General features: G+C 51.3%; 43 protein-coding genes. 18 read left to right on the plus strand and 25 right to left on the minus strand.

Features of this window, described 5'->3' with window-relative positions:
* The first annotated feature begins 65 nt into the window (after positions 1–65).
* Positions 66–1,466, plus strand: a complete 1,401-nt coding sequence (locus tag M3090_RS11835; RefSeq protein ID WP_249056486.1) for an alkaline phosphatase — start codon at positions 66–68, stop codon at positions 1,464–1,466.
* An 82-nt stretch (positions 1,467–1,548) separates the two neighbouring features.
* Here the strand turns inward: M3090_RS11835 and M3090_RS11840 are convergent, their stop codons facing one another.
* From M3090_RS11840 to M3090_RS11870, 7 genes are all read right to left on the minus strand, one after another.
* Positions 1,549–2,394, minus strand: a complete 846-nt coding sequence (locus M3090_RS11840; protein ID WP_249056489.1) for an alpha/beta hydrolase — start codon at positions 2,392–2,394, stop codon at positions 1,549–1,551.
* Positions 2,395–2,478: 84 nt separating this feature from the next.
* Positions 2,479–3,243, minus strand: coding sequence for a UDP-2,3-diacylglucosamine diphosphatase (locus tag M3090_RS11845; RefSeq protein WP_249056575.1), 765 nt, complete (start codon positions 3,241–3,243; stop codon positions 2,479–2,481).
* Between the two features lie 87 nt (positions 3,244–3,330).
* Positions 3,331–4,464, minus strand: a complete 1,134-nt coding sequence (locus M3090_RS11850; protein ID WP_249056492.1) for a peroxiredoxin family protein — start codon at positions 4,462–4,464, stop codon at positions 3,331–3,333.
* A gap of 35 nt (positions 4,465–4,499) precedes the next feature.
* Positions 4,500–4,811 carry a metal-sulfur cluster assembly factor gene (locus M3090_RS11855; protein ID WP_249056494.1) on the minus strand — a complete coding sequence of 104 codons (312 nt, stop codon included), beginning with the start codon at positions 4,809–4,811 and terminating at the stop codon, positions 4,500–4,502.
* A gap of 93 nt (positions 4,812–4,904) precedes the next feature.
* Complete coding sequence (radC, locus tag M3090_RS11860) at positions 4,905–5,591, minus strand: RadC family protein (protein ID WP_249056497.1); 687 nt, start codon at positions 5,589–5,591, stop codon at positions 4,905–4,907.
* Between the two features lie 202 nt (positions 5,592–5,793).
* Entirely contained in the window at positions 5,794–6,783 is a 990-nt protein-coding gene (locus tag M3090_RS11865; protein ID WP_249056500.1) for a glycosyltransferase, read from the minus strand.
* 186 nt (positions 6,784–6,969) lie between these two features.
* Positions 6,970–8,406: a DUF1593 domain-containing protein gene (locus M3090_RS11870; RefSeq protein ID WP_249056502.1), complete on the minus strand. Its 1,437-nt coding sequence runs from the start codon at positions 8,404–8,406 to the stop codon at positions 6,970–6,972.
* A 534-nt stretch (positions 8,407–8,940) separates the two neighbouring features.
* Here M3090_RS11870 and M3090_RS11875 point away from each other — a divergent pair.
* On the plus strand, positions 8,941–10,764 hold the full coding sequence (locus M3090_RS11875; RefSeq protein WP_249056504.1) for a C10 family peptidase: 1,824 nt from the start codon (positions 8,941–8,943) through the stop codon (positions 10,762–10,764).
* 39 nt (positions 10,765–10,803) lie between these two features.
* Positions 10,804–12,213, plus strand: a complete 1,410-nt coding sequence (locus M3090_RS11880) for a BACON domain-containing protein (protein ID WP_249056506.1) — start codon at positions 10,804–10,806, stop codon at positions 12,211–12,213.
* A gap of 101 nt (positions 12,214–12,314) precedes the next feature.
* On the opposite strand, the gene efp is transcribed toward M3090_RS11880, so the two are convergent.
* Positions 12,315–12,881, minus strand: a complete 567-nt coding sequence (gene efp / locus M3090_RS11885) for an elongation factor P (protein ID WP_249056508.1) — start codon at positions 12,879–12,881, stop codon at positions 12,315–12,317.
* A gap of 187 nt (positions 12,882–13,068) precedes the next feature.
* Between efp and rpmH the strand changes: the two genes are divergently transcribed.
* From rpmH to M3090_RS11930, 9 genes are all read left to right on the plus strand, one after another.
* A complete protein-coding gene (gene rpmH, locus M3090_RS11890; protein WP_007564314.1) occupies positions 13,069–13,230 on the plus strand; it encodes a 50S ribosomal protein L34 in 162 nt (53 codons plus the stop codon).
* A gap of 192 nt (positions 13,231–13,422) precedes the next feature.
* Positions 13,423–13,905 (plus strand): DUF3836 domain-containing protein, encoded by a 483-nt coding sequence (locus tag M3090_RS11895; protein WP_317239246.1) that lies wholly within the window; start codon positions 13,423–13,425, stop codon positions 13,903–13,905.
* Positions 13,906–14,163: 258 nt separating this feature from the next.
* Entirely contained in the window at positions 14,164–14,829 is a 666-nt protein-coding gene (locus tag M3090_RS11900) for a hypothetical protein (protein ID WP_249056512.1), read from the plus strand.
* Positions 14,830–14,893: 64 nt separating this feature from the next.
* Entirely contained in the window at positions 14,894–15,544 is a 651-nt protein-coding gene (locus tag M3090_RS11905) for a PASTA domain-containing protein (protein WP_249056514.1), read from the plus strand.
* 74 nt (positions 15,545–15,618) lie between these two features.
* On the plus strand, positions 15,619–16,683 hold the full coding sequence (locus tag M3090_RS11910; protein WP_249056516.1) for an RluA family pseudouridine synthase: 1,065 nt from the start codon (positions 15,619–15,621) through the stop codon (positions 16,681–16,683).
* A complete protein-coding gene (locus tag M3090_RS11915; RefSeq protein WP_249056518.1) occupies positions 16,680–17,657 on the plus strand; it encodes a D-alanine--D-alanine ligase in 978 nt (325 codons plus the stop codon). Before M3090_RS11910 ends, M3090_RS11915 begins: the two co-directional genes overlap by 4 nt.
* Before the next feature lie 20 nt (positions 17,658–17,677).
* A complete protein-coding gene (locus tag M3090_RS11920; RefSeq protein WP_249056520.1) occupies positions 17,678–18,820 on the plus strand; it encodes a 1-acyl-sn-glycerol-3-phosphate acyltransferase in 1,143 nt (380 codons plus the stop codon).
* Positions 18,821–18,824: 4 nt separating this feature from the next.
* Positions 18,825–19,508, plus strand: a complete 684-nt coding sequence (locus M3090_RS11925) for a hypothetical protein (RefSeq protein ID WP_249056521.1) — start codon at positions 18,825–18,827, stop codon at positions 19,506–19,508.
* Positions 19,509–19,705: 197 nt separating this feature from the next.
* Positions 19,706–20,095, plus strand: coding sequence for a rhodanese-like domain-containing protein (locus M3090_RS11930; RefSeq protein ID WP_249056523.1), 390 nt, complete (start codon positions 19,706–19,708; stop codon positions 20,093–20,095).
* A gap of 5 nt (positions 20,096–20,100) precedes the next feature.
* On the opposite strand, the gene murI is transcribed toward M3090_RS11930, so the two are convergent.
* The 10 genes from murI to metA form a co-directional block, all read right to left on the minus strand.
* Entirely contained in the window at positions 20,101–20,940 is an 840-nt protein-coding gene (gene murI, locus M3090_RS11935; protein WP_249056526.1) for a glutamate racemase, read from the minus strand.
* A gap of 82 nt (positions 20,941–21,022) precedes the next feature.
* Positions 21,023–21,529: an OmpH family outer membrane protein gene (locus tag M3090_RS11940; protein WP_249056528.1), complete on the minus strand. Its 507-nt coding sequence runs from the start codon at positions 21,527–21,529 to the stop codon at positions 21,023–21,025.
* A 120-nt stretch (positions 21,530–21,649) separates the two neighbouring features.
* Complete coding sequence (locus tag M3090_RS11945) at positions 21,650–22,165, minus strand: OmpH family outer membrane protein (protein ID WP_249056530.1); 516 nt, start codon at positions 22,163–22,165, stop codon at positions 21,650–21,652.
* Between the two features lie 27 nt (positions 22,166–22,192).
* Positions 22,193–24,835 (minus strand): outer membrane protein assembly factor BamA, encoded by a 2,643-nt coding sequence (bamA, locus tag M3090_RS11950; protein ID WP_249056532.1) that lies wholly within the window; start codon positions 24,833–24,835, stop codon positions 22,193–22,195.
* A 32-nt stretch (positions 24,836–24,867) separates the two neighbouring features.
* The gene (locus tag M3090_RS11955; protein WP_249056534.1) at positions 24,868–25,605 is read right to left on the minus strand and encodes an isoprenyl transferase; all 738 of its coding nucleotides are present in this window, start codon (positions 25,603–25,605) and stop codon (positions 24,868–24,870) included.
* Positions 25,606–25,690: 85 nt separating this feature from the next.
* A complete protein-coding gene (locus M3090_RS11960; protein ID WP_249056537.1) occupies positions 25,691–27,055 on the minus strand; it encodes a DUF6242 domain-containing protein in 1,365 nt (454 codons plus the stop codon).
* A gap of 135 nt (positions 27,056–27,190) precedes the next feature.
* Positions 27,191–28,240 carry a bifunctional diaminohydroxyphosphoribosylaminopyrimidine deaminase/5-amino-6-(5-phosphoribosylamino)uracil reductase RibD gene (ribD, locus tag M3090_RS11965; RefSeq protein ID WP_249056540.1) on the minus strand — a complete coding sequence of 350 codons (1,050 nt, stop codon included), beginning with the start codon at positions 28,238–28,240 and terminating at the stop codon, positions 27,191–27,193.
* 110 nt (positions 28,241–28,350) lie between these two features.
* On the minus strand, positions 28,351–29,373 hold the full coding sequence (locus tag M3090_RS11970; RefSeq protein WP_249056542.1) for a hypothetical protein: 1,023 nt from the start codon (positions 29,371–29,373) through the stop codon (positions 28,351–28,353).
* Positions 29,357–31,204 (minus strand): peptidase U32 family protein, encoded by a 1,848-nt coding sequence (locus tag M3090_RS11975; protein WP_249056544.1) that lies wholly within the window; start codon positions 31,202–31,204, stop codon positions 29,357–29,359. Before M3090_RS11975 ends, M3090_RS11970 begins: the two co-directional genes overlap by 17 nt.
* Positions 31,201–32,118 carry a homoserine O-succinyltransferase gene (gene metA, locus M3090_RS11980; RefSeq protein ID WP_249056546.1) on the minus strand — a complete coding sequence of 306 codons (918 nt, stop codon included), beginning with the start codon at positions 32,116–32,118 and terminating at the stop codon, positions 31,201–31,203. Before metA ends, M3090_RS11975 begins: the two co-directional genes overlap by 4 nt.
* Positions 32,119–32,461: 343 nt before the next feature.
* On the opposite strand from metA, the gene M3090_RS11985 reads away from it, so the two are divergent.
* Together M3090_RS11985 and M3090_RS11990 are read left to right on the plus strand one after the other, a co-directional pair.
* A complete protein-coding gene (locus M3090_RS11985) occupies positions 32,462–32,827 on the plus strand; it encodes a CidA/LrgA family protein (RefSeq protein WP_249056549.1) in 366 nt (121 codons plus the stop codon).
* 36 nt (positions 32,828–32,863) lie between these two features.
* Positions 32,864–33,559 carry an LrgB family protein gene (locus tag M3090_RS11990; protein ID WP_249056551.1) on the plus strand — a complete coding sequence of 232 codons (696 nt, stop codon included), beginning with the start codon at positions 32,864–32,866 and terminating at the stop codon, positions 33,557–33,559.
* Between the two features lie 12 nt (positions 33,560–33,571).
* Here M3090_RS11990 and rodA read toward each other — a convergent pair whose 3' ends face one another.
* The 6 genes from rodA to purH form a co-directional block, all read right to left on the minus strand.
* Positions 33,572–35,026, minus strand: a complete 1,455-nt coding sequence (gene rodA / locus M3090_RS11995) for a rod shape-determining protein RodA (RefSeq protein WP_249056553.1) — start codon at positions 35,024–35,026, stop codon at positions 33,572–33,574.
* Positions 35,023–36,894, minus strand: a complete 1,872-nt coding sequence (mrdA, locus tag M3090_RS12000) for a penicillin-binding protein 2 (RefSeq protein WP_249056554.1) — start codon at positions 36,892–36,894, stop codon at positions 35,023–35,025. The genes rodA and mrdA overlap by 4 nt, the downstream gene beginning before the upstream one ends.
* A gap of 76 nt (positions 36,895–36,970) precedes the next feature.
* A complete protein-coding gene (gene mreD / locus M3090_RS12005) occupies positions 36,971–37,489 on the minus strand; it encodes a rod shape-determining protein MreD (RefSeq protein ID WP_249056556.1) in 519 nt (172 codons plus the stop codon).
* A gap of 9 nt (positions 37,490–37,498) precedes the next feature.
* The gene (gene mreC / locus M3090_RS12010) at positions 37,499–38,344 is read right to left on the minus strand and encodes a rod shape-determining protein MreC (protein WP_249056558.1); all 846 of its coding nucleotides are present in this window, start codon (positions 38,342–38,344) and stop codon (positions 37,499–37,501) included.
* A gap of 12 nt (positions 38,345–38,356) precedes the next feature.
* A complete protein-coding gene (locus M3090_RS12015; protein WP_249056561.1) occupies positions 38,357–39,379 on the minus strand; it encodes a rod shape-determining protein in 1,023 nt (340 codons plus the stop codon).
* 268 nt (positions 39,380–39,647) lie between these two features.
* Positions 39,648–41,171: a bifunctional phosphoribosylaminoimidazolecarboxamide formyltransferase/IMP cyclohydrolase gene (gene purH, locus M3090_RS12020; protein WP_249056563.1), complete on the minus strand. Its 1,524-nt coding sequence runs from the start codon at positions 41,169–41,171 to the stop codon at positions 39,648–39,650.
* A gap of 1,281 nt (positions 41,172–42,452) precedes the next feature.
* Here purH and M3090_RS12025 point away from each other — a divergent pair.
* The 4 genes from M3090_RS12025 (at position 42,453) to M3090_RS12040 (ending at position 49,730) form a co-directional block, all read left to right on the plus strand.
* A complete protein-coding gene (locus tag M3090_RS12025) occupies positions 42,453–43,043 on the plus strand; it encodes a DUF6088 family protein (protein ID WP_249056564.1) in 591 nt (196 codons plus the stop codon).
* Positions 43,040–44,053, plus strand: a complete 1,014-nt coding sequence (locus tag M3090_RS12030; RefSeq protein WP_204437271.1) for a nucleotidyl transferase AbiEii/AbiGii toxin family protein — start codon at positions 43,040–43,042, stop codon at positions 44,051–44,053. The genes M3090_RS12025 and M3090_RS12030 overlap by 4 nt, the downstream gene beginning before the upstream one ends.
* Before the next feature lie 128 nt (positions 44,054–44,181).
* On the plus strand, positions 44,182–47,115 hold the full coding sequence (locus tag M3090_RS12035; RefSeq protein WP_249056567.1) for a hypothetical protein: 2,934 nt from the start codon (positions 44,182–44,184) through the stop codon (positions 47,113–47,115).
* Positions 47,116–47,129: 14 nt separating this feature from the next.
* Positions 47,130–49,730 carry a tetratricopeptide repeat protein gene (locus M3090_RS12040; protein ID WP_249056569.1) on the plus strand — a complete coding sequence of 867 codons (2,601 nt, stop codon included), beginning with the start codon at positions 47,130–47,132 and terminating at the stop codon, positions 49,728–49,730.
* Positions 49,731–49,778: 48 nt separating this feature from the next.
* Here the strand turns inward: M3090_RS12040 and M3090_RS12045 are convergent.
* The coding region (locus tag M3090_RS12045; protein WP_249056572.1) for an Abi family protein at positions 49,779–50,130 on the minus strand (352 nt) is incomplete at its 5' end.

Below are 50,130 nucleotides of genomic sequence, written 5' to 3' on the forward strand. Positions count from 1 at the left end.
GCCTACCTTTGCTTCGCTTTTCCGGCAAGAATCATATGAATCAACCCCTATAATAAAAACTACTTATGAAACGATTTACCTATCTCCTCTTCCTCGTCCTGCTGGCCCTGTCAGCCCATGCCCAGCGGGCCAAGTACGTGTTCTTCTTCATCGGCGACGGCATGGGCCTGAACCAAGTGAACACCACCGAAATGTATCTGGGCGAACAGAACGGGCGCATCGGCACGCAGCCCCTCACCTTCGCCTCCTTCCCCGTAGCCGGCATGGCCACCACCTACTCAGCCACCAACTCCATCACCGACTCCGCCGCCGGAGGCACAGCCCTGGCCACAGGCTCGAAAACCTACAACGGAGCCATCGGCGTCGATCCCGACAAACAAACCCTGACCAGCGTGGCCGAACAAGCCAAACGCTCCGGACGCAAAGTAGGCGTCACCACCAGCGTCAGCATAGACCACGCCACACCCGCCTCCTTCTACGCCCACCAGCCCGACCGCGGCATGTACTACGAGATTGCCCAAGACATGCTCGCCGCCGGATTCGACTTCTATGCAGGCGGAGGATTCCTCAAACCCGACCGCACACACGACGGACGACAGGCACCCAGCATCTTCCCCCAGATTGAGCAAGCCGGATACACCCTGGCCCGTGGCGTGGACGAATACCAGGCCAAGCGCGACGCCGCCAGCAAGATGGTGCTGATTCAGAAAGAAGGAGCCGACCCCGCCAGCCTGCCCTATGCCATCGACCGCCGGCCAGGCGACCTCACACTGAAGCAAATCACCGAAAGCGCCATCGACTTCCTGACCCGGGACAACAACAAAGGCTTCTTCCTCATGGTCGAAGGAGGTAAAATAGACTGGGCCTGCCACAACAACGACGTAGCCACCGCCGTGAACGAAGTGATGGACCTGGACGAAGCCGTCAAAGTGGCCTACGACTTCTACCAGAAACACCCGAAGGAGACACTCATCGTCATCACCGCCGACCACGAGACCGGCGGCCTCGGCCTGGGACGCAGCGGCTATACATTGGCCCTGAAATCCCTCGCCAATCAGGACAACTCCCAAGAAATGCTTTCACGCGCCATCACCGACCTGCGCAAAGACAAAGCCCACAAAGCCACATGGGACGACGTGAAGGCCCTGCTGAGCCGGGAAATGGGCTTCTGGACAGAACTGCCCATCTCATGGGAACAAGAAAAGATGCTGCGCGACGTCTACGAAGAATCCTTCGTGCACAACCACGTGAAGTTTGCCGAAAGCATGTACGCCAAGACCGAACCCCTGGCAGCGGCTGCCCGCCAAGTGATGAGCCAGTTGGCCCTGGTGGGCTGGACATCGGGCGACCACACGGCCGAATACGTCCCCGTCTTTGCCATAGGCGCCGGCTCGCAGGCCTTCTCCGGCAAGATGGACAACACAGACATCCCCAAGCGCATTGCCAAGGCAGCAGGCTATAAATAACTCTTCCGTAGCGTAAAAAGAAAACACGGATAGCAGCGGGCATCGCCCAAAGTTCTTGCTATCCGTGTTTTTTATGCCCGATTTATTCCGAAACAGTAGCCAGCAGATGTCTTGCCAGCCACTGGGATGCCAAAGAGGCGGCAAAGGGAACATTGGCAGAAAACACATGGTCGTCGCCGGGGATTAACTGAAATTCGCTTTGCGGCATCACCTGCCGGAACCTCACTCCGTAAGTGTAGGGAACAACACGGTCGGCCTGTCCGTGAATGATGAAGGTGGGGCCATCGTATTGCGCCGCCGTCTCGTAGATGGGCAATTCGAGGGCCGATTGGATGAAGTCTCGTCCTAATTTGTGTCCCGAAGGCATGGTGATATATTCAGGGGCATGCCACGGGTCGTACATCACGCCCATCGTGTTTCCCCTCAAGGCATCGTCGCGCAACACGGCAGCCGGCGCCATCAGCACCAATGCTTGGATGAAGCGTCCGCTCAGTCTTCCGGCGGTCATGGCAGCCACCACCCCTCCTTGCGAATGTCCCACCAGGGCGATGCTGCCTGTGTGCGGCAGGTTGCGGACAAAAGCCACGGCAGCCAGTGCATCTTCAATCTCGTTGGGCACGGTCATGTTGACAAAATCCCCCTCACTCTGTCCGTGTCCGTTGAAGTCGAAGCGAAAGGCACCAATCCCTGCTTTTACCAGGTTGTCGGCTATGCAGCTCAACAAATACTCGTTCATCTGTCCGGTGAAACCATGGCAAATGACCACCACCGGACAGCGTTCTCCAGCCTTCAACGCAGGCAGTTGCAAGCGTGCAGCCAGCCGCCCCATAGAGCCTTTGATGTAGAATGTAGAATCTGTCTGTGCCGAAACAGCTATGCAGCATAGCGTCAGCAACAGGATTGCCGTTGTTTTTCTAAGTGATATCATGATCAGAACAATTTTCTGTAGAAGTCGGACAAGCACTTGCCGGTTCTGTCCGAAGTAATGCTTCTTTCCGGTAGAGGCAGCCAATTACAGTTTCGTCTCCCCCTCGATATAGTTTTCCAAAAAGAGATGCTCCCCGTCAAACACGGCATACGAGAAGAAGTTTATCCAGTCACCCAGAATCACGATGCGCGCCGTGCTACTCAGCATCAGGTCCAGCTCGATGTGCCGGTGCCCGTAGATGAAGAAATTAATGCCCGGATGCCCCTTCAAGTATTCTTTGGTGTAGAGCACCAGCGGCTCCTTGTCTTCACCCATATAGTCCGGGTCTTTGCCGTCGATGCGTTTCAGGCGGCTGTGCTTGGCCCACTGAAGCCCCAAGGCCACACTCCAGCGCGGGTGCAGGGCCGAGAACAAACGCTGCATCGTGTGGCTGTGAAACAACGTGCGCAACAACTTGAATCCCGTGTCCCGGTCGCCCAATCCGTCTCCATGCGCCAGGTAAAACTCCTTACCGCAGATTTCGGTAGTCATAGGCTCGCGGTGCAGGATGACGCCACATTCCGTCTCCAGGTAGTCGCCGCACCAGATGTCATGGTTGCCGATGAAGAAATGCACTTCCACGCCCAGGTCCGTCAGTTCCGACAGCTTGCCCAGAAAGCGCGTGTAACCCTTGGGCACGACGGTCTTGAACTCATACCAGAAGTCGAACATGTCGCCCAGCAGGTAGACGGCCGAAGCCTTGTGTTTGATACTGTCAAGGAAGTTGACCAATCGGCGCTCCTGTGTCCGCCTATGGTCGATGGCCAGCGAACCCAAGTGCGCATCGGAGAGGAAATAAACGTTCTTCATCATGCCATTTTATTTAGTTGCGAGCTACAAACTACTACTCGTCACTCGTATCTTGTATCTCGTATCTCGTCACTCGTACCTTGTCACTCATTTAAACAATTCGTCCAGGTATTCGTAGAAAGCCGGGTCTTCGCCCACCACAATCTTGGCAATGTTCCCTTCCGGGTCGATGACAATCTTCGTGGGATAACCCTCGATGGCATAGAGGGTGCTGACGTCGGGATTGCCCTCGTTACGCACATGCAGCCACGGCAATTCGTGCTTCTCGACGGCCTCCTTCCACTTCTCTTCCGTGTCGCGGCAGTCGATGCCCAGTATTTCCATCTTGCCCTTATACTTCTCGTAATACTTCTTCATCTCGGGGATGCCCTTGATGCACCAGCCGCACCAGCTTCCCCAGAAGTCCAGCACCACATACTTGCCGCGCAGCGAAGAGAGCGTCAGGTCTTTCCCCTGCAAGTCTTTCAGCGTGAAGTCCGGAGCCGTCTTGCCTTCGGCTACGTTCTCTTTGGCCTTGGCCTTTTCCTGTTCTTCCTTAATGATTTTGTCCAAGAATTGGTACATGGCAGCCAGCTTACCGTTCTTAGCCTTGTCGCCCAGCAGTTCCAGAGCTTCTTCTTGCTTCTCTCCGGTGCGCCATGCCAGAAAGACAGAAAGATCTTCATCGGGATGCTGGCGGATATATTCCAGACAACGACTGGCTGCCCGTTTCTCCAAATCCTCCAGAGGTGCGACCACTTTCATGATGGAATCTTGCGCCCCGCCTTCCTGCTGCATCTGCATGGCACGGTTGATAATGCTCTTGATGGAATCATTCAACGGCTTCATCTCCTCGTCCAGCTTGTTGTAGGCCGTATAGAAGTCCGAACCTGTTACCTGATATTCTTTCAAGTCTCCTTTCACCGTCAACTGGTCGCCGGAGAAAGCCAACAAGTCGATTCGCTTTGTCATGTCAAAAGGTTTGCCCGGTTCCGGCGTGGGAATGATGGTGACAGATATGGGCACCGTGTCGGGCTCGAGTTGCAGCTTGAAGCTCCCTTGCTGCAAGACCAGAGGGACTTCCACACTTTTGCTGTCAGAGAAGAGAGGTTCGCAGATGGCTCTCAACGTGTCGCTTTCCACGCCGGTCAGCGTACCCGTTATGGTTGTCTTCGTGTTCGATTGGCAGGCTCCCAACAAAACTGCCCCGGCCGCTAAGGCCCATGCAATGTTCTTTTTCATCTGTGATGTCGTTTAAAATGATACAATCTTTGGGTTTACAGGAAACCCAGCTCCAGCTTGGCTTCTTCGCTCATCATGTCCTTGTCCCATTCGGGTTCGAAAACCAAGTTGACCGTGGCGGCCTTTACACCGTCCACCGATTCGATTTTCTGTCGGACATCTTCCATGATGAACTCCGCTGCCGGGCAATTAGGAGCGGTCAGCGTCATGTCTATGGTCGCCTCGCCTTCGTCAGATACGTCTATCTTGTAAATCAGTCCCAAGTCATAGACATTGACCGGAATCTCGGGGTCATAGACCGTCTTCAGCATGGCGACAATCTTCTCTTCTATCTGGTATTTCTCCATATGTTGCACTTTTATTTGATTGGGCGACAAAGCTAAAGTTTTTTCCTGAGAATAACAAATATACGACGAAAATAGGCTTTCCGCTTCCCGGCCTCACAACCGCCCCTCGTCATTGAAGCTGTAGTAAGCCCCGTCGGTTACGATGACATGGTCCAGCAGCCGGATGTTCATCAGCCGCGCAGCATCACGCACGGCATGCGTCAGGTGGATGTCGTCCGTGCTCGGATGCACGTTGCCTGACGGATGGTTGTGTACCAGGGCCAGTTGGGTGGCGCGTTGCAACAGCGCCTCGCGCAAGATGGTGCGCACGTCGGCCGTCGTCTGGTCCAGCCCGCCCCGGCTGATGCGCACCTTGTCAATGACGCGCGCCGCCTGGTTGAGCAGCAGAATCCAGAACTCCTCCGTGGGCAGGTCGCACAACAGGGGATGGAACAGCTCGTAGATGTCGCTCGACGAACGCATGGCCGGGCGTTCCGGCTTCTCCTGCAAAGTACGCCGTTTGCCCAGCTCCAGCGCCGCCATCACGCTGATGCTCTTGGCCGGGCCCATGCCCTTGAACCGGGCGAAGTCCGCCACCTGCCACTTGCCCAACCGGTGCAGGTTGTTGTCCGCCGCAGCCAGGATGCGTTGCATCAGGCTTACGGCACTCTCTTCGGTATTGCCCGACCCGATGAGGATGGCCAGCAGTTCGGCGTCGCTCAGCGCCTCGGCGCCTTTTTGCATCATCTTCTCGCGCGGGCGGTCTTCCTCGGCCCATTGGTTGATGTTGAGTTTTTCCATGGTCTGAATCAGTATGTTGTCAATATTTATTCATATTTCCCCTTCTTTCTTCCGGTTTCCCGGCCGGAAGGGGAACGGTTCGTACCAAAGTCGTACCAAAGTCGTTCCAAGTTCGAGTGTATAGAAACGAACAAAGAACGTATTTGGAACGAATTTGTCCGCACGATGAATCCGCTTTTTTTACTTTCCGGCCACCGGGCGGTTATTGATAGAAATTTTTCTTGAACGCCTCAAACTCGGCTTTACCCCGCACGCAACGCCGCCACCAGGCGCGCCAGAATCCGCTGCCGTAGCCGATAAGTTGTACGTAGGCAGCGGCTATGGACAGCAGGCCGATGCGCAGGCTGCGGTTTTGCACCGCCGAGTCCAGGCAGACCAACAGGGCATAGAGCACCAGTGGCAGCGGGGAGTAGGGGCATACCGGGGTGCCGAGCAGCAACACGGCCGTGCCCAGCGTGAAGAGTGCCGGCAGGAGGTGGACAACCTTCAGCGAGTCGGGATATTTCTTGTAGAGGTTGATGCGCGCGATGCCCGAGTTGTGCACCTGCTTGAAGAATTTCCGCAGGTTGGTCCGCCGTTTGTGCCACACCCAGGCGTCGGGGAACAGGCGGCAGCGGTATCCGCCCCGGAAGATACGGATGCTGAAGTCGATGTCTTCGCCGAAACGCATCCGTGAGAAGCCGTCCAGGGCTTGGTAGACCTCGCGGCGCACGCCCATGTTGAAGCTGCGCGGGTAGAACTTGTCCATCTTCTTCCGTCCGCCCCGGATGCCTCCCGTGGTGAAAAACGACGTCATGGCGTAGTTGATAGCCTTTTGCATCGGAGTGAACGAGTCGTGTGCACGGTCGGGCCCGCCGAAGGCATCGCACGGTTCGCGCTGCAGTTCTGCTTCGATGGCTTCCAAATAGCCGGGTGGCACGATGACGTCCGAGTCGAGGATGAGCAGGTATTCGCCCCGGGCACGCTCGGCGGCGTAGTTGCGTGTCTGTCCCGGCCCGGAGTTGGGCTTGGTGTGGTAGTGCAGGTCGAGACGGCCGGCATAGCGTTCGGTCACTTCGCGGCAGGGCAGGGACGAACCGTCGTCCACCACGATGACCTCGAAGTCGCTGAACGACTGCGCCGTCAGGCTTTGCAAGAGTTCGTCCACTTCCTCCGGGCGGTTGTAGACGGGGATAAGGAAGGAATATTTCATACGGATGTCTGGCTTTGTTCCGTAGGCAAAGATAGTGTTTGATTGGGATAGTTGGTTCGGATGAACGCGATTTTTTGCGATTTCGCGGAGAAAGGAGGGGGTTAGGGAGCGTCATGGAGGGAGGCGGCAGCACTCCTGCGGGGGCTGTGCCCGCAGGAGACGCCGGGTGATGTGGTGAGGGAGGGTTCAGGGTGCTACGTCGATGATGATGCGGCGGTAGGCGGTAAGGCAAGGCGTTCCGCTGTCAGTGACCTCGCAAATCACGTGCAGTTGTTGTCCCTTGCTGTCGGTGGGCAGGCGGAAGGTGGTGCGTGCCGCATACGGCTCATAGATGGGTAGTGCCCCTCCATAAGTGCCGGCTTCGGGGAGCATCCACCAGTGGACGGTCAGTTTGTCTTTCTCCGGGTCGTACGACTGTGTGGCATCCAGCGTGATTTCTTCTCCCGCTTGGGCACTCAGGTGAATGGCTTCCAGTCCGTCCTGTCCGTTGACAATGGCTATCGGGTTGCGGTTGCCTTTGCCCTTGGCAGCCCAATCCATGCGGGCGGCAAAGTTGTTGAAGATGGCCGGGTAGAAGTGATGCCTTTCGTAGTGCTCCGAGCGGATTTTGACATTCCAGTTGCAGTTGGTGTAGCATTGGAGCGCTTTGTTGGGCGATGCTTCCCGTTTGAAGTATCCTCCCCAGCCTCCGTTGCCGGGTTGTTCGGGATCGCTCAGCCCGTTGGGCAGGATGTAGAGGAAAGACGGGGTGTCACCTTCTACGCCATATTTGAATTTGGGATAGATTTTTCCCAAGTGGCCGTGGTTTTGTATGTGCTCTTCGTAACTCGGCCAGTTTGTACTGCCTACATAGTTTTGCGAGATCCAGGCACTTTCGTCCCAGATGAAGAACAGGTCGTCCGGAAAGTTTTTCAGCATCCAACTGTGCGAACTGAGTTCGTATTGTTGGCCGCAGACATCCTGGTTGGTGATGGTGTAGACGCGCAGTTTGTGCAGGAAAGTCTTTAGGTCGGCCTCGCTTCGGGTCTGTTGGACTTGCCAGATGGCTTGTGCCAGGGTATTTCCGCCTCCCCAGACGGCCACCCACAGGGGGCGCGGGTCGGCTTCGTCGGCCAGTTTGATCAGGAAGTCGCTTCCGGCCGAATGGTTCTTTTCTCCCAACTGGGCCGTTCCCATGCCGGTACTGCCCATCATGGTGCGGCTGCGCAGGTAGTTGGCGCTGGGCCAGTAGCCTATGAATTGCTGGGACTCTTCCTGGTCAAGGGGGAGGAAATCGCGTTGTTTGGAGCGTTTCATCAGGTTGGGCAGGTCTTGTTCATAAGCGTTGATGACAGCTTGTGCGCTGTCTGCCCATTCCTGGGGGTAGAGCATGCCGCAGTTGTTCCATCCGCTGGTGGTGATGATGGCTTCTATTTCGAACAGGTCGGCGTGTGCCAGCAGGCGGATCATCGATTCCATGTCGTCGGGTTCGCGGTCGGCAGGGGCGATGTCTGTCAGCACCACCAGGCGGGGTTTCAGTGGTTGGTCATACGGACTGACGGAAGAGGCGGCATTGATTGTTTGGCTGAAAAGCAGGCAGGCAAGAACGGTCAGGTTCAGTGTTGTGATGAATTTCTTTTTCATGATGTTGGATTCTTTGAAATTATTAGTGCAAATATACGTATAAAAACTACATCAGTTGTCAGTTTTTTGACTAAAATGTGATGGATTTCGAGATTCATATGGTTCTGATGCACGCCGTGCTGATGTTTCATCTTTATGGGGTGACTTGTAGATAGTGGATGCCCCGTTTGGAGTTTTATATTGACAGGTATAACAGGGCAGAACTGGATAACTTGTCGGCCGGATGGATTACTTGTTTGTGTTATGCCTGTCGGTTGACTGTGCCTCCTCTGCGGTTGGTGTCGTTGGGCGAATTGCCTTCCGGGCGGTTGTAGACGGGGATAAGGAAGGAGTACTTCATACGGATGTCTGGCTTTGTTCCGTAGGCAAAGATAATGATTGCGGGGGACATTCGGTGCGCAGCGCGAACAATTTTTGCGTGTTTTGCAGGAAAAGAGAGAAAATGAAGCCCGAAAATTATGATTTTATTGAAATAATGTTTATATTTGCAAAAGAGAGTTCTGCATATTTATTACTATCTATCCATTCATACCCATGAAACGATTTTTTTTCTTGTTGTCAGTCCTGTTGCCGGGGCTGTTGTTTGCCAAGAACATCTCGGAGGAACAGGCGCGTCGTGTGGCTACTGCTTTCTGGCAATCCAGTCCGCAGACCCGGGGCGCATCGGCTGTCTCTTGGCAACTGGTGTTACAAAGTGAGAATTTGCCTACCCGTTCGGTTGCTTCGGCCCCCGCTTATTATGTCTACGACAATGTTTCGGGGCCGGGCTTCGTCATTGTGGCGGGCGATGATGTGGCCATGCCTGTGTTGGGCTACTCGTTCGAAAATGAATTTCCCTCGTCCGACTTCCTGCCTGTCAACGTGCTGGAGTGGCTCGACGGATTGCGTGAGGAAATCAATGCTGCCCGGCGGGAGTCTCTGAAGCCGTCAGGGGTTGTGGCACGGGCCTGGACGTCTACTTCGTCCGGGACACCCGTGGTCGAGATGGAGACGGCGTTGTGGAATCAAGACTCGCCTTATAACCAGCTCTGTCCCAGAATCAATGGCATAGCTACCTATACCGGCTGTACAGCCACGGCGATGGCCATTGTGATGCGTTATCATCAGTGGCCTGTGCAGGGCACGGGGACGTTGCCTGCTTATACCACGGATACGTATGGGCAGTTGGTGCCTGCGCAGGAGTTGGGGCATCCTTACGAGTGGAACCTCATGCCGTTGGACTACACCCACTCTACTACGCAACAGAACCAGGCCGTGGCCACGCTGATGCGCGACTGTGCCCTGGCATTGCAGTCGGATTTCGGGCCGTTGGGCAGTAGCGGTACGGGAGCTTACATTACGGACATTCCCGTACAACTGGCTTCCCACTTTGGCTATAGCCAGACGTCACGTTATGTGGTGCGCGATGCATATACCACAACGGAGTGGAACGACCTGATGCGCGAGGAGTTGGATGCCAGTCGTCCTGTCCTTTATTCCGGACATAATCCTGAAGGTGGTCATGCGTTTGTGTTAGACGGCTATGATACCGAGTCTTATTTTCGTGTCAACTGGGGCTGGGGAGGCCTTTGCAACGGATTTTACAAGCTTTCGGCCCTTGAACCGGAGGAACCGGGCATTGGCGGTTCTATGGGCCAGTATAATGAAGGACAGGTGGCGGTTATCGGCGTCCAGCGTGAAGATGGAAGCGAGGGAGTGGAAGAGTTGCGCTTCAGCTATTACGATAACCGGTATGGAGCAGCTTCGGGAGGCGCCGATTCACGCATATACAACGGCCTTGCCACAGACGAGCCTGTCCGTCAGAATGAACCTTTCGAATTGCATATAGGTTTCTTGTACAACAGCGGTACCGCTGCTTTTACGGGACAAATATTGGTGGCTGTGGCCGATAAAGAAGGGCAAATTGTGGAAGAACTGTATCAATTTGCAGCTCAAGAACTTCCGGTTAGTTTTGGTTTCCTCATTGACCAGAATGTTGTTGTCAGCCAACCCATAATGCCGGGGTATCGCATCCGGGCTTATTATAGCAGCGAACGTACTCCGGACTGGACCGTGGTGCGCGGCAACGATGAAGGAGGCTGTGTATGGGACTTGCTTTTGATGGATGAATATACCATCGAGCAGAGTACTTCGTTTACTTATAATAAGAACGACCGGATGATTCGTCTGACCGTGAAGCAGGGCGTTACGGCAACTTTGCGGGATGATGCCGGGACGGATTACAACAGTGTTTGCCAGGCAGACGGTACGGAAATCACCATCGACACCGCTCAATTGCCGGCCGGTTCGTACATCTTGGCCTTGCAGAAAGACAGCGAAGAGAAGGAATTGCGCTTCTCTGTCGGGGAGAACCGTTGAGAGTATACAGATAAATGAATGATAAAAAGAAAAAAGATTATGAAGAAATATAGTTTGATGTGGTTGGTTGTCCTGGCCGGGATATGGGCATCGTGCTCGGACAACAACGAAGAGCAGCGGACGCCGACTCCGAGCATCACTTTGGAAGGGGAGAGCACGCAACTGTTGTTCGGCACCTCCGGCGGAAGCCTGAGTGTATCTTTCGAGGCCAGCGTGGGTTGGACGGCGGATGTCGACCAGAGCTGGTGCCGGGTGTCTCCAGCTTCGGGGCAGGCCGGCCATGTTTCGGTGATGGTAACGGCAGACGAGAACGATACCTACGACGAGCGGAATGCCAAGCTGACGTTGGCAGCGGGCGGAGTGTCGAAGACGCTGGTGATTGTGCAGAAGCAGAAAGACGCGTTGACGGTTACTTCCAACCGTGTGGATGTGGACTCTGACGGAGGGGAAATAGCCGTGGAGATAAAGGCCAATGTCACTTTTGAATACGAGGTGGAAGAGGCTGCTTCGGAGTGGATTGTTCCCATAGAGACCAAGGCGCTCACCACAACGAATCTCCGTTTTAGCGTGGCGGCCAATGAGAACGCCGAGAAACGGGAAGGCCGTATTGTGGTGCGCAGCGGAGAGATGGAAGAGACGGTGACTGTCTATCAGGGCGGTTATACACCGACCTTGGTGCTGAGCCAAAATGAATATACGGTGAGCAGTGACGGCGAGGAAATCGTTATCGAGCTGAACACCAATTTGGACTATGAGATGATTTTGCCGGAAGAAGCTGACTGGATAAGCGAGCCTCCTACGCGTGCGCTGTCTACTTATACCCATCGCATCCAGGTGGCACCCAATGATACGTATGACTTGCGCGAGGCGGAAATCCATTTCATCAACCGTGAGGCGGAAATAGATGAAACGGTACACATCGTACAGGTGCAGAACGATGCCATTGTAGTGGCCCGTTTGTCGTATGAGGTGGTTGCGGAAGGTGAACGGCTGGATTTTACTGTTCAGTCGAACGTGGAGTTCTCGGTTTTGCTTTCAGAAGAATGGATTGAGCAAGTGCCGGTCACCCGTGCGCTTGAGGAAGTGCCTTTGAGCTTTACCGTCGAGGCCAATCCGGATCGGGAACCGCGTGAAGCCACGATAACCCTGAAGGCGGATAACGTGGAGCAAATCATTACGGTGCTGCAAGCTGGTCATCAGGAGACAAACCGTGTCAGCATAGTGTATAGCGGAGAACAGTTTACCGTTCCGCTAATCACGGGTGAATATTTCATGAATGCCTATATCTGGTGGGGGGATGATTCTGAGCGGGAGGCTTATCGCGAGGGAGCCGTGCATGCGTATGACGGCGCAGGTCCGCATACGGTTGTCATCGAGTCGGCCGGTGCTGAAGAAATTGCATTGCCCGACCTGGTGGGAGTTTCCGAGATAGATTTAAGCGAGTTCTGACCGTTTGTGGCTGGATAATTAAAAATCCGGATGCGTGATGAAAACGCATCCGGATTTATTTATGTTTAACTTCTTATGGAAAGGAGGGTGACTCTTCCCCGTTATGCCTTCACGCGGCTGACATAAGAGCCGTCGCGCGTGTCGATTTCGATGGTTTCGCCTTCGTTGATGAAGAGAGGCACGCGAACCGTTGCGCCCGATTCTACGGTGGCAGGTTTCAGTGTGTTGGTAGCAGTGTCGCCCTTCAGGCCCGGCTCGGTGTAGGTAATCTTCATTTGTACCTTCACGGGAACTTCGGCATAGAGCACGGTCTCAGTGGAAGCATCGGACACTACGTCTACCACCATGCCTTCCAGCAGGAAATCTACGCCGTTGATTTGGTCGTGGGCGATGGGGATTTGTTCGAACGTCTCCTGATTCATGAAGATATAGTCGTCGCCTTCTTTATAGAGGTATTGGTGGGGGCGGCGTTCTACGCGTACGTCTTCCAGCTTTTCACCGATGTTGAAGCGGCGCTCCAACACGTAGCCGTTGACCACGTCTTTCAGTTTGGTACGCATAAAAGTGTTGCCTTTACCGGGTTTTACATGCAGGAAGTCGATGCAGAAATAAAGTTTGCCGTCCATGCGGATGGCAGTTCCGATTTTAATGTCTTGGGCATTAATCATACGTTGTTCTATATTTATATTAGTAAAATCTTGTTGTAGCCTCTCTTTTCGGCTGCAAAAGTAATGCAAATCAATAAAAAACACAAAAGATTTGAGAGAAAATGAGTTAAGCACTTGGTTATTTTGAAAAAAGTCCCTACTTTTGCAGCCCGAATCAGCGAAAATAATAACATAAAAAGATACAACGATGAAAAGAACATTCCAACCCTCGAACAGAAAGAGAAGAAACAAACACGGATTCCGTGAAAGAATGGCTACTGCCAATGGCCGTCGCGTATTGGCTGCCCGTCGTGCCAAAGGCCGTAAGAAACTGACCGTTTCCGACGAATACAATGGCGTAAAGGCGTAAGCGGATAACCGCGTAGCATACAGAGCCGCCCGGTATCGCAATTTCTGCGATGCCGGGCGGCTCTATTTTTGCGTTAACCTAACGATAACGTGGCCTTAACCTAATGCCTGATGGGGATGCTCTATCTTTGCAATGTCAAAAGGACAAAGAAAGAGTAAAAACAAAAGTATAACCCCTTAAAAACATTACACGATTATGAAAACTTTAGTTATGTCATTTGTCATTGCAGCTACCGGTTTGTTCAACACTGTTTCCACAGGAAATGCCACCCAACGTTTTGCCTACAACACGGAAGAGGACGAGGATGCCCAGATTCAGTATGTATATAAGGTCACGGAAGACGGCCAATATCTCCGCCACCACCTGAAGTACCGTTGCACGTATGACGATGCCCACAGGCTTTTGACCAAGGAAATCCTTCGCTGGGACGACGCCTCAGCCCGGTATTGTCCTGCCTATGCCTTGCACTATGCTTACGAGGAAGATGCCGTCATTGTGGAGTGCGCCCGTTGGTGTGTCGAAGACCAGGCTTATACGGATGTCCGCGAGAAGGCAGTCTATGCTTCCGATGCCTACGGCCTGACCTACCAGGCTTATGAATACGATGCCGAAAGCGGTGCCTGGCAGTTGACCCATGAGCACGAGGCCGGAGCCTCGCTGCTGGCCGGGCGTTGATTTCCTTTAATAAAAAGGAAGAGGTTGCATCTGAATGGGGAAGACTGAGTACCTGTTCAGATGCAACCTCTGCTTTTTTAGAGTACTCTGCATGGATAAAAAGTACATTGCAGGCTTAAAATGTAAGTGCTTTGTTGGATAACAAAATCTATTTCTTACCTTTGTAAAATCACTAATCTGATAAAGACCATGAATGGAATACCTCGAAGTATAGTTCTTTTGCAAATTATAAAGAAGCATCTTGAACGCTATTTTTCCATGCCCGCTAATTCACGTCTCATACGGAGTACAGAACTGTATGATTTCCTGAAGAGACAGCCGGACTTTAGTCGGATGGTTGAGTCTAAATATGCGTTCAGCCGTTTCCTGCGGAAAATGCACGATGAGAATATCTTGAAGCAGGTCATTCCGAACGTGGAGGTTGATACGAGTAACAAATGTATGTATCAGTGGCGTTTTTATCCGCCCACGAAAACCAGGCAACGGCAGGCTGACCCAGAATCGGTCAAGGCTACTTTTCACCTGAGTAAGAGTATGTTTTTCTCCAAAGGAAAAATCTATAAAGCCAATAATGGAGTGATGGTGCGCTCCATGCAGGAAGTGCATATATTGAACCGATTGCTGCGGGAAGAGGTCTTCGACATCTATTATGAACGTCCGTTGTGTGCTGCAAGCAGTAAGAAGTTCCCTGATTTTACTATCCTGAATACAGCGACAAACGTCGTTTTCCATTGGGAGCATTTTGGCATGTTGGATAATCCTCGATATTGTGAATACATGGTGGACAAACTTGAATGGTACAAACGGGTCGGCTATAAGGGCATTGATGAAGGAGGCCGGCTGGCTGTTACCTGCTATGAAAATGAAAACCAGTTTATCACGAGTGTTGAAAATGTCATTGAAAGATTAAAGGAAATATCATAGCGCTGTTATTCCTATTTTTTATGCTATCTTTGTGCCCGTATAATCCAATTGCATTGACTGAATTATGACCCTAAAAGAATTCTTCTCTTTTCGCACCAACCGTTTCTTTTGGCTGAATATCCTGGCCATGCCTGTGGTGCTGATACTGCTGGTGTTTGCTACACTGAGGTGGTTGGACTCATACACGCATCACGGCGAGGCGGTTGTAGTGCCCGATGTGAAGCACAAGCCATTGTCCGAAGCTCAGAAGATTCTTTCTGCCCAAGGCTTGCAAAGCGTTGTGGCAGATTCTACTTATGTGAAAACGTTGCCGCCGGGCTGTGTTTTGGAATATAATCCGTCCATGAATCAAAAGGTGAAGCTGGGGCGTACCATTTATCTCACGGTCAATACGACCAACGTTCCTTTGGTGGATTTGCCCGATGTGGCGGATAACAGCTCCTTGCGTGAGGCAGAAGCACGCTTGTTGGCTGCTGGCTTCAAATTGATGCCTAACGATACGGTGCCTGGTGACAAAGACTGGGTGTATGGCGTGAAGTTTGAAGGACGTGTGCTGGGATTGAAAGAAAAAGTGCCTCAGGGTGCTTTCCTCACGATTGTGGTGGGGGATGGCTTGGTGTCTACTGAAGTGTTCCGTGACACATTGGCAACTGATTCTGTCAGTGAATCTCAGGAGGTGAAAGAAAGTGGTGCGGCCGATGAATCATGGTTCTGAAGAAATCGCGCTTTTCTCTTCTCTTTCATGTCTTATTTCCTTTTATTTTTCCTTAATGTTCTTCAGTGATAAAGATGGTTCAAGACGAGATATTGGATGACGAACTGGATGACTTGGAGCCTACCGCAAGCGATGCAGCCCAATTGTACGAGCATTTCCGCGTGGTGGTGGACAAAGGCCAGGAGATGGTGAGGGTAGACAAATACCTGTTCGACCGTATCCAGAATGCCTCGCGCAACCGTATCCAAAAGGCAGCCGATGCAGGTTTTGTGTTGGCCAATGGCAAGCCGGTGAAGTGCAGTTATAAGGTGAAGCCGTTGGATGTCATTACGCTCTCGATGGACCGCCCTCCCTATGAAAATGACATTGTTCCCGAAGATATTCCCTTGGACGTGGCGTATGAAGATGACGATGTAATCGTAGTCAACAAGCCTGCGGGTCTTGTCGTACATCCGGGGCATGGAAATTGGCACGGCACGCTGGTCAATGCTATTGCCTGGCACCTGAAGGACAATCCCCGTTATGATGCAAACGACCCGCACGTAGGTTTGGTACACCGTATTGATAAGGATACGTCTGGATTGCTTGTCGTGGCCAAGACACCCGAGGCCAAGACTTGCCTGGGCAACCAGTTCTTGCTTAAGACAACCCGTCGCCGCTATCGTGCCTTGGTGTGGGGCAATGTGGAGCAGGACGAAGGGACCATTGTTGCCAATATCGGTAGAGACCCGCGCGACCGTATGTTGATGACCGTCTTGCCCGAAGGGGAAGGCCGTCATGCTGTCACCCATTACCGGGTGCTGGAGCGCTTGGGTTATGTCACACTGGTAGAGTGCATCCTTGAGACCGGGCGCACGCACCAGATACGTGTCCACATGAAGCACATCGGACACACACTTTTCAACGACTTGCGATACGGTGGCCACGAGATTCTGCGCGGTACCCGTTTTGCCAAATATAAACAATTCGTAAACAATTGCTTCGACATTTGTCCACGGCAAGCCTTGCATGCCATGACGCTGGGTTTCAAACACCCCGTCACGGGCGAGGAAATGGATTTTACTACGCCCATTCCCCCTGATATGGCCGCCTTGATAGACAAATGGCGGGGCTACATCAGTAACAGAGACTTAGAATGAAACGTATCATTGCCATCGTGGCAGGAGGAGACACCTCCGAGTATGAAGTTTCCCTGCGCAGTGCGCAAGGCATTGAGTCCTTCTTAGACAAGGACAAGTATATTCCTTATATTGTCGTATTGCACGGCACGGACTGGCACGTGCAGTTGCCCGGCGGAGGTACGGCGCCTATTGACCGCAACGACTTCAGCTTTACTTATAACGGGCAAAAGACTTCTTTCGATTATGCTTATATCATCATCCACGGAACGCCGGGCGAAGACGGTCGTTTGCAAGGCTATTTCGACATGCTCCGCCTGCCCTACTCGGGTTGTGGCGTGCTGGCTTCGTCGCTTACCTACGACAAGTTTGTCTGCAACCAGTTCTTGAAAGGTTTCGGCGTGCGCATTGCCGACTCGTTGCTGTTGCGTCGCGGGCAAAGCATCTCGGACGAAGACGTGTTGCAGAAAATCGGTCTTCCCTGCTTTATCAAACCCAACCTGGGCGGTTCCAGTTTCGGCGTGACCAAGGTGAAGACACCGGCTCAGATTCAGCCTGCCATTGCCAAGGCTTTTGCCGAGGCGCCCGAAGTGCTCGTCGAAGCATTTATGCAAGGGACGGAGATTACCTGCGGCTGTTATAAGACAGGACGCAGTGCAGCCGTTTTCCCCATCACCGAGGTGGTGTCGCACCACGAGTATTTCGACTATGATGCCAAGTATTGCGGCGATTCGGACGAGATTACTCCGGCCCGCATCCCCGACGAGTTGCGCGACCGCGTGCAGAAACTTACTTCTGCCATCTATGACATCGTGGGAGCCAAGGGCATCATCCGTGTGGACTACATCATCACCGAAGGGACGAAAATCAATCTGCTGGAGGTGAACACCACGCCCGGCATGACGGCAACCAGCTTTATTCCCCAGCAGGTGCGTGCCGCCGGCCTGGAATTGAAGCATGTGTTGACAGACATCATAGAAGACAGTTTCCTTTAACCAAACTAAATCCATCTGCCATGAACGAAGAATTTGATGAAATCAGACCTTATTACGACGAGGAACTCCCCGCCGTCTACGACGAACTGATTGCCGACCCGGCTTTCCGCCAAGTGGTTCAGCTTGCATTGCCCGGTATTCCTTTTGAGATGCTGGCTGCCAAGATGCGTACGTGCAAGACCAAGCTGGATTTTCAAGTGAGCTTTTGCTATGATTTCTTGAAGAAAATCATTAAAGAAACGACGCAGGGCGTGACACTGAACAACGAGGCGCAGGGTACTCCCGACGGACGGGCCTTCACTTACGTGTCCAACCACCGCGACATCGTGCTCGACTCCGGTTTCTTGTCTTTGATGCTGGTAGAGCAGGGGCAGGACACGGTGGAGATTGCCATTGGAGACAATCTGCTGATATACCCTTGGATTAAGAAGCTGGTGCGCATCAACAAATCGTTTATCGTGCAGCGGGCATTGTCCATGCGGCAGATGCTGGAGTCTTCTGCGCGGATGTCACGCTACATGCACCATACCATCTGTGACAAACATCAGTCTATCTGGATTGCCCAGCGCGAAGGGCGTGCAAAGGACTCGAACGACCGGACGCAGGAAAGTATTCTGAAGATGTTTGCCATGGCAGGTGAGGGAGACATTGTCAGCCGCCTGAAAGAGATGAATATCGTGCCGCTGGCCATTTCCTATGAATATGACCCGTGCGACTTCCTCAAAGCGAAAGAATTCCAGCAAAAGCGTGACAACCCTGACTATAAGAAAACGACGGCCGATGATTTGCTGAACATGCAGACGGGCTTGATGGGCTATAAGGGGCGCGTGCACTTGTGTACGGCGGAATGTCTTACTAAGCAGTTGGACGAGTTGGACCGTTCGCTGCCCAAGCAGGAACTCTTTGTGCGGGTGGCCGAGCTGGTGGACAAGGGTATCTTTGCCAACTATCGCCTGTACCCCAACAACTACGTGGCCGCCGACTTGCTGGAAGGAAGCAACCATTTTGCCGCGCATTACACGCTGGAGGACAAGCAACGCTTCTCCGACTATGTGGACGGCCAGTTGGCCCGTATCGACTTGCCGGACAAGGACGAACCCTTCTTGCGCGAGAAACTTCTGCTGATGTATGCCAATCCTTTGCGTAATCAACTAAGTGTGTAATCGGATGAAGAAAGACTGTTACAGCATCCGATGGCACGTTCTGTCGCTCCTTTTCCTGTTGCTGGGTGCGTCGTGCGGCGACGATGACTACCATTATCCCGACATCAGCCAGGACTATCTGACGGCGCAGAGCGGTGCAGATGGCCGGTTGGAAACGGTGACGGATGATGACGGTGTGACTTTGCCCGTGCTGAACAGCGTGTCTGCACCCGGTCAGGCGGCCGACACCACGTTGCGCATTGTGGCCAATTACGCCCGCGAAGAGGCGGCCGACGGTAGCCTGGGTGCCCGTCTGTATGCTGCCCAGACTGCGGTGTCGCCTGTGCCTCTTCCTGCCGAATCTTTCGAGGAGGGAGTGAAGAACGACCCCGCTTCGGTGTTGAGCATCTGGCTGGGTCTGGATTACCTGAACGTGGTGTTGGAAATCAAGACGGGAGGAGGCAGCCATGCCTTTCATTTTGTGGAAGACCGGGTGGAGGACCTGGACGGCGGAACCCGTCGCGAAGTGGATGTGACGCTTTATCACGATGCTGCCGACGACCCGCAGTATTACACGCGCCGCGCCTATCTGTCCGTTCCGCTCTGGCCTTACGTTGCTGACGGGGTAGAGACGTTGGGCATCCGTTTCAACCTGTGCAACTATAACGGCGAGACGGAGACTTATGGCTTTGATTATCGCGTCCGCTAAGGCGTCGGGCAGCTTGCGGACAGGGGACGTGCTTTGTCCGAACAACGGCCTTGTCTCTTCCGGGCGAGGGCCGCGCTTCGTCCGCGTGGCGGGTGCGCTTCTTGCCCGTCGCCCGTAAAACTGTGCCGGACTATGCCTTTCCGGCTATGGGTATGAGACGGGGCACTGAACAGGAAATTTGTTTTAATATGATTCGAATGATAAAAATGAACTTGGCTATCGTGGGATTTCTTTTCCCCTTTTTTTGCTCGTGCCAACAGCAGGACCAGCCTTATAAGAGCCTTCCGGTGGATGATTTTTGTGCCGTCATTGCCGACCCAGAGGTGCAACGCCTCGATGTGCGTACCATGGCCGAGTATTCCGAAGGTCACATTGCCGGGAGCCTTAACATTAACGTCTTGGATGAGCAGTTTGCCGTCATGGCCGATTCTTTGCTGAGCAAAGACCATCCCGTGGCTCTTTATTGCCGTAGCGGCAAGCGCAGCAAGAAGGCTGCCGAGATGCTGGGCAAGGCCGGTTACGAAGTTTTCGAGCTGGAAAGCGGCTTCAACGGTTGGCAGCAGGCGGGGCAGCCGGTGGAAAAGTAGCAGGCTTACTCCAGCAGGATGCGTTTCACTTCTACGGCCCGATTCAGGAAGAGCGAGGCCGATTCGGCAAACTTCTCTTCGGCTTCCGTGGTCAGGTAGCGGCACGTGGCGCCTCGCGTACAGCGGGCGTCCATTTCGGGGTGGCGGCGGAGGTAGTCCTTCAGACTGTCGGCCACAAGCTCTCCTTGCGTCACGATGTGTACCCGGCGGGGCATGTAGTGCCGAATCTTCTGCAACAGCAGCGGGTAGTGCGTACAGCCCAGGATGGCGGTGTCGATGCGTTCGTCCTTCCGGAGTAACTCGTCGATGTACTTTTGTACGAAATAGTCGGCGCCGGGGCCGTGTGCCTCGTCATTCTCTACCAGCGGCACCCACATGGGGCATGCCTGCCCGTAGACGGTGATGTCGGGGAAGAGTTTGTGAATCTCCATCGGATAGGATTCGGATTTGATGGTTCCCGACGTGGCCAGCACGCCGACGTGGCGCGTCTGTGTGACAGCACCTATGCTTTCCACCGTGGGGCGTATCACCCCCAGCACGCGGCGCGAAGCGTCCATCCGGGGCAGGTCGTTCATCTGTATGCTGCGCAGCGCCTTGGCCGAAGCCGTGTTGCAGGCCAGTATGACCAGCGGACATCCCATTTCGAAAAGACGAACCACGGCCTGGCGGGTAAATTCGTACACGATTTCGAACGAGCGTGTCCCGTAGGGGGTGCGGGCGTTGTCACCCAGATAGATGTAGTCGTAGGCGGGGAGTGTTTCGCGGATTTGCCGCAAGATGGTCAGTCCTCCGTAGCCGGAGTCGAACACCCCGATGGGGCCGGGAAGGGAAGGGAAATGTGGCATGTAGAAAAAGAAAAGCCTCTCTGCCGGCTTCCTCTCAAGGGGAAAGCAACGGCGGAGAGGCGTTAAAGATTTTTGTGTGAAGTTATTTGATGCCCAGTTGAGCTTTGACTTTGGCGGTCACATCGATGCTTTCTTTGCCGATGTATGCCACGGGTGTGCGGGCCACGTCGAAGATGTAGACCACGCCTTCAGCCTGTCCCACTGCCTGTACGGCGGCGTCCAGCTTCTGCATGATGGGGGTCATGGCGTCTTGTTGTGCCTTCTGCATGGACTGTTGTGCTTCCTGCTGGAACTGCTGCTGGCGCTGGGCCATGTCTTGCAATTCCTTTTGGCGGCGTTCTGCTATGTTCTGAGGCAGTGAGTCGGCTTGTGCCAGAAACTCCTGGTACTTCTTGTTGAACTCTTCTTCTGTTCTTTGCATCTCGTCCTGATACTGTTTGGCCATAGCGTCAAGGTCGGCTTGTGCTTTGGTGAATTCAGGCATTACGGTGATGACCTCTTGCGAATTCATGTGGGCGAATTTTGTTTGCGCCATCACTGCCAAAGGCAGGGCAAACATTGCAGCAATAAGTGCGATTTTCTTTAGCATACTCTTTATTTATTTGAATGATTAATTGTTACGTGGTGCAAATATAACACAAAGCCCTGCAACGGCAAAGCAGGGTGTGCTTATTTTTACTAAAAACGTTCCTTACGGCAGGTGTCCGGCTCAGTTGGCATAGTCCAACCGTGCCAGTACCTCGTCGCTGATGTCTATCTCGGGCGAGGCAAAAATGATGCTGCTTGCCGAAGCCCGGTCTGTGACGACGGCGTAACCTTTCTCCGTAGCAATCTCCTTGACGGCGTTGTAGACGGCATCCTGCAAGGGACGCATCAGTTCTTCTTGCAGCTTGGCCAGCTCTCCGCCCGGCCCGAAATAGTGGCGGCGCAGTTCGGCGATTTCTGTTTCTTTGTTCACAATGGCCTTTTCTTTGGCCGTGCGTTGGTCATCGGTCAGCGATGAGGCCGTTTTCTGGTAACTCTCGTACATGGATTTGGCTTCCTCCGCCAACTTCTCCACTTCGTCTTGCCATTGCTTGGACGATTGTTCAATCTCTTGGTTCGCGCTTTCGTAGGCAGGGATGTGCTGCATGATGTATTCCATGTCTATCAGGGCGAAGCGTTGCGCTTGTGCCGTCAGGCTGGCTGCGAATAGCGCACAGGCAATTAAAAAGCTTTTTTTCATAACTTGAGTATGGGTTAAGTGTGTCCGTTAAAATTCTTGTCCCAGGATGAAGTGGAACTGGCTGCCGCCGTATTCGCGGCTTCCATAGACGCGGTCGAAACCATACGCCCAGTCGATACCCATCATGCCAATCATCGGGAGGAAGATGCGCACACCGACACCGGCCGAGCGCTTCAGGTCGAACGGGTTGAAGTCGCCCACCTCTTGCCAGGCATTACCGGCCTCGACGAAGGTCAGGGCGTAAATGCTGGTGCTGGTCTCCAACATCAACGGATAGCGCAGCTCGATGCCCAAGCGTGCGTAGGCGTAGCCTTCACGGCCGTAGCTGGACAGAGAGCCGTTTTCATATCCGCGCAGAGCGATGGTTTCCGTGCCATAGGTAGAATAACCGGTCATGCCGTCACCACCCACTTCGAACGTGCCGAAGGGCGATTTCTTGTATTTGTTGTAGTGTCCCAGCAATCCGAAGTCTACGCGTCCCATGATAACGGGCGTACGCTTCACGGTGTACGGGTCGAGCAACGGTATATAGACTTTCGATTTGAATTTCCATTTGTGGTATTCCACCCACTTCTGCATGGCGTTGATGTCTTCCTGGTTATTCTGGTCGTACTGGCTGTAATCCTTACCGTCGAACAGCGAGTAGGGAGGCGTGAGCTGCAAGGACAGCGAGAACTCCGAACCCGTACGCGGATAGATGGGGTTGTCAATAGAACTGCGCGACAGCGTGAGGTTCAGGCTCAGGTCGTTGCAGTTGCCGTTCGTCACCATAAAGTATTGCCAGTCGCGCAAGATGTAGCGTTGGTACGACAACTCTGCGGTGAACTGGAAGTAGTCGTCCGGCCACTTCAAGCGCTTACCGTACATCACGGCCAGTCCGAACATTTGCACAGACTTGTCCGGGTCGTAGTAGTTCTCGTAGTTCAAGTAGTTGCCATAATTGTACATGCCGTAGCCGTACATGCCGCTGTAATAGCTGTTGTAGAAGTTGTTGTACAGCGCGTCGTTATAGTATTGGCTGCTGATGTCGGTCTGTCTCGAATAGAATGCCGAGACGGAGAACGCGTTCGGGCGCTTGCCTCCGAACCAGGGGTCGTAGAACGAGATACTGTACGACTGGTAATAGCGTGCATTGGTCTGTCCGCTGATGGTCAACGTCTGTCCGTCGCCCTGCGGCAAGATGCCTCGGTAGTTCTCGCCCGGATGCAGCAGATTGGCCAGGGAGAAGTTCGTGAACTTCAGGCTCAGCTTTCCGATGATACCCGTCTGTCCCCAACCGGCGGAGAACTCCACTTGGTCGTTGGCCTTGGACACCAATTGATAGTCAATGTCCACCGTCCCATCTTCAGGGCGCGGCTGTACGTCCGGGTTGATTTGTTCCGGGTCGAAGTGTCCCATCTGGGCAATTTCACGGTACGAACGCATCAAGTCTTCACGGCTGAACAACTGTCCGGGGCGCGTGCGCAGTTCGCGTCGTACCACGTTCTCATACAAACGGTCGTTTCCGCTGATCATCACCTTGTTGATAGTGGCCTGCCGTCCTTCGTAGATGCGCATCTCCAAGTCAATGGAGTCGCCCACTATATTTACTTCCACAGGGTCGAGGCTGTAAAACAAATAACCGTTGTTCCAGTACAAGTTGCCTATGGCATCTTCGTCGTTAGTGAGGCGGTCGTTCAACAGCTTCTGGTTGTAGACGTCACCTTTCTTCATCTGCAACATATAGTCCAGTTGGTCGGAAGAATATTGCGTGTTGCCCACCCAGGTAATGTTGCGCAAGTAGTATTTTTGCCCCTCTTCTATCCGCATAAAGACGTTCACCGTGCGGTCGTCATAAGGGCTGACGCTGTCTTCTACAATCATGGCGTCGCGGTAACCCAATTCGTTATACTTGTCGATGATGAGCTGTTTGTCGGCTTCGTAATTCTCCTCCACGAATTTCTTCGTGCGGAACAGGTTGCGGAGTTTGCCCTTCTCATTGGTCTTTTTCATCACACGTTTCAGCTTCTTGGTCGTCAAAGCCTTGTTGCCGACAATCTCGATATGATGCACCTTGACTTTCTCCTTCTTATCTATCTGGATGTCTACGATGACCTGGTTCTTGTTGGCCGGATCGTCTTTCTGGTTGATGAAGACCTCCGCATTCTTAAAGCCCTTGTCGTCAAAGTAACGTTTGATAAGCGTTTCTGCACGGTCTACTATATTCGGGGTGATTTGTCCTCCTTTAATCATGCCGATTCTTTCTTCCAGGTCCTGGCGTTCCGATTTTTTCACTCCGGAATAATGAATGTCGGACACGCGGGGCCGCATGGTCAAATGAATGGTTAGCCAAACCTTCCCGTTTTCTTCTTTGTCGTCGGTGATGCTGACGTCCGAGAATAAGCCGTGGTGCCAGTAGCGCTTACAAGCTTGCGTGATTTCTTCTCCCGGTATCGAGATAGTTTGTCCTTTAGACAAACCGGACAATCCTATAATAACGTAGTCTTCGTAGTTATCTGCTCCTTCTACCTTAATATCTGCGATTTCGAACTTCTTAGGCGTACCGGAATACAAAATTACCGGCGTCTCTGTTTGCGCACTGTCTGTTGCAACTTCCTGGGCAAGTCCTTTAATCGTGCTGGCAAACAAGCCAAAAACTACTATAACTATGGCGAAAATACGTTCGTGCATCTTTTTGTTCTCTATTTTATTATAGTCGTTGGTTATTCACTAATTTGTTCACTGGTTTTGCCGAACCGACGCTCTCTTTTTTGATAATCGCAGATGGCCTTGCAAAACTCTTCTTCTTGGAAGTCGGGCCAATAAGTGTCACAAAAGTAAAGCTCGGAGTAAGCGCACTGCCACAGTAAGTAATTGCTCAGGCGTAACTCGCCTCCCGTACGGATCAGCAAATCGGGGTCGGGCATGAAGTTTGTGGTTAGATAGCGCGCGAATATGTCACTGTTGATTTCCTCGGCCGAGAGTTCTCCTTTTTGGACAGCTTGCACTATTTGTTTGGCTGCTTCTGTTATTTCCCAGCGAGCCGAGTAACTTAAAGCCAGAACCAGGCTCATGCCCGTATTTCCTGACGTGTGTTCAATGCAGGAATTGAGCCGTTCGCAGACTTGCTTGGGCAATTTCTCTGTATCGCCAATGACGCGGAAACGGATGTTGTTTTTCATAAATGTCTCTTCTTCGATGGAGTCGAAAAGCAAGTGCATCAATGCTGATACCTCTTCGGCCGGACGTCCCCAATTTTCAGTAGAGAACGTGTATAGTGTCAAGTACTTTATCCCCAACCGTGCGGCTTTTTCCGCAATGACATGAACGGTTTCTGCGCCTGCCTGGTGCCCGAAGCTTCGTTCGCGTCCACGCTGTTTGGCCCATCGCCCGTTCCCGTCCATGATGATGGCAACGTGTTGGGGTATCCGGTTCGCATCTATTTGTTCTTTATATGACATTGTTTCCTTCGTTACTACGTTTATGCCCGACGGCTTGTTTCCTTATTATATATATGTGTAGGTCGCTTTGTTGGCATCCGGTTTGTTATTCTCTTTCAAATCCTAACTTGTTGAGCCTTCCGTGCCATACTTCTGTAGCGGTTCCGTTCCCTCCAAATATCACCCAAATGAAGTCTCGTTTCTCGTCAACTGCCGTAACTCCTTGAGGGGTGTGGTCCACAGCGACGGTATAAGACGTTTTTCCTGCAAATGATGGCGGCAGTAAGAACTTACGCTCGATTTCCTGCCAAGCAATGCCTGTTTCTGATTCGTAAATATCTTCCATAGTGCCGCCAAAAATGTAAAAGCGGTTGTTGTAGCGCATGATGAAAGGATTGTCCATGTCGGGGCATGAAGCGTTTTCCGTATTAGTTTCCAAGGCAGCCCAATCTGTGCCGTCAGCAGTCATCCAAGGAATCGTTTTTTCTTCGTTGCTACGTGGCATGCCGGTTATGACTGTCTGTCCGACACGGCTACCCGTTGTATAGTTGGCATAATAGATATGTTGCGTGGGAAAACCTTCCGGAACAGCATTGCCTGAAGTCCAGGATTGACCGTCGGTGGTAGTACAGAACTCTTGTGCTCCTGCTTCGTTGAGGCGGATTCCTGCCAATGTAGCAGCCCTCCCGGTTATGTCGTTCGAAGGAATGTTGGCCAAAAGGGAGAGGACGTTACCGCTCAGACCCGTCACTTCTTCCCAGCTTGTGCCGGTGATGTCGGAGCTATATACTGCGCCTTCTGCCAGAATGTAAAGCCTGTCGTTGAAGTTGGTGAGCGTGGTAATGTCTGCTTCTTCTGGCAGACCTGTTACCAATTGCCTGCTCCATCCGTATTGTCCCGGCGCTGTTGATGTGCGGTAAAGTTCGGAAGTGGACGTGTACAGCAAGAGTTCATCGTTCAGTATGACAACTTTCTGTCCTTCTTGGTTGATTGTCTGCGATATGGGGTCTCCTTCGCGGTCCATCCGTGTCCACATCAGCGAATCCGGGTCTTGACGATGTACACGGATTTGTAGCGTATAATCGCGTGTGGTAACGCCATCGGGGGCATACACTTTCAGCTTGATGCCTTCGCTTCCCGTGGCATTCATGGCAGGGAGCAGGTTGTGATAAGCTTCTGTGTTCAGTACTGTGTCTGCGGATGTTACGGTCCATGCTACGCTGATTTGGTCTATTTGGATACTGTCGATAAGAGTATCAGCATCGACCGGCATGGAATCCAGGTTGTATATGAGGTTGTTTAATTGGTCTATTTCAAACTTATAGTCCACTCCGTGTATGGTCTCAAGACTGAAAGCATGTATGGTTGCATCCGAGCTGTATGCCGTTGTTTCTTCTGAATCCAAACAGGAGCCTAAGGCTATTGATACCAGCAGAAAGCTTATAATAGCTGATAGAAATCTCGTTCTCATTCTTTGTTGTTAGTGTTTATTTACAAGTTGCAAAAATAGGAACAATTTTTGCGATATGCCTCTTTCGAACGAAGTTTTATACAAAATTATAGATAAAATAACCGATTTCCACGATAAACTCTTGGCTAATGAGGCTTATAGCCAATCTTCGCGTTCCCAATAATGACGAATGAACCTGCCGAAATGCTGCTCTGTGCAGGCAATTTTTTTTCTATTTAACACTGGAGCGGCCACGCCGTCGTGCAGACATTCCGGGGCTGTTTCGACGAAGGCTTCATCCCAAAGGCCGGCATCGATGAATGTTTGCAGGGTGGTGGCACCACCTTCGACCAGCAGCGATTGCAGGTTCCGCTGGTAAAGCGATTCCAGCAGTTGGGGCAGCAGTGGTTGGTTGAAATCGGCCTGGATATATTCCACTCCCGGCTGTTCGGCATGTGGTGTTTCAGTGAAGACCAGTGTGCGTGCGCGTCCGTCAAACAGGTGTAGGTCTGAGGGCAAGGTGTTTTGCCTGTCTATGGTGATGCGGACGGGTGAAGGACCGTACCAATGGCGTACTGTCAGACTGGGGTTGTCTAACAATGCCGTGCGTGTGCCTACCAGGATGGCACTGTGTTCTGCCCGTCTTTTGTGCACCAACATGAGGGTGTAGGTATCAGACAGTTGGGCTGGCGTTCCGCCCGTCCGGTTGATGTCGATGAACCCGTCGGCTGATTGGGACCATTTCAGCGTGATGTAGGGGCGGTGCAAGGTGTGGAAGGTGATGAAGCGCCGCAACAGTTGCCTACATTCTGTTTCCAAGACTCCTACGGTCACTTCGCATCCGGCGTCCAGCAACTTTTGTATGCCGCGTCCGGAAACCTTGGGGAAGGGGTCGCGGCATCCTATTACGACGCGGGGGATTTGCTTTTCGATGATGAGGTCGGCACACGGGGGAGTTTTCCCGTAGTGTGAGCAAGGCTCCAGGCTGACGTATAGCGTGGAACGTCGCAAGAGTGATGGTTCTGTCACTGACCGGATGGCGTTTACCTCGGCATGGGCTTCTCCGCAACGCACGTGGTAGCCTTCGCCGATGATGCGTCCGTCACACACGATAACGGCGCCTACCATGGGGTTGGGGGCTGTCTGACACAGCCCGTTGCGCGCCAGTTGGATGCATCGGCGCATGTATTTTTCGTTTTCTTCCATATTCCTTATTCTGTAAATACTGTTCCTGCATGAAGGTGGCGGCCGCTTGGCTTGGCCGCGCAAATGTACGATTTAATTTGGAGACTGCGAAGAAACGTTCTTCCTTTCGCTCACTCGTTTAACGTTCCGCAATGGGGGCAGATGCCTTTTTGTGTCAGTTGGTTGCCGCAGTTTCCGCATCGATAGCGCACTGTGCGGAGCGAACGGTAGAGGCAGTGCAGAAACACAAGGACGAAGGCTGTCAGGAAAATGTAGCCTATTCGGATGCGGGTTGTCAGGATGAAGAAGAAGTAACAGCAGATGCAACTGGAGGCTATCCCCAGCAGGTAGTAAACGGCGGAGATGGGCGTGAGCCGACGGAACAGCACATCGACGGTGGCGACGAGGACGATGATGAACAGCCAAAAGCCGGACAGGAACAGGCTTAGCAGCAACGGGACGTGGAAAGGAGAGAGCGTGGGGTTGTAGTAAAAGTGTTCCCACATGTCGGGCACGTACACTTGCATCGTCTCGTACAGGGTGGCAGTGATAGCCATCAGCAGGCAGAGCAGCAAGGGGTAGACGGGGTCCATCTCTTTGAATCCTTTCCACCACAACGGCCTGCGGCGCCACATGCGTATTAACCAGAAGACGGCAAACAACGACAGCACGCTGATGAAGTAAGGCGTGTGCGTGTGGCTGAACAGGTGTATGGCCTCCGAGATGCTGTCGTCGGGCACAAAGGCTTGCTTCATGTCACATTCGCGCAGCCAGCCTTGTATCTCTTGCGTGTGTGCCAGTTTCACCCAGATGCTGTCCACCGTGTCGTTGGGGTGTACGTTAAACTCGGCCACTACCACGCGGTCCCCGCGTTTCAGCGTGTGATAGCTTTCCTTCAGCGGAAGGCCTGCCAGGCGGATGGAGTCGGCGTGCAGCACGAGGTTGGTGTTCCAGGTGTAATGCCGTTCGTAGAGGTAGGTCAGCGAGTCGCACGCGCGGGGGGCTGTGTCTGCGGGAAAGGTGGGGGTGCTGTATTGGCACGAGACGGTGGCCAGCAGCAGGAGCCACCAGAGCCATCCTTTCGGAATACGTGTGCCTGTCGCCTGGCTTTTGGTGCATGCCGTCGGGTGCTTGTGTTTACTGTTCCGCCGCATAGACTTTCATCTGACAATTTTTGCAGTCGAACGACAGGCGGAACCGTCGTCCGTCGGTCGATACCAGGTAATAAGGTTCGCGGTAAGGGCTGCGGCCTTTCTGGTGGGTGGGGCACCAGCCCATGCTGAAGCGCAGGCAGTGGCGGCAGAACATCAGCGCGGCTTCGGGGACCGCTTGTGCTTCGTAGGCCGGGGCGATGCGGTGCACGCCGTGCGACAGGTAGAACTGCCGTGCCTGTCCGTTCATTACGTTGCCCAGATAGGTGAGCGAGTCCGCAAGGTAGGGATGGTGCGTTTCATGCCGCGGTGACAGTTCGCGCCGGTAACCGATGCGCCTGACGTCCAGCAACCGTTGCACCACCTGTCGGCGCCAGTCGGACAGTACCGACGAGGGCAGGAACCATTCGGCTGTCAGCTCCACGTCGGCTTCGTCCTGTGCCTCGAATGGTGTGTTGCCCAGCTTGGCTAGTTGGGCACGTATGTTGGCGGCCTGCGGGGTGCGGGCCGGTTGCTTGTCGTAAGGGAAAGACAAGACGGCGCGATGCCCTTCGTCGTCGGTGGCACCGAGGGCAAAGCCCGTGGCTGTCTCCCACAACCGCCAGTGCAACCGGATTTTACGCTCGGCCGAGGGACGCGCCAGCAGGCGTTCGAACTCTTGGTCGAAATTGCGGTACAACGGGGTGCGGGGTGCGATGCGGGGCACTTGTCCGGCTGGCAGGGCGGGGTAGAGGCGGTTGCCCTCCACGCGGTTGATGCGGAAACCTTGCAGTTGCCCCCGTTCGTCCAGGTAGCACAGCCCGTCGCCGTTGTGGAAAGGCTTGACTCCTGCCACGGTCAGGCAGCCGGAGCGTTGCTCCTTCAGCGTGCCCATCTCCTCGCCCAGCGATTTGGGTGTGTCGAACGAGGCGATGTCGCGCGTGCGCCCGTCCAGGAAGTAGTTCGTGAAGCCGCGGCTGAAGCTCTTGTCCAACTGCGGTCGGAACGTGTATCGGCAGGTGCCCGACGAGGCACGGACGTATTCCTGTCGTCGGGCCAGAATCTCGTCCAGCTTCTGGCGGTAGGCGGCTGTCACGTTTTTCACGTAGCTGACGTCTTTCAGCCGGCCTTCTATCTTCAGCGACGAGGCTCCGGCGTCCAGCAACTGTTCCAGCCGCTCGCTTTGGTTCAAGTCTTTCAGCGACAGCAGATGTTTGTTGCGGGCGATGGTGCGTCCGTCGGCGTCCACCAGGTTGAAGGGCAGGCGGCAGAACTGGGCGCACTCGCCCCGGTTGGCACTGCGGCCGAAGCAGGCTTGGCTGACGTAGCACTGCCCGCTGTAACTGACGCAGAGCGCTCCGTGCACGAAGACTTCGAGCGACGTCTGCGGGCAGGCCTGGTGGATGCGGGCGATGTCGTCCAGCGAGAGTTCGCGCGCCAGCACCACTTGGCGGAAGCCTGCTTCGCTCAGGAAACGCACTTTCTCCACCGTCCGGTTGTCCATCTGCGTGCTGGCGTGCAGGGGGATGGGGGGCAGGTTGAGGCGGGTGATGCCCATGTCTTGTACGATGAGTGCGTCTACGCCTGCCTGCCAGAGCTGGTGAATCAGTTGTTCGGTCGCGGCGAGCTCGTCGTCGCGCAGCAGCGTGTTGACGGTGGCGTAGATGCGGACATAGTAGGTGTGCGCATAGTCTACGAGCCGGGCTATGTCTTCTATTGAATTGCCTGCCGCCGCCCGGGCGCCGAAACGCGCTGCGCCGATGTAGACAGCGTCTGCACCGTGGTCCACGGCAGCCAGACCGCAGTCCAGGTTGCGGGCGGGCGAGAGGAGTTCGATGGCGCGCGGTTTCATCACTGGATGTTGTTGATGTCGTAGGGCGTCTCCTGGTAGACGAAGTAGTTGAGCCAGTTGCTGAACAGCAGGTTGGCGTGCGCACGCCAGCGCACCAACACTCCCTTGGCAGGGTCGTCGTCTACGTAATAATTGCGGGGCATCTCGATGGGAAGGCCTTTGCCCAGGTCGCGGCGGTACTCACCGTCCAGCGTCAGGGGCGAGTATTCCGAATGGCCGGTGACGAAGAACTCGCGCCCGCCCCGCGCCATGACCAGGTAGACGCCGGCTTCGGGCGATTCCGACAGGAGGGTGAGTGCGGGGACGCGCAGGATGTCTTCGCTCCTGACTTCGGTGTGGCGGCTGTGGGGCACGTAGAACACGTCGTCGAAGCCGCGGAAGATGGGGTGCAGGGGCTGCAGGGCGCGGTGGGGGAAGATGCCGAACATCTTCTTCTCCAGTGGATATTTCGGGATGCCGTAGAAGTGATACAGGCCTGCCTGTGCCGCCCAGCAGATGTAGAGCGTCGACGTGACGTGCGTCCGGGCCCAGTCGAATATCTCGGTAATCTCGTCCCAGTACGTCACCCGTTCGAAGTCCATCTGTTCCACGGGAGCACCGGTCACTATCATCCCGTCGTAGCGTTGTTCGCGCATTTGCTCGAAGTCGGTGTAAAACGCCTTCATGTGCTCTATCGGGGTATTCTTGGGCGTGTGGCTTTTGATTTTCATGAACGAAATCTCCACCTGGAGCGGCGTGTTCGAGAGCAGGCGCACCAAGTCTGTCTCGGTCGTTATCTTCAGCGGCATCAGGTTGAGTATGGCTATGCGCAGCGGGCGGATGTCCTGTCCCGTGGCACGCGTCGTGTCCATTACGAATATGTTTTCCTGCTTCAAGAGTTCGATGGCAGGCAGTTGGTCGGGTAATTTAAGTGGCATGTGCTTGTCTCTTCCTTTTTTGATGATTTCGGCCCGTAAAGATAGTGAAAAGCAGGCAGATGTGTGCAGGAAAATAAGATTTATTAAACTCTGGAGGTCGGACGGGTGTCTTTCGTTCCTTTTTAACATCTTGTGAGACAATAGGTTGCTTCTCTCCCTTCCGGCCCTTCCTTCTTGTCCGGAAGAGGCGCGGCTCTTGTCCGGGAGAAGCACGGCTCTTGTCCGGCGGAAGCAAAGCGGGGAAAAACACCGGGCGGGTGTAACAAGCAATGCATAGATTCACTAACTTTGCGCCCGTTTTTCAGCAATAACTGTTTAAAGGAATATTCTAAACTGAAGCATCATGATTCGTCAATGCGCCATCCTCTTCGGATGTTTAGCTTTGGGTGAGCTCATCGTCTGGCTGACAGGCGTCAAACTTCCTTCCAGCATCATCGGGATGCTGCTGCTCACTTTGTTCTTAAAGTTAGGTTGGATCAAGCTGCACTGGGTGCAGGGCATGTCCGACTTTCTGGTTGCCAACCTGGGATTCTTCTTCGTGCCGCCCGGCGTGGCACTCATGCTCTACTTCGACGTCATACGGGCGCAGTTGTGGCCCATATTGATTGCCACGGTGCTGAGCACGCTGCTGGTGCTCGTCGTCACCGGGTGGGTGCACCAGCTCACGCGCAAGGCCTCGAACAAGGCGGCCGACCATTTGAAACATTAACCCGGGGCGTTCCCGATTTTAAACACATACATCCTTATGAACTTTCTGGAGAATGAATTTTTCCTGCTGGCCGTCACCTTCGGTGTCTTCTTCCTGGCCAAGCTGTTGCAGAAGAAGACGGGCCTGATGCTGCTCAACCCCATCCTGCTGACCATCGCCGTGCTGATTGTCTTTCTGAAGCTGGCCGGCATCAGTTATGAAACATACAGCGAGGGCGGCAAGCTGATTGAGTTTTGGTTGAAACCGGCCGTCGTGGCCCTCGGAGTGCCCCTCTACCTGCAACTCGAGACGATTAAGAAACAACTCCTGCCCATCCTGCTGTCGCAACTGGCCGGCTGCTTCGTCGGTGTCGCTTCGGTCGTGATTATAGCCAAACTGATGGGCGCTTCCGAAGAAATCATCTATTCCCTCGCCCCCAAGTCGGTCACCACCCCCATAGCGATGGAAGTCACCCAATCATTGGGCGGCATCCCGTCGCTCACGGCAGCCGTCGTGGTCTGTGTGGGATTGTTGGGCGGCATCCTCGGGTTCAAGACCCTGCGCCTCATGCACGTGGGCAGCCCCATGGCCCAAGGCCTGTCAATGGGCACCGCAGCCCATGCCGTGGGCACCTCCGCGGCGATGGACGTCAGCCGGAAGTATGGCGCCTTCGCCAGCCTGGGACTGACACTGAACGGCATCTTCACAGCCCTGCTCACGCCGACCATTCTGCGTTGGTTGGGGCTGCTCTGAGCACATCCGTCTCTATTTGCGGGCATTTCTCCCTGCGTCGATGCGCAGGAAGATGAAGAGCAAGATGCTGAAGCCCCACAGCGAAGAGCCTCCGTAACTGAAGAAAGGAAGCGGGATTCCGATGACTGGCGTGAGTCCCAGCACCATGCCCACGTTGATGAAGACATGAAACAGAAAGATGCTGGCCACGCTGTATCCATACACCCGGCCAAAAGTAGTCGGCTGGCGCTCGGCCAACCAGATGAGGCGTAAGATGAGCGACAGGAACAGGACAAGTACGCCCGTCGAACCGATGAAACCCTGTTCTTCGCCCACGGTGCAGAAGATGAAGTCCGTGTCTTGTTCGGGCACGTATTTCAGCTTCGTCTGCGTGCCGTTCAGGAAACCCTTGCCTGTCAGTCCGCCCGAACCGATGGCAATCTTCGATTGGTTCACGTTGTATCCCGCTCCGCTGGGATCTTCTTCCAGCCCCAGTAAAACCTGGATGCGCACCTGTTGGTGAGGCTCGAGCACGCTGTTGAACACATACTCCGACGAATAAAGGAAACCCACGGAACAAACGGCGAACAACAGCGTCAGCAGATACGTGCGGCGGCGCGTCCGAAGAGCCAGCCAAACCAAGTATCCGGCCAGGACGACGCACAACCCCCATAAGACATAGACCACGTTGAAAGGAACGGCCCAATGCGACAGCGCGACAGCCGCAAGGGTGCAGCCAGCCACACTCAAGGCTATGATGTTGGCCTCGGTCGTGCGGCGTGTGTAGACCCGCAGCATCAGCGCAGCAAACAGCAGGATGAGTATCAGTACAATGAACTGCCCCAATGGCGTAGGTGTATCCCACAACTGTGCGCTGGCAAAGCGGATACCCACCACAAAGTAGAGCACGGCACAGAGCCCCGCCAATAGAACTATGCCGGGCATGCCTTCACGATAAAGCACCAGAAAGAATGCCAGATATACCAAAGCACTGCCTGTCTCGCGCTGTGCGATAATCAGCAGCATGGGAATCAGAATAATAAGCCCCGTGCTAAGAGCCTGGCGCACATTCTTCAGACTGAATCCGTAGACACTCATGCACCGCGCCAGGGCCAGGGCCGTGGCAAACTTGGCAAACTCTGCCGGCTGCAAGCTTACGGGACCCAGAATGAGCCAGGAATGGGAACCCTTCGTGTCCGGAGCAATGAAAATCGTGACTATCAGCAGCACCAGCATCACCCCGTAAATCAAGTAGGCATACGCCTCGTAGAAGAGGTCGTCCAGCATCATCAACACGCCGGCCAGTCCCAGCGAACACAGTGCCCAGGCAAATTGCTTGCCCGCCCTTGTCGAGAAGTCGAGTAATTCGTGCTCGCTATAATCGTAGCTGGCACCGCAGATGCTCATCCATCCGAACGCCACCAGCAGCACATAAAGCCCGATAGTCAGCCAATCAAGCGATTTCAGTATCGGTTCCCTGCGTCTCATCGGCCATCCTCCCCATAACTTATCGTGCGGTTGCTAAAGTCTTCGGCCAACAGCTCGTTTGCTTCCGACAAATGGCCGTGCAGGTACTGGTCCATCATCAGTGCTCCGATGGGCACGCCATACGTCGCTCCCCAACCCCCGTTTTCGACGTATACCACGATGGCTATCTGCGGGTCGTCTTTGGGCGCAAATCCCATAAAAACCGAATGGTCCTTACCGTGCGGGTTTTGTGCCGTTCCGGTCTTGCCACAGGCTTCCACATCAGGCAAAATGCTGCCCACCAGCCGGCATGTGCCACTGCCCGTACTGCCTGTGACTGCGGCACGCATGCCTTCGGCCACCCAGTCGTAATACTGGCTGTCTATGCCCGTATATCGGCGTTGCACATAAGCAGTATCCAGTTCATTGTCTTCTATCTCTTTTACGATATGCGGCGTCACGAACCAGCCCCGGTTGGCAATCGTAGCCCCCAGGTTGGCTATCTGCAAAGGAGTGGCCAGTATTTCGCCTTGTCCGATAGAAATACTAATAACGGTCAGTCCGTTCCAACGGCCGCCATACGCCTTGTCATAGAACTGGGCGTTGGGTATGAGTCCTCTCTGTTCGCCCGGCAAGTCCGTGCCCAGCCTGTATCCGAAGCCTTGCGCCACCATGTGGTCTTTCCACACCGTGATGGCATTTTGGGGCGAACCATATTTTTTGTCGCCGAACATGTAATAAAGCCCCCAACAGAAATAGGCGTTACAAGAAGTGGCAATGGCCGGCACAAGGGAGAGGGGAGAGGCATGGCCATGGCAACCTACCCGCAATCCCCGGTGGATAAACCCGTGCGAACACGGATAGCTCGGACTTTCCTTGCCTACAATGCCTTCCTGCAAAAAGGTCACGGCCTGTGCCGTCTTGAAGGTGCTTCCCGGCGGATATGTGCCTTGGATGGCACGGTTCAGTAGCGGTTTTTGCTTGTCTCGTTGCAACTTCATGTGGTTGTCCCCCCTTTGTCGTCCTATCAGCAGGTGAGGGTCGAAGGTGGGGGAAGACACCATGCACAGAATCTCTCCGGACTTGGGTTCGATGGCTACTATGCTTCCTATCTTTCCCCTCATCAGGCGCTCGCCCAATTGTTGCAGCTTGATGTCAATGCCCAGTTTCAGGTTCTTGCCCGGGACACTGGGGCGGTCCATTTTCCCGTCCATGTAATGTCCCTGGATACGGCCATGTGCATCACGCAGAAGGATTTCCACCCCCTTCTCGCCCCGCAAGTATTTTTCGTAGCTTTTCTCTATGCCTTGTTTGCCTATATAGTCTCCGCTTCGGTAGTACGGGTCGGCTTCGATGTCTTTCTGAGAAACTTCTCCGATATCTCCCAGGGCATGGCCGGCTACGTCGTACGTATATTGCCTGATGGTCCTTCGTTGGATGCCGAATCCGGGAAACTTGTAGAGTTGTTCCTGAAACACACCACATTCTTCTGCCGGCAGTTGTGTGAGGAAAATCTGTTGGGTGTAGCGCGAATACCCCGGGTTCTTGCGGCGGTCTTTGACTTCTTTCATGCGGCGGTCGAACCAATCCTTCGTGATGCCCAGCGCCCGGCAGAAATCTGCCGTGTCTAACGCTTCCACTTCACGGGGTACGAAAGTAATGTCATAAGCCGGCTGGTTGAACACCAGCAATTCTCCATGCCGGTCGTAGATAGCCCCGCGTGAAGGATATTGTACTTTGTTGAGAAAGGCGTTGTTGTCGGCAAACTTCTTGTATTCGTCCGACAACAATTGCAGGTCCAGCAAGCGTAGCACATAGATGAACACAATGAGTACGGCTGCTCCTCCGATGATGTATTTCCTTTTCTCCAGGTTATAGTTTTTCGCCATTTCATTCCTCCATTGTTCCGTGTTCCTTCCTTGATTGGCCGGTATTCCTTTCGTTTTTGGGTTGGCATGATTTGTTCTATCGCTCTTTGTTGGCAGGCGTTCTGCGTATTCCTTCGATGGCAGTGATGCAAGCCATGGTCAGTACGCTGCTTGCCACCATGTGCAGTACAGCCATTCCGGCATGTGCAGCCGAAAAATATTCGATGGCATACAAAGCCGTATGGTGTAGCAGTGTGCATACCGCCACATACTTTATGAACGAGCCTGCCCCCATTGTACGGAAACCGGGGATGAAATTGTCGGACATATCCCTTGGCATGAACAGCCGTAAGAAGAAGGGACGTACAAACGCCAGCAACACACTGGCACTTGCATTCATTCCCGGCGTATCTGCAAACATGTCTACTGACAGTCCCAAGGCAAACGCCCAAAGCATTTGCTCTTTTCGTCCCGTATCTGAAGCAAACTTAATCATCAGATAGATGTACACGAAAGGCGTGGCAAAGCCTTCCATGTGTACGTTGTTCAGTATGAGCACCTGCACCAGCAGAAGCCCCACGAACCAGCCTATCCTATGAATATAATCTTGTATCAAGGTGTCCTGTTATTCGTTAAGTTGTTTTTCCAGTTGCTTCAGTTCTTCTTGTCCTTCCCGGGCTATGACACGCACGTCGTCCACTTTGCCGAAATCCGTAGCCAATTTGATTTTCAGTAAATAAGACAATCCGTCGTGCGAGTCGGACATTTCGTCGATAACCCCCACCAACAGTCCGGGCGGGAACACGGCCGAATAACCGCTGGTCACCACCGTGTCGCCCACGCTGAACTCGGCATGGCGGGGCAGGTCGCGCAGGTAAGCATACTGCGTGTCTCCGCCTTCCCACTTCAGGTAGCCGAAGTAATTGCTGCCTTGAATCTTGCAACTCAAGCTCGATTTGCTGTTCAGCAGCGAAATGACCAGCGCATAGTGGGGAGTGGTCTTGTAGACAATGCCCACCACGCCGTTGGCATTGACCACCCCCATTTCCGGGCGTATGCTGTCGGCCGAACCGCGGTCCAGAGTCAGGTAGTTGTCCAAGTGGTTCACACTGTTCTTGACCACGTGAGCCTTATACAGTTTGTAGCTTCTGTCCGCAGGGATGGAGTCGAGGCTGTGGTAAGCACTTGTATCAGACTGCATGTCAAGCAACTCTTTTTCCAGAGAGGCTATGCGTTGTTCTAACTGCATGTTACGGTCCAGCAAATCTTCATTGACCTCTTTCAAGTGGAAGAAGGAAGTGACACTGCTTTTCATCTCGAACAACTTGCCGGATATGGCATTGGTCGAGGTGAAGAACACGCTTTGCTGGTAACGGTTGAAGCGGAATAATAAAACAAAACTGGCTACCTCCAGCAAGATGAAGAGGAACCAGTAATTGTATTTTACCAGAAAATCCAGCAGATTCCGCATACGCCGTCGCCGTTATCTCATTAAGAACGAGAACTTGTCCACATTCTTCAGCGCGATGCCTGTGCCTTTGGCCACTGCATGCAGCGGGTCTTCTGCTATGTGGAACGGTATGTTTATCTTGTCCGTCAGACGCTTGTCCAATCCGCGCAGCAAAGCGCCTCCACCGGCCAGGTAGATGCCGTTGTGCACAATGTCTGCATACAGCTCGGGCGGAGTGTTCTCCAAAGCACTCAGCACGGCCGTTTCTATCTTCGAGATGGACTTTTCCAGACAGTGGGCTATTTCCTGGTAGCATACGGGCACTTCCATGGGCAACGCAGTGATACGGTTCGGACCATATACGATATAGTCGTCCGGGGCATCCTCGCCCAATTCGGTCAGTGCGGCGCCCACGTGTATCTTGATACGTTCGGCCATACGCTCGCTGACCTTCACGTTGTGCTGCCGGCTCATGTATTCTTGTATGTCGGCCGTCAAGTCGTCGCCTGCGATGCGGATAGAGTTGTTGCTCACGATACCTCCCAGCGAGATGACCGCAATCTCTGTCGAACCGCCACCTATGTCCACAATCATGTTGCCTTCCGGCGCTTCTACATCTATGCCGATGCCTATGGCGGCCGCCATGGGCTCGAAAATCAGGTATACATCACGTCCGCCCGCATGTTCGGCCGAGTCGCGCACGGCACGCAGCTCTACCTCCGTACTGCCCGACGGCACTCCGATGACCATCCGCAAGGAGGGAGAGAACAGCCGGTGCTTGCGGTTCACCATTTTCACCAGTCCGCGAATCATCTGCTCGCAGGCATAGAAATCGGCTATCACGCCGTTGCGCAAGGGACGGATGGTGCGGATGTTCTCATGAGTCTTTTCGTGCATCATCTTCGCCTTTTCGCCCACGGCAATCATTTTGTCCGTGCGGCGGTCCAAGGCCACTACCGACGGCTCATCCACTACAATCTTGTCGTTGCAGGTGATGATGGTGTTGGCCGTCCCCAGGTCCATCGCTATTTCTTGTGTAAAAGAGAATAAACCCATTTTAAATTGAGAATTGAAAATTGAAAATTAGGAACTGAGAATTGAAAATTGAGAATTAGAAAATGGGAGATTGCGTGACATCTTAGGTCCTGTTTAAAAATCGCTCTCTCTGTCATGTTGAGCAAGCGAAGCGTAGTCGAAGCATCTCCCTACTACTTCTCAGGCGCATAGTGAGATCTCCCGACTGTGTTCGGGATGACAGGAAAATGGATCTTAAACAGGCTCTTACTCTCATTTTTTAATTCTCAATTCTCAAATTTTCATTTATTTAGTGTTTGAAGTGGCGGAATCCGGTGGTCACCATCGCGATACCGTGTTCGTTGCAGTAGTCAAAGCTCAGTTGGTCCTTGATGCTTCCACCCGGCTGGATGACCGCCGTAATGCCTTCCTTGCCGGCAATCTCTACGCAGTCGGGGAAGGGGAAGAAAGCATCGCTTGCCATGACAGCCCCGTGCAGGTCGAAGCCGAAGCTCTTGGCTTTTTCGATGGCCTGTTTCAGCGCATCTACCCGGCTGGTCTGTCCGACGCCGCTGGCCAGCAATTGCTTACCCTTGGCCAGCACGATGGCATTGGATTTGGAGTTCTTCACTATCTTGTTGGCAAAAAGCATGTCTTCTGTCTCGGCCTGCGTGGGCGCCTTTGTCGTGACTGTTTTCAGGTCTTCGGGTGTTTCCACCTTCAGGTCGCGTTCCTGCGCCAGCACACCGTTCAGCAGAGAGCGGAACTGTTTTTTAGGCAGCTCGACCGGTTTGCGCACCAGGATGATGCGGTTCTTCTTCTGTCCCAGCACCTCGAGGGCGTCAACGTCATAATCCGGCGCGATGATGACCTCAAAGAAGATATTATTGATTTCTTCGGCCGTTTCTTTGTCTACCACTGCGTTGGTGATGAGCACCCCTCCGAAAGCCGAAACCGGGTCACCGGCCAGGGCGTCTTTCCATGCCTCCAGCACGGTGGGGCGCGAAGCCAGGCCGCAGGCATTGTTATGCTTCAAGATGGCGAACGTCGTTTCCTGAAATTCGTCAATCAGGTCTACCGCCGCATTGATGTCCAGCAGGTTGTTGTAAGAGATTTCCTTGCCATGTATCTGGTCGAACATCTGCTCCAGATTGCCGTAGAAATAGCCCTTCTGATGCGGATTCTCGCCGTAGCGCAACGCCTTCTGGTTGTTGGCCGAGCAGCGGAAGGCCGTTCCTTCTCCTCCGTCGAAATAGTTGAAGATGGCCGTGTCATAGTGCGACGACACGCCGAAAGCCTCTTTGGCAAACCAACGGCGTTCTTCCAGCGTCGTGTTGGCACCACGTTCCATCAGGATGTCGCGCAAGGGCTGATACTGGGCTTGCGAGGCCACGATGACCACGTCGTTGTAATTTTTGGCAGCGGCGCGGATGAGCGAGATGCCGCCTATGTCAATTTTCTCGATGATGTCGGCCTCCGATGCGCCGCTGGCCACTGTTGCCTCGAACGGATACAGGTCGACGATGACCAAGTCTATTTCGGGAATCTGGTATTTTTCAATCTGCTGACGGTCCTGCTCCAAAGCACGGCGGCACAAGATGCCTCCGAAAATTTTGGGATGCAGCGTCTTCACCCGCCCGCCCAAGATGGAAGGGTAGGTAGTCAGGTCTTCCACTGCCTGGCAGGGATAGCCCAACGATTCGATAAACTGGCGGGTGCCGCCTGTGGAGAGAAACTGCACGCCTTCTTCATGCAGTTTGGTGATGATTTCGTTCAGTCCTTCTTTGTGATAGACGGAAACCAGCGCTGTCTTGATTCTTTTTGTCTCGGACATGATTCTAATGTTGTTATATAAGTACGCGTATTTTATAATAGTCCCGCAAAGGTACGAATTTTGTCGGTTAGCCCGCATAGGAAAAAGCGTTAAAATTGGAGGCGGGTGGAAAGTTTGTGGCATTGGCAGCCTGGCGCGGGGTGCAAATGGGGTGTGTCGCTGGGTGAAGGCCGGGGTATGTTTCAGAAAGATGAGGCGTCGTGAGATTGTCTGTCTGTTTTGAGAATAATATGCTTGCGAGTAAAATATCTGTATGATTATTGCTACCAAAGTCGTTCCAGATTCGTCTTTTGTTCGTTTCTAAGCACTCGAACTTGGTACGACTTTGGAACGACTTTGGTAGGAATTTGGTCGGGGTTTGAAGAGGTTGTGATGCGAAAGGTAAAATTTATTTATAATAGAGGAGCGGATTTGAGAGACTGTCGGGGCGTTGCTTGTTGTGGAACAATTCTTGGCATAATCGTTGTGGGGATTTTAGGGTCTGTTTAAAAATTACTCTCTCTGTCATGTTGAGCAAGCGAAGCGTAGTCGAAACATCTCCCTAATACTTTTCAGGCGCGCAGTCGAGGAATCTTACTGCGTGCATGAGGGGATAGGGTGCGTTCCGGCTGCATTGCACTCAACAATGACTAGAAGACTTTTAATGCTCTTAGGAATGAAAAAATATTGCTTCCCCTTGGCCATTTAGAGGTAAATGTGTATATTTGTGGCGAGGTGCAAAGCGTTGCCTTCAAACCTTTTTGTGAGATAAAAAATTGTAAGAAGCGTTGTGCTTCATTCTTGTTCTTGAGAACCTGAGAAATTTTCAAAACGTACGAGAATGGCACAGTCGGTTCCTACGCTGGTTTCCAGCGTGAGTCTGCTGTCTATTATCATTTGTGTAATCAGGTTTTCTCAGGATCTTCAAGAACGATGAATAGCACGCAGTTCCACGCTTGAACCGAGAATGATTATATACTAATCTGATAATCAATTTATATATTAGTTATTTGATACCGTATAGTTCCCATATTCTGTCGGTTTCCCAAAGGTTATTATTATTTTGCTCCACTGTCTAATAAAAGCTCTTCATTTTGAGGTATGATGTTAATGTTCGCCAAAAGGTTGGTTAGCACAACCCATTGGCGAACTATGATAACCCTAACTTAATGTACTCGGTTCATGATCGGGGTATTAAGCCGCAAAGCATTCTATAATGTCCGATTTTCTTTAAGAATTTCGGACATTTTATTGCTACATCAAGAGTAATATCGTATCTTTGCAACTAGAATCATTGTGGATATGAAGACGATACTGACGAAGGAAATACGAAACATTATAAACCGAAACGGACCGAACAGGCTTTATATGGTGAGCGATTTTGCCCATCTGAATAATGACGGGCTAGTTACTCGTGCGCTTTCCCGATTAGAGAAAGAGGGTGTGCTCATTCGTCTTTCTCAAGGTCTATATTTATGTCCATTACGGAATAAGTTCGGTGTACTTCGTCCCTCTATAGAAGATATCGCATACGCCATAGCGGAAAAGGATAAGGCTCGTATTATACCTAGTGGATTGACAGCATTGAACAAATTGGGACTTTCCACACAGGTCACGATGAATGCAGTCTATTTGACAGATGCCACAGCAAGGGAACTTACTATCGGGAACCGTAAAATCATATTCAAGCGCAGCGCACCTCGCAATTTTGCCTACAAGACAGACCTGTTTCCACTTATAGTCGCTGCCATGAAAGAATTAGGGAAAGATAACGTGACAGATGAACAGGTTGCAATCATAAAACAAGCCATTGAAAAATATGGTAGTCCTGATGAAATCAAATACGATTACAGCATTGCCCCGCAATGGATTAAACAAAGACTTGCATTATGAATTTTACTAAGCTTACAAAAGAAGAACAACTTACCATTTTGGCTAATGTAGCCGAAGAGAAAGGGATTGTGGACAATGCCGTAGAAAAGGACTACTGGGTCAGTATGGTGTTGCGTGCCATATTTTCTTTGCCGTATGCAGCAGCTTTTGTTTTCAAGGGAGGAACAAGCCTTAGCAAAGGTTGGGGATTAATAGAACGGTTTTCGGAAGATATTGACCTTGCAATAGATCCCCAATATCTCGGTTTCACAAATATTGAGACTAAAAGTCAACGGACTAAGTTGCGGAAAGACTCCAAGAAGTTCATAGATGGCACTTTTGCGCTTGACGTAGAGAACAGATTAAAAGAGTATGATCTTTCAGAGTGTTGTAAAGTCATAGTTCCGGAGACGTCTGTCAGCGACCTTGACCCTGTAGTCCTGTTTGTCGAGTATAATTCAGTGCTGCAAACGAAAATGCAATATATACCGGAGCGAGTCAAAGTTGAGATAAGTTGTCGTTCTCTCATGGAACCGTCGGAACAGATAGAAATGCGTTCTATGATAGAAGATGCCTATCCGGATGAAGATTTTTCATTGCCGATATTTGCAGTCCCCACAGTAGTGCCAGGACGGACATTCTTGGAAAAGGTTTTTCTTTTGCATGAAGAGTTTAACCGTCCCAATGGCTGTACGCATATCGAACGTATCACACGACACATGTATGACATTGTAAAGATGATGGATAAACCGTTTGCAATGGAAGCAATGCAAAATGTACAACTATATGAAGACATTGTGGCTCATCGCAATAAGTTTACGGCATGGAGCGGACTGGATTACACAACACATCTTCCGCATACAATATCATTTCTTCCTCCTGAAAGCATTGAAGAGGCTTTGCGGGACGACTATAAGCAGATGCAAATCGGCTTTATTTATGCTAATGCGCCCTCGTTTGATGAGATTATGGAGCAGTTGCATGAGTTGCAGGACAGATTCAGGGCATTGGAATGGAAAAATAATCGTTGACGTATGGCATACATTAATGTTGATATAAACGAAACTGAGATATTCATTAACTATCTTGCATAATGTATGGATTAAATCCAATTGAGGAAGAATTGCAAAATTTTATAATTAGAAATAATTAAGGTCTTATGGCGTTAGAGGTTTTACATCAGCAGGCAGCAACGCACGAGAATGAGCAATTCCGCCGCGTGGTCAAGATAGTAGATGCCGCGTTCAAAAAGCACAATTACGATGGCATTCTTATTGGTAATCCATTTAATGAGAAATATCGGCGCTTTCGTGCAGATGCGATTCTCTTTTTCAATCATGGAGTGATAATTATTGACTTCAAAGACTATTCGGGTCAACTGATTATTCCACGGGGCGATGATGAATTTAAGAGTTATCCTTGGTATGCAGAAAAAGTATCGGACTGCCAGAATATAGAGGTTAAGGCAGGTGCCCATTTCTTGAATCCGTTTCTCCAGCTTGTTTCATATAGAAACGCATTCAGAGAAATCGTTGAGCATAATCCAATTCTCGGGCAAAAAATCAATCCATCCCGGGTGTGCATAGCAAATATCTTTTCAGGACCGCTTAAGCTCAGCAATAAGGTTCCGGGGAAATATCCTTATTATAAGATTGTACAAGAATCGGAGATAGGGGCCTTGCTTTATGATTTGAATAATGATAATGCTTTCGATGAAGAGATAGCCAAGGCGATTAAAAGCATCTTCCCATCCGATGAATATATTCAAGACTATTCATTTGATACGGGGGTGATTTGCAAGCAAGACATCATTGTCGGGAAAGGGGCAAAATCTACTATCGATACCTTTATGCAAACAGAGGGCAACGACCTTCTTGTCTTAACGTCGATGGATGCAGAAGAACGGGATAATTGGGCAAAATACATTTTTTCTATTGCAGATAATTACAGAATTCCTGAAATTCAAGGACTTTGTCATTCAAATAGAATTAGCCGCCGGTTGGGACAGCGCGGGATAGAGGCTTCCAGCCTTTACTCATTCATGTACGGAGGGAACGAGACATCCGAAGATGAAGAAGACGATGAGGCCATGCAGGTTATTCCCATCCGTTCGGATGCCGGATTGGATGAGCGAGCATTGTTAATGGTGTATGATGCGCATCTTGTAAGCCGCAGCCTCTCTCAATCAGATTTGCTTCGCTTTGGAACAGGGCGTTTGCTTGAGGACTTCATCGCCTTTGCCAATCCGGCATCTGAGCGGAAAATCGTTTTCATCGGTGACCCTTATATGCTATCTTTCGGCTCTTCCGACGATTCTGCTATCAATGTGGCTAATCTTCAAACTATCTGCGAGGATAGGGTTATTCATTACTATCATCAGCCGGCCTGCGATTCACATGAGTCCTGCAAGGAGTCTCTAAAATGTAGTCTCGCCAAGAGTATGGATGCACAGCTGTTCAACAACTTGAATTATGCCTTTGATGACGGGTCTATCGTTGAGATCAGGAAAGATGCGATTACCGGCAAAATGAAAGAATGGTTTATGGCTCCATTGCAGCAAGAACCTAAGCAGTCGGTCCTGTTTTTCAAGAAAAGCGACTGTCTGAAAACCAATCTTTGGGTTAAGCATCATTGTTTGAATAATGGGAAGGAACTTGCAGCAGGCGACCTTCTTATTGCCAATAATAATATCTATATCCCTGATGAGACCGGGTTTGGTAATCCCAAAAGAGTGCTGAACGGGATGTATTTTACTGTAAAGGATGTGCTTGAGAAGCATAGTGAAACAATCTCCATTAAGGCTTATCCTCGTCCAATGTTTCTGTCTTTTACAAAAATATCTGTTAAATGTTTGAGCCTAAGTGGGCAGGATGCCGAAATTTGGGTACTTGACAATTATTTGGATTGTTCAGATGAATTGACTAAGGAGGAACAGATTGCAGTTAATGTCTTCATTAATCGTCGTATTACTGAACGAAAGAAGTCGTCACCATTTGCCAAGACTGAATTTTATAGTCAGTTACTATCTGATGCGGACTATCAAGCCCTCTCTAATGATGAGAAAGAAGCGATAGAAAACATTATTCAAAACCGTTCTGTCCAGAAAGAAGATAGGGTACCGGTCAAAACAACGAAAGTGGCCCGTTCATTACTCAAATGTTATTATGATAGGTACGAGAGTGACATTCAACGGTCTTCCCGTGAGAACGATCCGCTTATCAATGTAATGTATGCGAAATATGCATGGGCTATAACTGTTCATAAGGCTGTCGGCTCCGAATTTGACAATGTCATCTTGAAAGGATTCCGCACGGAGAATGACGGAATATGCAATGAGTCTTATTTCAGATGGCTATACAGTGGGCTCTGTGTTACGGCAGGAGTATTCTATATTGCACAACCGCAATATGTCCATCCATTTATGAATTGTACCGTGAGCGAAACAGATTCAGGTGTTAACCCACCGAAGCAATTGCTTATATATGATGGGTATAAAGTGCCATCCCGTTTTTCCGATATGGTTCTTAATAACGTCAATGCGTCAGCTGCTATTTGTGAATTGGCAAAGCTTATCGAACCAAGCGGTTATATCTTGGAGGTGGTCAAACCGTGCAATGATTATTTGACCAAGGCCGTATTTTCAGTACCACAAGGGATAAAAAAGAAATTGGTAATTGATATTCATAACAAGGGTGCTAAGGATTCTTATGGTATCTCGGCAATTAGAATGGAGCCGAATGAGTTAGTTGATGCCACCTGTATTGAGCAGTTCATCGACACAGTCTTCTCCCAGGCTGTGTCATATAATAAATCTGTGGATACTCCTGATTATATTTTGGAAGTCGTTAAGGTATTTGGTGAGCAGATGAAAGAGCGGGGATTCAAGCTTGAGGTAGTGTCCAGTAAAGATTATCAGATTGTCTGCAAGGTTACATCTGATAACGGCAACGCTATGCTCCGCCTATGGTATGGAACCAGCTTGGAAAGCCATAGCAAAGGGTTTATCAACAAAATTGAGATGTTCGACGTTACTGATACCACCATTGCAAGTGAGGTGCGGGAAATGATTGTATTTAAATCAACAAAACTATAATTTAGACAGTAAAAATGGCAAAGTTTAGTTCTCATAATAAGAATGATTACTCCCCTCGCATATCAACTAAAATCTATGCTCTCCGTCGCGATGGTTTATTGGATGATGCCAGACAACTGGCTGAAGATTATCTTCAAAAAAACAGAACAGATATAGATGTTCTGAAAGCCTATGCTTGGACATTGATTGATATCTGCAAAAGGGAGCAACAGAAAGGAAATATTGTAGATGCGCGAAAAATTTCAGCTCTTCTGTCGCGTATGCACTTCGAGACCCAATTCGATGAGTTTGCGGAAATGCTTGTTAGAAAAATACAAGCACTTAGACTAATGGTGAATCCTTTCTACGCTCAGATTCAAGAAGCTAAAGAATTGAGTCAGAAAGGCAACAATGATAAAGCATGGGGGATTCTTACCCAATTGTCAGTAGACGGAAATCTTCCTGAAGAAGCGCATGAAAGCTATGGATGGGCAATATACCGTTATTTGCGAGATCACATTGCACAACTTGATTCAATACAGGTGCGGACGCAACTGAAGAACTATATTTACCTTCATAATGAGCGCCCTTCGATGCTGCATTCCCAAATATTGAACTTCGCCCTTAATTACTCTAAACAAGATGGCAATTTCAAACTCATATCGTTTCTCAAGTTATGGAATCCGAACAATTTGCGACTGGATGATTTTGAAGATTCACGTAGCAACGAAGGCAAAACCATTCCATCGTTGATGTCGAGAATTGCAAAGGCTATTGTTGATTATCCTTTAGATGAGATTCAAGAATTTGTTAGGCTTATCCCCTATAGGAAAGACGATTTTATCGAAATGATAAAAAACCATTTCTTCTGGAAACTGTATCATAGTACTGAGGACGGTGTTTCTTCATCTACATGGGAGCTGTTTAACCAATATATAGAGTTATCCAATGATACTCCGGCCTCTACTTCTCATTCGAAAGTTCTTGGGTTAGCCGAGCGCACAATGAAGGAAAACAATGCATGGCGATTCTATGATTTTTTTAGAGGGTGGAACCCAGAGAAACTAAGAACAGCTGACTGGCAAGAAGAGAAAGGAGATAATGGGGAAACCTATAAACCGTTAGCTGTCAAATCGCTGAAAAGAATAAAAGAAGCTCTTGAGAATCTTTCTGATGAACAACTAGGAGACCTCCAATGGCTTATTGACCTCTATGGAATAGCCATAGAGAAGATACCGGATGATGATTGGAATATCAGGTCGAAAGCGTTACTTCATCTGCGCGCTGGTCAGCAAGCAGAAGCAAAGGATATCTATAAAAAGCTTTGCCAGAAGATGGGAGAGAAATACTACATCTGGAGTGAATTTGCCGATTGTTGGGAAGATGTGGATGTAAAGATTGCTTTTCTTTGCAAAGCTCTAAGCTTAGAGAAGAATGAAGACTTCATAGGGAAGATACGAATGGAATTGGCTCAACAACTAATTAAATCCAAGAAATATGCAAATGCAGTAGTTGAACTTGACCAATATAAGAAACACTATGCTGAAAAGGGCTGGTGTATTGATTCAGAAGTGGATGCTCTTCTTGAGCAATGCTCCTCGGTTACTCCTGCATCTGACAATAATGCGGCACTTTATGCCGAAAATATCTCAAGAGCGGAAGAATACGCTTACGAAGATATTTCTTTCACGGAAGTTGTACTTGTGGACAAATGGAAAAACGGGAACGGAAAGACCATGATAGTTTTTGTCGACGGTAAAGCAATTGAATTTGCTACCGATAAGAAGAGATTTCCAGGGCTAAACGATAGTCATAAAGGACAAGTTTGGAAATTCAAATTGTATAAAGACGAAACAATCCGAACCATTCCCGGTGATTATCCATGGCAGCAGCCCAAGAAAGAAGCAGTAATCAAATATATTCCTTTGACTGCCATTCCCTCAGAAACGGCAGATTGGTTTAATTTGCCGATTCAATATGGCTATGTTCAGTATATAAACACAGAGAAAAAGGTCTATCATATTTATTTGACCGATTCAACACTCGTTTATGAGCACTATGAGCGGAAGGAACTTGAAAAAGGAGATTTTGTCAAACTGCGCCAATACAAAAAGAAAGTCAAGGAAGAGAGCAAGACTTTCTTATGTAACATACAAAAGTGTGCTGAGGATGAAGCTATTGAGAAGTTCAAGTGTAGGATTGCAGCAGTAGATGATGTCAATAATCAGCGTAAACTATTCCATTTTGTATTAGGTACCAAACAGGCTTCGGGTATTCTGCACTATGATCAGACGGATTTGCGTCCATCCGTTGGTGATTGCATTAAGATTCATTATTTTGTCAAGGAAATCAGTGACAAGAAGAATCCGGGTAAGCAAAAGAAATTAGTGGAAGTGCTTAGGGCAGAGTTGACTGACGGGAGTAATAGTGACTTAGTAAAACGCTTCTCCGGTAATTTGGAACTCAAATATAAAGATAGGTATGATGGAGAAGAACCAGATTTTGCATTTATTGGTGATTACTATGTCCATAAAACTATACTGGAAAAATATAACATTACTTCCAATTGTTATGTGAATGCGAAAGCAGTCTATACCGGAGATGGTAATTGGAAAGTGTATGAAATTGAGAAATGATATTATTTATGTAAGTTCGATGAAAACAATTAAAACAAAATCGATTGATTATAAGCATTTAGAGATCCACACCTGTCCAAAGCAATCATAGGTTTTTAGGGAAGAAACAATAAGTAGATAGGGCCGGAAATCTTCATTGGAGCGGTTTACTTCCTTTTGTATATTCTCAAGGCAGGTCGCAAATATGCTCTCATTTTTGAAAAGCCGTACATCCATAAACCAAAACGCTCCATATTTTAAAGAGAAGCATTGAATGATTCGTGTGCGTAAGGCAATTTCAATGTCTTGAATGGATGTGAAAACTAACGTCCTTAGCTTTTTGTCAAACTGATACAACTCAATAACATCATCAAAGTTGCTGTTAGGGAGGAACTGATGCTTATCAGAGTTCGGAACTTCC

This window comes from Bacteroides sp. ET71 (assembly GCF_023336905.1).
Lineage (GTDB): Bacteria > Bacteroidota > Bacteroidia > Bacteroidales > Bacteroidaceae > Bacteroides.

What these genes read in the sequence shown, in the direction of transcription:
- murI (WP_249056526.1), bottom strand. Translation starts at nt 20,940, where the DNA reads ATGCCACATTTCCCTTCCCTTCCCGGCCCCATCGGGGTGTTCGACTCC.
- M3090_RS11990 (WP_249056551.1), top strand. Translation starts at nt 32,864, where the DNA reads ATGAACTTTCTGGAGAATGAATTTTTCCTGCTGGCCGTCACCTTCGGT.
- purH (WP_249056563.1), bottom strand. Translation starts at nt 41,171, where the DNA reads ATGTCCGAGACAAAAAGAATCAAGACAGCGCTGGTTTCCGTCTATCAC.
- M3090_RS12015 (WP_249056561.1), bottom strand. Translation starts at nt 39,379, where the DNA reads ATGGGTTTATTCTCTTTTACACAAGAAATAGCGATGGACCTGGGGACG.
- M3090_RS11905 (WP_249056514.1), top strand. Translation starts at nt 14,894, where the DNA reads ATGACCCTAAAAGAATTCTTCTCTTTTCGCACCAACCGTTTCTTTTGG.
- M3090_RS12025 (WP_249056564.1), top strand. Translation starts at nt 42,453, where the DNA reads ATGAAGACGATACTGACGAAGGAAATACGAAACATTATAAACCGAAAC.
- M3090_RS11900 (WP_249056512.1), top strand. Translation starts at nt 14,164, where the DNA reads ATGCCCGCTAATTCACGTCTCATACGGAGTACAGAACTGTATGATTTC.
- M3090_RS12030 (WP_204437271.1), top strand. Translation starts at nt 43,040, where the DNA reads ATGAATTTTACTAAGCTTACAAAAGAAGAACAACTTACCATTTTGGCT.
- M3090_RS11850 (WP_249056492.1), bottom strand. Translation starts at nt 4,464, where the DNA reads ATGAAAAAGAACATTGCATGGGCCTTAGCGGCCGGGGCAGTTTTGTTG.
- M3090_RS11940 (WP_249056528.1), bottom strand. Translation starts at nt 21,529, where the DNA reads ATGCTAAAGAAAATCGCACTTATTGCTGCAATGTTTGCCCTGCCTTTG.
- M3090_RS11855 (WP_249056494.1), bottom strand. Translation starts at nt 4,811, where the DNA reads ATGGAGAAATACCAGATAGAAGAGAAGATTGTCGCCATGCTGAAGACG.
- M3090_RS11920 (WP_249056520.1), top strand. Translation starts at nt 17,678, where the DNA reads ATGAACGAAGAATTTGATGAAATCAGACCTTATTACGACGAGGAACTC.
- M3090_RS11910 (WP_249056516.1), top strand. Translation starts at nt 15,619, where the DNA reads ATGGTTCAAGACGAGATATTGGATGACGAACTGGATGACTTGGAGCCT.
- rpmH (WP_007564314.1), top strand. Translation starts at nt 13,069, where the DNA reads ATGAAAAGAACATTCCAACCCTCGAACAGAAAGAGAAGAAACAAACAC.
- ribD (WP_249056540.1), bottom strand. Translation starts at nt 28,240, where the DNA reads ATGGAAGAAAACGAAAAATACATGCGCCGATGCATCCAACTGGCGCGC.
- M3090_RS12040 (WP_249056569.1), top strand. Translation starts at nt 47,130, where the DNA reads ATGGCAAAGTTTAGTTCTCATAATAAGAATGATTACTCCCCTCGCATA.
- M3090_RS11970 (WP_249056542.1), bottom strand. Translation starts at nt 29,373, where the DNA reads ATGCGGCGGAACAGTAAACACAAGCACCCGACGGCATGCACCAAAAGC.
- M3090_RS12035 (WP_249056567.1), top strand. Translation starts at nt 44,182, where the DNA reads ATGGCGTTAGAGGTTTTACATCAGCAGGCAGCAACGCACGAGAATGAG.
- M3090_RS11865 (WP_249056500.1), bottom strand. Translation starts at nt 6,783, where the DNA reads ATGAAATATTCCTTCCTTATCCCCGTCTACAACCGCCCGGAGGAAGTG.
- metA (WP_249056546.1), bottom strand. Translation starts at nt 32,118, where the DNA reads ATGCCACTTAAATTACCCGACCAACTGCCTGCCATCGAACTCTTGAAG.
- M3090_RS11915 (WP_249056518.1), top strand. Translation starts at nt 16,680, where the DNA reads ATGAAACGTATCATTGCCATCGTGGCAGGAGGAGACACCTCCGAGTAT.
- radC (WP_249056497.1), bottom strand. Translation starts at nt 5,591, where the DNA reads ATGGAAAAACTCAACATCAACCAATGGGCCGAGGAAGACCGCCCGCGC.
- M3090_RS11835 (WP_249056486.1), top strand. Translation starts at nt 66, where the DNA reads ATGAAACGATTTACCTATCTCCTCTTCCTCGTCCTGCTGGCCCTGTCA.
- M3090_RS11985 (WP_249056549.1), top strand. Translation starts at nt 32,462, where the DNA reads ATGATTCGTCAATGCGCCATCCTCTTCGGATGTTTAGCTTTGGGTGAG.
- M3090_RS11925 (WP_249056521.1), top strand. Translation starts at nt 18,825, where the DNA reads ATGAAGAAAGACTGTTACAGCATCCGATGGCACGTTCTGTCGCTCCTT.
- M3090_RS11930 (WP_249056523.1), top strand. Translation starts at nt 19,706, where the DNA reads ATGATAAAAATGAACTTGGCTATCGTGGGATTTCTTTTCCCCTTTTTT.
- M3090_RS11870 (WP_249056502.1), bottom strand. Translation starts at nt 8,406, where the DNA reads ATGAAAAAGAAATTCATCACAACACTGAACCTGACCGTTCTTGCCTGC.
- mreC (WP_249056558.1), bottom strand. Translation starts at nt 38,344, where the DNA reads ATGCGGAATCTGCTGGATTTTCTGGTAAAATACAATTACTGGTTCCTC.
- bamA (WP_249056532.1), bottom strand. Translation starts at nt 24,835, where the DNA reads ATGCACGAACGTATTTTCGCCATAGTTATAGTAGTTTTTGGCTTGTTT.
- efp (WP_249056508.1), bottom strand. Translation starts at nt 12,881, where the DNA reads ATGATTAATGCCCAAGACATTAAAATCGGAACTGCCATCCGCATGGAC.
- M3090_RS11845 (WP_249056575.1), bottom strand. Translation starts at nt 3,243, where the DNA reads ATGAAGAACGTTTATTTCCTCTCCGATGCGCACTTGGGTTCGCTGGCC.
- M3090_RS11880 (WP_249056506.1), top strand. Translation starts at nt 10,804, where the DNA reads ATGAAGAAATATAGTTTGATGTGGTTGGTTGTCCTGGCCGGGATATGG.
- mrdA (WP_249056554.1), bottom strand. Translation starts at nt 36,894, where the DNA reads ATGGCGAAAAACTATAACCTGGAGAAAAGGAAATACATCATCGGAGGA.
- M3090_RS11840 (WP_249056489.1), bottom strand. Translation starts at nt 2,394, where the DNA reads ATGATATCACTTAGAAAAACAACGGCAATCCTGTTGCTGACGCTATGC.
- M3090_RS11955 (WP_249056534.1), bottom strand. Translation starts at nt 25,605, where the DNA reads ATGTCATATAAAGAACAAATAGATGCGAACCGGATACCCCAACACGTT.
- M3090_RS11875 (WP_249056504.1), top strand. Translation starts at nt 8,941, where the DNA reads ATGAAACGATTTTTTTTCTTGTTGTCAGTCCTGTTGCCGGGGCTGTTG.
- M3090_RS11960 (WP_249056537.1), bottom strand. Translation starts at nt 27,055, where the DNA reads ATGAGAACGAGATTTCTATCAGCTATTATAAGCTTTCTGCTGGTATCA.
- rodA (WP_249056553.1), bottom strand. Translation starts at nt 35,026, where the DNA reads ATGAGACGCAGGGAACCGATACTGAAATCGCTTGATTGGCTGACTATC.
- M3090_RS11945 (WP_249056530.1), bottom strand. Translation starts at nt 22,165, where the DNA reads ATGAAAAAAAGCTTTTTAATTGCCTGTGCGCTATTCGCAGCCAGCCTG.